The organism is Clostridium polynesiense, from assembly GCF_000820705.1.
Lineage (GTDB): Bacteria > Bacillota > Clostridia > Clostridiales > Clostridiaceae > Clostridium_AA > Clostridium_AA polynesiense.
This window is the reverse complement of sequence record NZ_CCXI01000142.1, coordinates 115,343-173,013: the sequence shown is the minus strand read 5'-3', so window position 1 is coordinate 173,013 and position 57,671 is coordinate 115,343. Positions and strand designations below refer to the sequence as shown.

General features: G+C 33.8%; 55 protein-coding genes (2 of these 55 running past the window's edge). 31 read left to right on the top strand and 24 right to left on the bottom strand.

Annotated features, from left to right (window positions below; all coding sequences use genetic code 11):
• The 6 genes from TA89_RS15140 to TA89_RS15120 all read right to left on the bottom strand — a co-directional run.
• Positions 1–460 carry the 5' portion of an ABC transporter ATP-binding protein gene (locus tag TA89_RS15140; RefSeq protein ID WP_040214600.1) on the bottom strand. 224 nt of this gene lie to the left of the window's left edge, so only the first 460 of its 684 coding nucleotides appear in the window; the start codon lies at positions 458–460; the stop codon falls past the left edge of the window.
• Positions 460–1,290 carry an ABC transporter permease gene (locus tag TA89_RS15135; protein ID WP_187119316.1) on the bottom strand — a complete coding sequence of 277 codons (831 nt, stop codon included), beginning with the start codon at positions 1,288–1,290 and terminating at the stop codon, positions 460–462. Before TA89_RS15135 ends, TA89_RS15140 begins: the two co-directional genes overlap by 1 nt.
• A 92-nt stretch (positions 1,291–1,382) precedes the next feature.
• Positions 1,383–1,721, bottom strand: coding sequence for a hypothetical protein (locus TA89_RS15130; RefSeq protein WP_040214598.1), 339 nt, complete (start codon positions 1,719–1,721; stop codon positions 1,383–1,385).
• A gap of 15 nt (positions 1,722–1,736) precedes the next feature.
• Positions 1,737–2,873, bottom strand: coding sequence for an ABC transporter permease (locus tag TA89_RS15125; protein WP_040214597.1), 1,137 nt, complete (start codon positions 2,871–2,873; stop codon positions 1,737–1,739).
• 107 nt (positions 2,874–2,980) lie between these two features.
• Positions 2,981–3,106, bottom strand: coding sequence for a hypothetical protein (locus TA89_RS19090; protein ID WP_278246254.1), 126 nt, complete (start codon positions 3,104–3,106; stop codon positions 2,981–2,983).
• 11 nt (positions 3,107–3,117) lie between these two features.
• Positions 3,118–4,503 carry a DUF4317 domain-containing protein gene (locus TA89_RS15120; RefSeq protein WP_040214595.1) on the bottom strand — a complete coding sequence of 462 codons (1,386 nt, stop codon included), beginning with the start codon at positions 4,501–4,503 and terminating at the stop codon, positions 3,118–3,120.
• A 251-nt stretch (positions 4,504–4,754) separates the two neighbouring features.
• Between TA89_RS15120 and TA89_RS15115 the strand changes: the two genes are divergently transcribed.
• The 6 genes from TA89_RS15115 (at position 4,755) to TA89_RS15095 (ending at position 8,437) form a co-directional block, all read left to right on the top strand.
• Complete coding sequence (locus TA89_RS15115; protein ID WP_040214594.1) at positions 4,755–4,937, top strand: hypothetical protein; 183 nt, start codon at positions 4,755–4,757, stop codon at positions 4,935–4,937.
• Between the two features lie 222 nt (positions 4,938–5,159).
• Positions 5,160–6,341 (top strand): hypothetical protein, encoded by a 1,182-nt coding sequence (locus tag TA89_RS15110; RefSeq protein WP_040214593.1) that lies wholly within the window; start codon positions 5,160–5,162, stop codon positions 6,339–6,341.
• Positions 6,342–6,473: 132 nt separating this feature from the next.
• Positions 6,474–6,806 (top strand): RNA polymerase sigma factor, encoded by a 333-nt coding sequence (locus tag TA89_RS15105; RefSeq protein ID WP_147590151.1) that lies wholly within the window; start codon positions 6,474–6,476, stop codon positions 6,804–6,806.
• A 3-nt stretch (positions 6,807–6,809) separates the two neighbouring features.
• Positions 6,810–6,932 (top strand): hypothetical protein, encoded by a 123-nt coding sequence (locus TA89_RS19085; protein ID WP_278246253.1) that lies wholly within the window; start codon positions 6,810–6,812, stop codon positions 6,930–6,932.
• Complete coding sequence (locus TA89_RS15100; RefSeq protein WP_040214591.1) at positions 6,922–7,119, top strand: hypothetical protein; 198 nt, start codon at positions 6,922–6,924, stop codon at positions 7,117–7,119. Before TA89_RS19085 ends, TA89_RS15100 begins: the two co-directional genes overlap by 11 nt.
• A gap of 271 nt (positions 7,120–7,390) precedes the next feature.
• The gene (locus TA89_RS15095; RefSeq protein WP_040214590.1) at positions 7,391–8,437 is read left to right on the top strand and encodes a S66 family peptidase; all 1,047 of its coding nucleotides are present in this window, start codon (positions 7,391–7,393) and stop codon (positions 8,435–8,437) included.
• A 157-nt stretch (positions 8,438–8,594) separates the two neighbouring features.
• On the opposite strand, the gene TA89_RS15090 is transcribed toward TA89_RS15095, so the two are convergent.
• On the bottom strand, positions 8,595–8,774 hold the full coding sequence (locus TA89_RS15090) for a hypothetical protein (RefSeq protein WP_040214589.1): 180 nt from the start codon (positions 8,772–8,774) through the stop codon (positions 8,595–8,597).
• A gap of 601 nt (positions 8,775–9,375) precedes the next feature.
• On the opposite strand from TA89_RS15090, the gene TA89_RS15085 reads away from it, so the two are divergent.
• On the top strand, positions 9,376–9,798 hold the full coding sequence (locus tag TA89_RS15085) for an N-acetyltransferase (protein ID WP_040214588.1): 423 nt from the start codon (positions 9,376–9,378) through the stop codon (positions 9,796–9,798).
• Positions 9,799–9,883: 85 nt separating this feature from the next.
• Here TA89_RS15085 and TA89_RS15080 read toward each other — a convergent pair whose 3' ends face one another.
• A complete protein-coding gene (locus TA89_RS15080) occupies positions 9,884–10,123 on the bottom strand; it encodes a hypothetical protein (protein WP_187119315.1) in 240 nt (79 codons plus the stop codon).
• A 269-nt stretch (positions 10,124–10,392) separates the two neighbouring features.
• On the opposite strand from TA89_RS15080, the gene TA89_RS15075 reads away from it, so the two are divergent.
• The 4 genes from TA89_RS15075 to polC all read left to right on the top strand — a co-directional run bounded on the left by TA89_RS15075 (position 10,393) and on the right by polC (position 17,721).
• Complete coding sequence (locus TA89_RS15075) at positions 10,393–11,103, top strand: ABC transporter permease (protein ID WP_040214587.1); 711 nt, start codon at positions 10,393–10,395, stop codon at positions 11,101–11,103.
• A 135-nt stretch (positions 11,104–11,238) separates the two neighbouring features.
• Complete coding sequence (locus TA89_RS15070) at positions 11,239–11,808, top strand: GNAT family N-acetyltransferase (RefSeq protein WP_040214586.1); 570 nt, start codon at positions 11,239–11,241, stop codon at positions 11,806–11,808.
• A gap of 247 nt (positions 11,809–12,055) precedes the next feature.
• The gene (locus tag TA89_RS15065) at positions 12,056–13,234 is read left to right on the top strand and encodes an AI-2E family transporter (RefSeq protein ID WP_052447543.1); all 1,179 of its coding nucleotides are present in this window, start codon (positions 12,056–12,058) and stop codon (positions 13,232–13,234) included.
• Positions 13,235–13,374: 140 nt separating this feature from the next.
• Positions 13,375–17,721, top strand: a complete 4,347-nt coding sequence (gene polC, locus TA89_RS15060; protein WP_040214655.1) for a DNA polymerase III subunit alpha — start codon at positions 13,375–13,377, stop codon at positions 17,719–17,721.
• Positions 17,722–17,786: 65 nt separating this feature from the next.
• Here polC and TA89_RS15055 read toward each other — a convergent pair whose 3' ends face one another.
• Complete coding sequence (locus TA89_RS15055) at positions 17,787–18,446, bottom strand: hypothetical protein (protein ID WP_040214585.1); 660 nt, start codon at positions 18,444–18,446, stop codon at positions 17,787–17,789.
• 89 nt (positions 18,447–18,535) lie between these two features.
• Entirely contained in the window at positions 18,536–19,060 is a 525-nt protein-coding gene (locus tag TA89_RS15050; protein WP_278246260.1) for a TetR/AcrR family transcriptional regulator, read from the bottom strand.
• A gap of 186 nt (positions 19,061–19,246) precedes the next feature.
• Here TA89_RS15050 and TA89_RS15045 point away from each other — a divergent pair, with 186 nt between their 5' ends.
• Both TA89_RS15045 and TA89_RS15040 read left to right on the top strand, forming a co-directional pair.
• A complete protein-coding gene (locus TA89_RS15045) occupies positions 19,247–19,957 on the top strand; it encodes a hypothetical protein (RefSeq protein ID WP_242850164.1) in 711 nt (236 codons plus the stop codon).
• A 48-nt stretch (positions 19,958–20,005) separates the two neighbouring features.
• Complete coding sequence (locus TA89_RS15040; protein WP_040214582.1) at positions 20,006–20,905, top strand: SPL family radical SAM protein; 900 nt, start codon at positions 20,006–20,008, stop codon at positions 20,903–20,905.
• Between the two features lie 99 nt (positions 20,906–21,004).
• On the opposite strand, the gene hflX is transcribed toward TA89_RS15040, so the two are convergent.
• From hflX to TA89_RS15020, 4 genes are all read right to left on the bottom strand, one after another.
• Positions 21,005–22,807 (bottom strand): GTPase HflX, encoded by a 1,803-nt coding sequence (gene hflX / locus TA89_RS15035; protein WP_040214580.1) that lies wholly within the window; start codon positions 22,805–22,807, stop codon positions 21,005–21,007.
• 601 nt (positions 22,808–23,408) lie between these two features.
• Positions 23,409–24,167, bottom strand: coding sequence for a CPBP family intramembrane glutamic endopeptidase (locus TA89_RS15030; RefSeq protein ID WP_040214578.1), 759 nt, complete (start codon positions 24,165–24,167; stop codon positions 23,409–23,411).
• Between the two features lie 86 nt (positions 24,168–24,253).
• Complete coding sequence (locus TA89_RS15025; protein ID WP_423219505.1) at positions 24,254–24,616, bottom strand: SdpI family protein; 363 nt, start codon at positions 24,614–24,616, stop codon at positions 24,254–24,256.
• 92 nt (positions 24,617–24,708) lie between these two features.
• Positions 24,709–24,990: a hypothetical protein gene (locus tag TA89_RS15020; protein WP_040214575.1), complete on the bottom strand. Its 282-nt coding sequence runs from the start codon at positions 24,988–24,990 to the stop codon at positions 24,709–24,711.
• A gap of 319 nt (positions 24,991–25,309) precedes the next feature.
• Between TA89_RS15020 and TA89_RS15015 the strand changes: the two genes are divergently transcribed.
• Together TA89_RS15015 and TA89_RS15010 are read left to right on the top strand one after the other, a co-directional pair.
• Positions 25,310–25,501, top strand: coding sequence for a DUF4177 domain-containing protein (locus TA89_RS15015; protein ID WP_040214573.1), 192 nt, complete (start codon positions 25,310–25,312; stop codon positions 25,499–25,501).
• On the top strand, positions 25,501–25,806 hold the full coding sequence (locus TA89_RS15010; protein WP_040214572.1) for a hypothetical protein: 306 nt from the start codon (positions 25,501–25,503) through the stop codon (positions 25,804–25,806). Before TA89_RS15015 ends, TA89_RS15010 begins: the two co-directional genes overlap by 1 nt.
• Before the next feature lie 84 nt (positions 25,807–25,890).
• Here TA89_RS15010 and TA89_RS15005 read toward each other — a convergent pair whose 3' ends face one another.
• From TA89_RS15005 to TA89_RS14995, 3 genes are all read right to left on the bottom strand, one after another.
• Positions 25,891–27,807 carry an ABC transporter transmembrane domain-containing protein gene (locus TA89_RS15005; protein WP_052447556.1) on the bottom strand — a complete coding sequence of 639 codons (1,917 nt, stop codon included), beginning with the start codon at positions 27,805–27,807 and terminating at the stop codon, positions 25,891–25,893.
• A 4-nt stretch (positions 27,808–27,811) separates the two neighbouring features.
• A complete protein-coding gene (locus tag TA89_RS15000) occupies positions 27,812–29,563 on the bottom strand; it encodes an ABC transporter ATP-binding protein (protein ID WP_040214569.1) in 1,752 nt (583 codons plus the stop codon).
• A 111-nt stretch (positions 29,564–29,674) separates the two neighbouring features.
• A complete protein-coding gene (locus TA89_RS14995; RefSeq protein WP_040214568.1) occupies positions 29,675–30,112 on the bottom strand; it encodes a MarR family winged helix-turn-helix transcriptional regulator in 438 nt (145 codons plus the stop codon).
• A 234-nt stretch (positions 30,113–30,346) separates the two neighbouring features.
• On the opposite strand from TA89_RS14995, the gene TA89_RS14990 reads away from it, so the two are divergent.
• From TA89_RS14990 to TA89_RS14965, 7 genes are all read left to right on the top strand, one after another.
• On the top strand, positions 30,347–30,700 hold the full coding sequence (locus TA89_RS14990; RefSeq protein ID WP_040214566.1) for a hypothetical protein: 354 nt from the start codon (positions 30,347–30,349) through the stop codon (positions 30,698–30,700).
• Between the two features lie 76 nt (positions 30,701–30,776).
• Positions 30,777–30,923, top strand: a complete 147-nt coding sequence (locus TA89_RS18655) for a hypothetical protein (protein ID WP_187119314.1) — start codon at positions 30,777–30,779, stop codon at positions 30,921–30,923.
• A gap of 279 nt (positions 30,924–31,202) precedes the next feature.
• Positions 31,203–33,095, top strand: coding sequence for a ribosomal protection-like ABC-F family protein (gene abc-f, locus TA89_RS14985; protein WP_040214564.1), 1,893 nt, complete (start codon positions 31,203–31,205; stop codon positions 33,093–33,095).
• A gap of 152 nt (positions 33,096–33,247) precedes the next feature.
• Complete coding sequence (locus TA89_RS17825; RefSeq protein ID WP_052447542.1) at positions 33,248–34,249, top strand: CatB-related O-acetyltransferase; 1,002 nt, start codon at positions 33,248–33,250, stop codon at positions 34,247–34,249.
• Positions 34,250–34,400: 151 nt separating this feature from the next.
• On the top strand, positions 34,401–34,586 hold the full coding sequence (locus TA89_RS14975) for a DUF4177 domain-containing protein (protein WP_040214561.1): 186 nt from the start codon (positions 34,401–34,403) through the stop codon (positions 34,584–34,586).
• A 205-nt stretch (positions 34,587–34,791) separates the two neighbouring features.
• Entirely contained in the window at positions 34,792–35,895 is a 1,104-nt protein-coding gene (locus TA89_RS14970; RefSeq protein WP_052447541.1) for a serine hydrolase, read from the top strand.
• A gap of 216 nt (positions 35,896–36,111) precedes the next feature.
• Complete coding sequence (locus TA89_RS14965; protein ID WP_040214560.1) at positions 36,112–37,314, top strand: MerR family transcriptional regulator; 1,203 nt, start codon at positions 36,112–36,114, stop codon at positions 37,312–37,314.
• 169 nt (positions 37,315–37,483) lie between these two features.
• Here TA89_RS14965 and TA89_RS14960 read toward each other — a convergent pair whose 3' ends face one another.
• The 6 genes from TA89_RS14960 to TA89_RS14935 all read right to left on the bottom strand — a co-directional run bounded on the left by TA89_RS14960 (position 37,484) and on the right by TA89_RS14935 (position 45,298).
• Entirely contained in the window at positions 37,484–38,851 is a 1,368-nt protein-coding gene (locus TA89_RS14960; RefSeq protein ID WP_040214558.1) for a condensation domain-containing protein, read from the bottom strand.
• A gap of 22 nt (positions 38,852–38,873) precedes the next feature.
• Positions 38,874–42,125, bottom strand: coding sequence for an ABC transporter permease (locus tag TA89_RS14955; protein WP_040214554.1), 3,252 nt, complete (start codon positions 42,123–42,125; stop codon positions 38,874–38,876).
• A 1-nt stretch (position 42,126) separates the two neighbouring features.
• Positions 42,127–42,831, bottom strand: a complete 705-nt coding sequence (locus TA89_RS14950) for an ABC transporter ATP-binding protein (protein WP_040214553.1) — start codon at positions 42,829–42,831, stop codon at positions 42,127–42,129.
• Positions 42,815–43,285, bottom strand: coding sequence for a 4'-phosphopantetheinyl transferase family protein (locus tag TA89_RS14945; RefSeq protein WP_052447540.1), 471 nt, complete (start codon positions 43,283–43,285; stop codon positions 42,815–42,817). The genes TA89_RS14950 and TA89_RS14945 overlap by 17 nt, the downstream gene beginning before the upstream one ends.
• A gap of 89 nt (positions 43,286–43,374) precedes the next feature.
• On the bottom strand, positions 43,375–43,593 hold the full coding sequence (locus tag TA89_RS14940; protein WP_052447555.1) for an acyl carrier protein: 219 nt from the start codon (positions 43,591–43,593) through the stop codon (positions 43,375–43,377).
• Between the two features lies 1 nt (position 43,594).
• Positions 43,595–45,298 (bottom strand): AMP-binding protein, encoded by a 1,704-nt coding sequence (locus TA89_RS14935; protein WP_052447539.1) that lies wholly within the window; start codon positions 45,296–45,298, stop codon positions 43,595–43,597.
• A 410-nt stretch (positions 45,299–45,708) separates the two neighbouring features.
• Between TA89_RS14935 and TA89_RS14930 the strand changes: the two genes are divergently transcribed.
• The 6 genes from TA89_RS14930 (at position 45,709) to TA89_RS14905 (ending at position 54,101) form a co-directional block, all read left to right on the top strand.
• On the top strand, positions 45,709–49,350 hold the full coding sequence (locus TA89_RS14930; protein ID WP_040214549.1) for an efflux RND transporter permease subunit: 3,642 nt from the start codon (positions 45,709–45,711) through the stop codon (positions 49,348–49,350).
• Positions 49,350–49,979, top strand: coding sequence for a TetR/AcrR family transcriptional regulator (locus TA89_RS14925; protein WP_040214547.1), 630 nt, complete (start codon positions 49,350–49,352; stop codon positions 49,977–49,979). The genes TA89_RS14930 and TA89_RS14925 overlap by 1 nt, the downstream gene beginning before the upstream one ends.
• Before the next feature lie 443 nt (positions 49,980–50,422).
• Positions 50,423–51,592, top strand: coding sequence for an MFS transporter (locus TA89_RS14920; RefSeq protein ID WP_040214546.1), 1,170 nt, complete (start codon positions 50,423–50,425; stop codon positions 51,590–51,592).
• Between the two features lie 338 nt (positions 51,593–51,930).
• Positions 51,931–52,323 carry a hypothetical protein gene (locus TA89_RS14915; protein WP_040214544.1) on the top strand — a complete coding sequence of 131 codons (393 nt, stop codon included), beginning with the start codon at positions 51,931–51,933 and terminating at the stop codon, positions 52,321–52,323.
• 312 nt (positions 52,324–52,635) lie between these two features.
• On the top strand, positions 52,636–53,373 hold the full coding sequence (gene nfsA, locus TA89_RS14910; RefSeq protein ID WP_040214542.1) for an oxygen-insensitive NADPH nitroreductase: 738 nt from the start codon (positions 52,636–52,638) through the stop codon (positions 53,371–53,373).
• Positions 53,374–53,447: 74 nt separating this feature from the next.
• Positions 53,448–54,101: a pentapeptide repeat-containing protein gene (locus TA89_RS14905; RefSeq protein WP_040214540.1), complete on the top strand. Its 654-nt coding sequence runs from the start codon at positions 53,448–53,450 to the stop codon at positions 54,099–54,101.
• A gap of 185 nt (positions 54,102–54,286) precedes the next feature.
• Here TA89_RS14905 and TA89_RS14900 read toward each other — a convergent pair whose 3' ends face one another.
• Positions 54,287–55,015 (bottom strand): DsbA family oxidoreductase, encoded by a 729-nt coding sequence (locus tag TA89_RS14900; RefSeq protein ID WP_040214539.1) that lies wholly within the window; start codon positions 55,013–55,015, stop codon positions 54,287–54,289.
• A gap of 328 nt (positions 55,016–55,343) precedes the next feature.
• Here TA89_RS14900 and TA89_RS14895 point away from each other — a divergent pair, with 328 nt between their 5' ends.
• From TA89_RS14895 to TA89_RS14885, 3 genes are all read left to right on the top strand, one after another.
• On the top strand, positions 55,344–55,544 hold the full coding sequence (locus tag TA89_RS14895) for a cold-shock protein (RefSeq protein WP_040214536.1): 201 nt from the start codon (positions 55,344–55,346) through the stop codon (positions 55,542–55,544).
• 170 nt (positions 55,545–55,714) lie between these two features.
• Positions 55,715–56,584 carry a transposase gene (locus TA89_RS17820; RefSeq protein ID WP_052447538.1) on the top strand — a complete coding sequence of 290 codons (870 nt, stop codon included), beginning with the start codon at positions 55,715–55,717 and terminating at the stop codon, positions 56,582–56,584.
• A gap of 320 nt (positions 56,585–56,904) precedes the next feature.
• A protein-coding gene (locus TA89_RS14885; protein ID WP_052447537.1) for a DUF6020 family protein crosses the window boundary here: on the top strand, positions 56,905–57,671 show its 5' portion. The gene runs 952 nt beyond the window's last position; only the first 767 of its 1,719 coding nucleotides appear in the window; its start codon is at positions 56,905–56,907; its stop codon lies beyond the right edge, outside the window.

Here is a 57,671-nt window from a genome sequence, read left to right as displayed (position 1 = left end):
TAGCTGCACGCTGCTGTTGACCGCCAGATAATTGACCAGGCTTTTTATTGGCTTGATCCTCTATATTCAGTGACTTTAAGCAGTTCATTACGATTGCTTTTTTATTTTTCTTTGAAATCTTTTTAAAGCTTAAAGGCAGTTCTACATTGTCATATATAGAATAATCCTTCATTAGAGCAAAATGCTGAAAAATAAAGCTTATAGTAGTATTACGAACTAAACTCAATTCCTTATTATTTAACAGACTTACATCTTTATCATTAAGCTTGTACTTTCCTGCTGTTTGAGTATCCATACAGCCTATTATATTAAGCAAAGTTGATTTACCTGAACCGGAAGGCCCCATAATTGCTACATACTCACCCTTTTCTATATTAAGTGTTACATCCTGAAGGGCAATAGTGCTAAAACTGTTTTTACCGTAAATTTTTGATATGTTTTCTAACTGAATCATAGACATTAATCTACTCCTCCTATTAATTCCTTGGGACTTAATTTACTGATTTTAAACAATGGTAGTAAGGAAGAAATGATTGTAAATAATATAATAAATATAAAAATTAATATTATGGTTTTTATATCGAAGAAATTAATTACATTAGATGATACTGAAACAGTTTTTTTGAATATAGTGAGAATTAGAAATGAAATTAAAAGTGAAAATGACATTAGTAGTAGGATCTCACCAATTATTAATGATTTTATATACTTTATACTGCCTCCGCACATAATCCTTATTCCCAGCTCTCTTTTTCTTATATTAACTGAATAATACATTATTATTGTTAGGCTAAAACATGAAATTATAACAATAAAAATCGATATGAGAAGTCCGAAAAATATGGATTCTTTGTTTTTATTTGTTACATCTGATAGCTGATCATCTAGACTTTTAGCCTCTATATTTAAATTAAATTGTTTTCCTAAACCATTAATTTCATTTTTTAAATGAGAACCAGACATTTTATCATTATTAATAACATAGTATGCCTGAGACTTTATCACAGTATCTAATCCGGAGGAGGTATCAATAATGTATGGAGTTATAATCTTATCATTAAGAGGAACTAGTTTGTTTAAAATCGGATTATTCTTATCAAGCCAATATAGATTTTCATTGAAGAAACCTACAACTTTATAATCCTTATTATCTAGCCTGCTTCTTAATATATCATCTATATTAATAATTCCTTTATAAATGCTACTTACTATCATAGGTATTGGAATATTAGAGTCATAACTAAAATCATCGTTATTTAATCCTCTTCCCTCTTGTATCTTTACATTCATTAATTTATAAATAGAATAATCTACTCTATATATTTCGATTGCCTGAGGATATAATTCTTTAAAGGTTCCTTTGGTTAGTGTACGTCTTAAATTCATGAATTTCTCATTTTATCTAATTGATCAAATTGAGTATTAGTTAAATTAAAAGCACCTATATTCTCAGAATCTAATAGATTTTTTAATCTGGAATCAAATTTGTTAAACATATCTGCAAATTCTTCGGAGTCAGAGGATTTTTTTATTTTTAGCTGATAAATATTTTTATAATCATTACCCAATATTGATTTTAACTGTTGCTGAGGATAATTAAGCATCCTTATGCTGTCGTAGCAATAAACTAAGAGAATTATAGTTATCACAAGCTGGATTATTATTAATATATTGCTAAACTTTTTATTCATCATTTCCTTTAAAATAGATTTTATAAACATTAGTAATATACCTCTCTATATTTTAAGTGCTTCTATGGGGCTAATTTTCATCATCTTTATTGAAGGGACAATTACTGTTATTAATGCTGAAAGGATTGAAATAATTAAAGACAAAATAAAGTTTTCTTTGGTGACATACAAAAAATAGCCAAAAGCACTGTTAATAGCTGTGCTTAAACCAGCTTGAAATACTAGGCTTATAATTGTGGTAATAAGAGTTATGGATAAGAATTCCATAAATAATAATATAAATATCTGAAAATTATTTATTCCAAAGGATTTTCTTATTGCAATTTCTGTTTTTCTTTCATTTATCCAAAATGAAGATATGTTAACTATATTAATTATTGAAAATCCAAAGAGAAGGATTGATATTAGTATTATACCTGCATTTTGACTAAGTACGTTTAAAAATACATTTTTTGACTCTTCAGTTCTAGATGCTTCCACAATAGAATTAGGATCTATTTTTTTTATATTATTAATTAAAGATTGTAAATCAGAAGCTTCCTTTTGAGATTCGCTAATCAGCAATAATGATGAGGTCATGGATTTAAAGTAATTCAATTTGCTGTTTTCCGGGATTGAGGTTATTGGCATAAAAACTGTTTTATCCCAAATAGATTTTTTGTTTTTATTTCCAATAAATCCGATTACGGTATATTCACTTAATCCTATTTTTATTTTTTGTTTATCACCATCATTAAAAGTATGCTGTTCCAAGTCATTACCTAACAAAACTACTTTTTCACCTTTTAATATCTCTTCAGCGGTATAGTGTCGTCCTTTTATTATAGGAAAATTAAAATTACCGTTATCTGATTTAAAGTACTCAGCTATAATATGCAGCTCTTCATTACCATTACCTATGTAGGAAGATAAATTAGTTATTCTTATTTTGCTCTTTTTTGAAATATCTTTGAAGGTATCAATAATATTATCAAAATTTATACTTTTTGAACTGGATATATAAATATTTAGGCTGTCTTTATATATTCCATTATTTCTTTCAATTATAGAATTTCTCATATAAACTATATTACTAAAGCCGATTGAAAGTATTAAAGTTGATATAAAATAACCAACCATAAAAAATATAACAGTAACGGGATGGGCCTTAATTTGTTTTATAAAAAGCTTTATTATATTCATAAGTAATCTCCATCAAAATAAATTTACAAAGGGGTATTAAAGAAAGGTGTAAACTGATTCAAAGCTTACTGTTTTATTATAACAATCACGATATGAAAAAAATGTAATTATATGTAAGAATATATAACTATAGAAAAAAATATATTTCGTCCATTTAGTATAGTGTTGAAAAATAAAGATAGAGCCTCCATAGATTTGTCAATCAAATCTATGGAGGCTCCTAGTCTCTTCATTAACATACAACCTAAATCAAATCATCCAGCCCATTAACCTTAGCTTGTTCATCCTCATTAATAGGTATAACTATGCACTTTTGGCCATCTATTATTTGAGATTTTATATGAGGTATTTTTTCAGGCTTAACTTGAAGTATGACGTCATAGTTAGGGGAAGCCTCAGAATCCTCTGGATTTGTATCTTGTGCTTCCTCTAAATTAACTTCCGGATTTTCTTCTAAATCTGCTTCTGAAGCAGTTTCTAAAGCTTCGTCTGACATCACATTATCATCCATATCCTCTAAAGGCTCTGAGGCTTCCTTATCTGCAGCGGCCTCTTGTTTAGCTTGTTCAAGTTTGCTTTGAAGTATTTCTACCTGTTTTTCCAGGTGTGCTTCTTTTCTTCTCTGCTCATTTGCTTTAAGGACTTTTGCATCAATTAAGCTTTCTGCCAGTGGAAGGTCATTTCCAAAGCTTTCTGTATAGTATTTTTCAATTTTTGAAGTAATTTCTTCAGGAACATCACTTTCAATTAAAAGGTTTTGTATTTCTTTATTTGTTAAGGTTATAGGTTCGCTGTCTGTATCACCGTACATAGACTTATGTTCCTCTATCATGGAACTTAGGTTTTCCTGAATTTCCATAAAAGCTTTTTTAGCTTTTTTTTCATCAGTACCAAAAGAGTCTTTAACAATTAATTGAAAGTTTTCCTTTTGCACAGCAGCAGTCTGCTTCGAGTAACAGCCTAAAGCATTTTTCATCAACTCAGGATGTGTATCCTTTGGGTTTTTGGTGTAGTACATAATAGAGTTAACATCTGAGCTTCTATTAATAAAGGCAGGGAACACAAAGCCATTAGTTGGAGCCTCTACAACCCAATCCCTGATACGTGCTTTTATCTTGTTTTCCTCCTCAAAGTATCTGAGGCCTGGATCTGAAAGCGAAACAGGGCAAATGGCACATAAAATATATTCATATACCTCTTCCGATTCATCTATCTTGGCATTATCAGAGGTTTTAGTGATAACATCATAAGCATCATGAAAAAGAAGTATCAAAAAGTTACCGGTATAATCATAACTGTTTATAATGGACTCATAAAAATTGTCAAGGAGCTCATCGTCCTTTAACTGACTGTTTTTAAGCTGCATAAAGGAAATCTGTTTTTCATTTACAAGCTCCTCATTAAGTGGAAAGTTAAGCTCTAAAATATTGTTTCCAATAGTTCCGGACAGTACTTTTTTAGCAATTTCTAGGTATTTAAAGTATTCATCCTCATCAAGGTTTAAAAAGGTTTCTCTAAATTTTAAAATAATATGTTTTTCTCCGTTAACATAGCAGCCGCACATTTTAGTGAAGGTGCAGTAATCTTTTTTAAACCGTTTTTTTAATTCAAGTATATCTTTTTTTCTCATATATAAACTCCTCAATCTGGTATTTTCTTTTTGTATCCTTATTAAGTATAGTATTTTTTTCATATTAATTAAAGTTGATATACCGCAAATAATATTATATAAATGTAAATGTGATTCAATTGCCTTCACTACTGGTTGTAAGAGGAGGGATTATGTACTTATAAGCTTTTAAAATAAAAATTTTATTTTTCATTGACCTTAGCCCAAGGCGAAAGCTTAAGATAATATTATTAATAGTGATTGGTGATTTAATGTTTGAGAATAAAGAAGCACAGAAGGATATTTTAAGCGGCTTATCTCAGGTACAGATAGAAGAAATTATTGATGAATATTATTCATATATTGATTTACTAAAATTGGAGTTTCTAAAGTATAACAAGAAGATAGAATATATAAGAATAGATGAATTAAATTACATTATAAAGGCAATGTAGGTTAGTTAACATAAGGGAAATCCTCTGCAGATTCTATTGTAATAGTATCAAGATAAGGTATCACTCTTATTCCAAGTCCCATAGTAACACAATTAAAATGGTCTCTTACAATCAGGTTGAAGTGATTGTTAAAAATTAGTCATTGAATAGGTTATACAAAATCATATATAATATATTTCGGTGACATTTTAAGACCAAAAAGAGCTAAAAAGGAGAGGCATAATGAAAAAAAGAATTGCTATTTTATTAACAGGATTAATGTCTATATCACTATTATCAGGATGTGGACAATCTGAAAAAGCTTCTAATAAGTTATATATAGGCTTAGGGGGATTAAGCGGATATAGTAACTTTGATGAAAGACAAAATACAGGAGGCTCTGTTGAAGTAATAGGATCAGTAGTATTATTTGATGAAAATGGGAAAATACTAGATATAAACACTGATTCCTATGAAATCAGAAAGGCCTTTGTAGAAAAAGAGGATGGAACTATTAAATTAAAGGAAAAGGGTGTAGACCAAACAATCGGAGCATTCCCTCATATAAGAAAGGATAATCCGGACTCGCTTTTAACAAAATATGGAGTTGGAGATAATTATGGTATAGATAACTTAGAAGGAAACCTTGGTAAAGATTGGTTCCTTCAAATGAGACAAGTAGAGGATGCTATGATAGGTAAAACTGTAGATGAAGTCGTAAACAGCGGATTTGCAGGCAGAGATGATAAAACAAAGTCACCATTATACCCATTAGCAAACATTAACGCAGCTTCTGACAGCGATGTTATTTCCGGAGCATCAATATACCTAGATACTCATGTGAGAACATTAATTGAAGCATGGAATAATAAGGTTGAGGTTCAGGGATATACAGCTAAGGATGCAGATAAATTAAAGATAGGATTAGGAATGACCGGAGAGCTGAAAGCAGATGAGAAGTTATACACTTCAGTTTTTGCAGGAAGCCTGTTCGATGGGGACAAGGTTGTATATACAAAATTAGATGCAGTTGATATCCCATACATAACAAAGAAATATGATGGATATTCACTTGTAATGGTGGATTCAAATAAATATCAAACAAGAAAAACCTCTTTCAATGGTATTGATGCCGGATGGATTGAAACAATGAGAGACTTAAATAAAGAAAAAGACGGTAAATTCTACAGCGTATATAAAGCTCCTACGGGAGAAGGCATGCAGCTTACAGATAATAAATACCTAGGAAAGGTTCTTATAACTGAAGACGAAGTATTTATGGAGGATGAAAACTCTCCATTAAAGAAATTCGCCGAGTTTGAAAAATCTATCACAGGTAAAACTTTAAAGGATATTGCTGAAGACAGCATAATGAAGGAAGCTGTTCAATATTCAAAAGATGGTGCTGATGATTCAGAAAGATAAATTTTGAGCTTTTGAAAAGCTATAAGGAAAGTAGCCTAGGGGTATCTGCTGAGGAATGAGATAAAAGCAGGTATGCATAGGAACATCAGAAATATGATAGAAGAATAAATAAATTAAATATCTTTATATAATTTGAGTAAAGAGTTGTCTGAGGACGGCTCTTTTTCTTTTATAACTCAGGAAATATTTATTAGCATGGTAAAGTTCATTGAGAAGTATGACGAAGGAGAATGCTTCTTTAGGACTTGGCTATATATGATTTCAATCAGCAAAATAATAGATTACTGCAGATCAAGATACCACAAGCAGAGTGTGAAGCCGAAATCTATTGAGGACATGGAATTAAAGAGCAGTGATAATATTGAGGAGGAATTTATAAAAGGAGAAATGGTTAATGAGGTTTTAACCCTGCTTAACAGCTTTGAAGCTAATCTTCAGCAGATTTTCAGAATGAAGATTTTTTAAGATATGGACTTTAAAGAGATAGGAGAAACTCTGGAGCTTAGTGAATCAACAGTTAAAACAAGATACTACAGTCTTAGTAAAAATATAAAATCTGCAGCAGAGGAGGAGATGAATAATGAAGGATAAGGAAGAGAAAGTAAGAGAAGAACAGTATTTCCATGGAAATATAGGTTCTGATGAAATAGCAATTGCGGATTTCCAGGAAAATATTAAGGAGATATTGGACAAAGAATTAAAGGGAAGAAGGAGAATCTTTCCTTATTTAAAGGGTGCTAAAAATCAAGCTTATTCAATATACAACAAAAAGAGATGAAAGGATATGCAGTAAGGAATATTATTTTGTCTGTGATACTTACATAGATACTTGCTTTTGCAGTGGCTTTAATAACCTCCTAAATTTCAAGGAAGTCTAGCAGATATATTACTCTTATTGGACTATGCTTATTGCTAACTATAGGATTAAACAGGATTATTTTATATTCTGATATAAAAACTAGAATTATAAAGATTTAATTATGATTTTTAATGTAAATATTATATAATAAGTAAAATAATACAAAGACTTAGAAAAGGGGATGAGCATTATGAGCAAATTAAACCTGATAAAGCCCCAAATGTTAAAAAGAGGGGACAAAATAGCAACAATAAGCTTATCCTGGGGCGGTGCAGGAGATAAAGATATATTATGGAGATATAATCAGGGAAAGAAGAGACTAGAGGAAGAATTCGGACTTGAAGTTGTGGAAATGGAAAATACATTAAAGGGCAGCGAATGCCTATATAACCATCCTGAAAAGAGAGCAGAGGATTTGATGAATGCCTTTAAGGATAAGTCTATAAAGGGAATATTCTCCTGTATAGGGGGAGACGATAGTATAAGACTTTTACCCTATATAGATTTTGACATCATAAGAAATAATCCTAAAGTGTTCATGGGGTACTCAGATGCTAATGTCACTCACATGATATGTCTTAAGGCAGGATTATCAAGTTTTTATGGACCGGCTGTTCTGTCAGAGTTTGCTGAAAATGTGGAGATCTTTGATTATACAAAGCATTGGATAGAGAAGGTTTTGTTCAATAACAGTGAAATCGGTAGGATTCCTTCATCAGATATTTGGACGAGCGAACATTTACCTTGGGATGAAAAGAATAAAAATATTAAAAGAAAAACGAATTTTAATAGGGGTACTGAAATATTACAGGGAAGGGGTAAAGCCTCAGGACACTTAATAGGAGGCTGTATTGATGTTCTGGAAATCATAAAGGGCACCAAAATCTGGCCTGAAGAAAAGGTATGGGAAGGATCAATACTGTTCCTGGAAACCTCAGAGGATATGCCTGAGCCTGATTTTATCAAGTTATGGTTAAGAAATTACGGTGCTCAGAGAATTTTGGATAAGATTAATGGAATTATATTTGCTAAGCCTTATGACAACAAATATTATGAGGAATACAAGACTGCAATAATTAATGTTGTAAGAAATGAGATGAAATTAAAGGAGCTGCCTATAATGTATAATATGAATTTTGGACATACAGCCCCTATGATGATTATTCCTTATGGAGCTTTAGGAGAAATAGATTGCGATAATAATAGCTTTTCCATATTGGAAGCTGGGGTAGAATAATATAGTTAAATAATATATTTTTTTAACACTAAAAAGGGCACTAAATATTACTGCCCTTTTATATTAATTATAATAAATTTTTAGTCTAAATTTAGATATTACTGCTAATTGGAATTTATCTATTAGATTTATACAAATAATTCTAAAGTTAAAATAGTTATTTCATATTATTTATCACGTCTATAACATCTTTTTTAAATTCTGATTTTATTTTAGGTAAAAGTTCTATTATAGTACGTTTTACTGCTATTTTAATAATTAAATAAAATATATATACCATTCCTAAAATTAATATTGCACTAGATAATATATTGCCTAGTATTTCTCCTAAATCCATATAAATTTCCCCTCATTTTTAATATAATTCTTAATCTCTCTAGTTATCAAATTCCTATTTACCTAGTTAAATGTAAATGTTCAACCTTTTGAAACTCATATATTCTTAAAGATTCAAACTTAAATCCTGAATTATATTGTTTATTTATAAATATAATTCCCTTTACTTTAATATAGCACTAATTTACAGTTGATACAAAAAATGATAAGGGACGATTGTTCCGTAAGTTGTTGAATCCTTTATATAAGGCTCTTAGCATTATAAACTTATAGCAATCTAATCCGATGTATGTAATCAGTAAGATATTTTCAAGAAGTACCGTTGAATTTAGCAATTTAAGTCAAGTAAAGTGTTACTACTTTTTTTATAATTAATGTAGTAGGTGAAAAAATGAATCAGGTTGAAATAATAGCCTCAGTGCAAAAGATGCAGGAATATATTTATGCCTGAAAAAGTTTTTGACACCTACCAAGTATTTAATAAAGGAGATAAAATAATGAGTGAAACTATAACTCAAGAACAGTATTTGTTCAGATAATTGAACGTCCTAAAAGAAAGGTTTTATTAAAATTAAAGTAATAACAAGGAGAATAAAACATTTATGATAAGAAAATTAAAAAATGAAGATACGGATAAAATTATGGATATATGGAAAGAAAGCACTATAAAAGCTCATCACTTTATAAACAAAGAATACTGGGAAAACAATTATGATACTGTAAGAGATATTTACCTGCCTCAATCAGATACCTTTGTATATGATGAAGAAGGAAATATTAAGGGCTTTATAAGTATAATAAATAGTGATTTCATAGGGGCTTTGTTTGTAGATTGTGATTGTCAGGGCTTAGGAATAGGAAGTAAACTCATTGACTGCGTAATTAAAAAATATAAAAAGTTAACCTTAGCTGTTTATAAGGACAATGAAAAAGCAGTTAAATTCTATGAAAGTAAAGGATTTAAAATAGTTAAAGAACAGGAAAATCAAGACTCAGGCTTTCAGGAATATATAATGGAAATATAGAGTAAACACATAAAAAATCACTATTCTTATAATGAATAGTGATTTTTATTTATCCACACTTAAGATAAATTTTCATATTGTAGTATTACTCAATGCTCTTCAGCCCGTCAAAAAGCTCATTATAGGATTTTTGATTTTTGCACCTGCCATAGGACAGCTCCTTGTTTTCACCAAACTCAAGGAGAAAACACTTTGTCAGTTCTTCTACTGTCTGCTCTAAGGATAGAAAGAACTGCCTGTATGCAAAATCATATGCCGGTGTTCCTTCTTGAAAATTTGCAATAATCAAGGATTCTGTAACCTGATCAAGAGGGTACATCTTCAAATGAAATAGTTCGTGAACAATTACCTCTTCAAGATTTTCTTGCTTTGGATTGGCTGTGTTAAGAAGTATAACAGCTTTTCTGTCATCACAGTCAACTTTAAAATCCCCTTAAGCACTTATTAAAAAATTATTAACATGTAGTTTTATTAATAGTAAATATTGAACAGTATTAGAAATAAATGTATAATACAAATAAACTTTAAGCCTTATCAAATATAATTTTCTACAGCTAGGTTCTTCTGTAACTTTATATTTTGGGAGTGAATGTATTGTACAAGTTAAAAAGAATGATCAAAAAATATTGGGTGCTTTTCTGCACTTTTTTTGTAATTAATATATTTTTTATAGGGGTAATAGTAAATGTTTTAAATGTAGAAGAGCAATTAAAAACCCAGCAGTCTTTAATCAGCGAGGATGCAAAAACTATGTTTTTCCAGAGAGCAGATGGCATAAATAAAGATGAATTAATAGATTTGCTGAAGGATAAAAGGGTTATTTTAGAAGGCATCATAACCCTTAACAACGATGAAGAAATGACTGAAATAAAAGGAACCTATTACAACTATGAAATTGAGAAAAAGTATCCCTTAATGGAGGGAAGAATGTTTACTGCTGAGGAAATTAAATCAAAAAAGAAAGCAGCTTTAGTAGGATACAATTTAAAAGATCGGATTATAAATAACACCATAAAAATTCAAGGTGAAGCCTATGAAGTGGTGGGAATATTAGGCGATAAAAAAAGCAATGTACTAAGGGACAGCATTTATATAAATCTGAATTCCATGGATTTTACTTTATCTATGAAAGCTATTACCGTGGATACTTTGGATGAGAAGGCATCAGATGCAGCAATGAATATCTCTCAGAGCTTCAATAAGAGTAAGAGAGCCGAGGTTTATATAAGTGAGCCATATGGAAAGCATAATCCTTTAAAAGAGGCAATAGGGGATAATAAGCTTCATTTAATATCAGCATTTTAAAGATAAGGACTCCAGCTCAATGTTAAACTACGGTTATTCTACAAATTCTAAAAAGGAAAGTACTATGAGAATTGCTGATGAATAAGGAATATGCTCAGAAGTTTATTAATGTTTTCATAAAAAAGGAGGAAACATATGAATTATACTGTTAAACCACTTAGTGCTGAGCTTGCTGAAACCTTTGTAAAATATTTAGGGGAGCTTGATTTTAACTATGCTCCTCACTGGGCAACCTGTTTTTGCAGATTCTATCACACGAGCTGCTCTTCAGAGGAATGGCAAAAAAGAACGGGTGAAGAGAACCGCCTAGAGGCATTAGAAGAAATAAGAAAGGGCAACATGAAGGGATATCTTGCTTTTCACGGTGACAAATGCATAGGCTGGTGTAATGCCAATGATGTACATAAGTTAAAAAGAATAGAAAAGGATTTAGAGCATATAGTTAAGAATAGGAAGGCTGGCTGTGTTATCTGCTTTGTAATTGACCCGGAATATAGAGGGCAGGGTGTAGCGAGACTTCTGCTTAATAAGGCTGTAGAGAACTTCAAAGCGCAGGGCTTTGACGGGGTATTATCTATTCCTGTGGAGGGAATAAAAGATTCCGAAAAAAGATACAGAGGAACCTTAAATATGTATGAAGAGTTTGGATTTAAAGAAGCAGCAAAAGAGGACAGCAATGTAGTGATGTGGCTTGGATTAAAATAGGTGCCAGGCACCTGACAAGTGACAAACTTAGTATTATAAAAGCTAAGCTTTTACAATACTAAGTAAATATATTCCACAATTAAGGGAACAAGGAAGATATGTATTTTCCTTGTTTTTCTCTTTTTTAAAGAAATGATATAATTTAAAATAACTGGTTAACTAAAAAAGTAAAATATATGTTTAACTACATTGATTACAATTAAATGGTTAAACTAAAATAAATAAGTAGTAAATATGGGAGAATAAAATGTTGGAAAAGCTAAAGAAAAATAACTTATACATTAAATACGGAGTAATTATAGTTTTTATTGCTGCAGTAGTGGTTTTAACTTTTAAGCTTATTGAGCACGGAGACTTAATGGTAAGCAGGAGCATATATGAATTTAAAAGGTTTTTATCGGTAATTTCGCCTATAATTTATGCTGTGCTGTTGTCATATCTGTTCTTTGTACCTGTTAAGTATTGTGATAAGCTTCTCTTTAAGACAGTAAGTTTAGTTTCAAAAAAGGAAGTTAAAAAGGAATACAGCACTGGGATAAGGTTAGTAAGCGTATTGATGGTATTTTCTATAACCATATTTCTCCTGGTGCTTATATATAACTTTTTAGTTCCTCCTATTTTAGAAAATATAAATAAGATGATAAACTCTTTACCGTATATTCAGACTCGAATAGTGGAATGGGTAAATATATTAGTAAAAGAGTTGAACAGCAGAAGTATAGACGTTAAATTTACCGGTGAAATTTCTGCTGAGATTGTAAATAAATTAGGAGCAATAGCTCAGGATGGCTTAAGTTTTATTATAGGCACTATTTCAGAGATATCCTCTTTTCTTCTGGATTTTGTGGTAATAGTAATACTCACTCTTTATTTCTTAGTGGATAAGGAAAGATTGATACGTCAGATAAAAAGGATTAGAGATGTACTTTTACCTAAGAAGCTGGGAAAGCTTCTTACTACCTTCGTTCATGATTTGGATAATATAGTGGGTAAATTTATTTTAGGAGAATTGCTGGATTCTGTTATAGTAGGGTTAGTGTCCACAAGTCTTCTGCTTTTAATCAAACATCCCTTTGCTGTACTTGTAGGCTTTATTGCAGGGATAACGAATATAATTCCTTATGTAGGGCCTTTAATCGGTGCGGTTTTAGCTTTCTTCCTGGGGGCCTTTACAAGCCTTCCTTTAGGAATAACCGGAGCTGTGCTTTTACTTTTATATCAGCAGGTAGACGGTAATTTTATTCAGCCTAAAATCGTTGGTGATAAGATAGGACTTTCACCGGTTTGGATATTAATAGCGGTGCTCATAGGGGGAAGCTATTTTGGAGCATTAGGAATGATATTATCCATACCCTTTGCCGGACTTTTAAGGGTATATTTTAACAGATACAGTGAATATAAAAAAGGAAAAGAGCAAAGAATATAGAATTAGTTCTATAATAAGAGATATAGGCTTACTTTTTAAGATGAGTAACTCTATACCTCTTTTTTATATATGACAAAGTCTTAATAAGTTTTATATAATGATATCATATTGAAAATTTTCAGGAGAAGTTCGTGAGTGCTATGAAAAGAGTAGATGAAATTTTTAGTGATTTTGGAGCAGCTGGCAGTATATGTACTGCCTTGGTTGAGGCAGCGGTGTTAAATAAAAGAAATAGAACAATAGAAATAAAATTATGCTCTGATAAGTATATTGATATAAGAGAATTGGAAAATCTTAATACCTTTATAAAGGAGAGATTTTTCTTAGAGGACTCTATTATTACCGTAAAATATGCTGAAGGAACAGAAAAAAAACCCTTATCAGAGGAAATAAAAGATATTATATTTTTGGTGGCAGAAAAATATCCTGCTTTAAAATCCGTGCTTTCAAAGGATAGTGAATTTGAAATTAAGGAAAACACCATAAATATTATCTTCAAATCCGGAGTATCCGGATTTTTTAAGACTATGAATTATGATAAAAAAATTCAAACCGCTATAAAAAACCTATACGGCACCTCTTATAAAATAAACTTTATAGATAAACTAAGCACTGAAGAGCTTATAAAACAGCAGGAGGAAAGACAGGCAAAGGAAATGCTTATAATCCAAAAGGAAATTAAAGAGGCTATAAGCAGTAATGTCCTGTCAGCTTCCAGAGATGCTTCAGAAAATAATTACGAGGATAAGGGAGAATCCGGAGGAAAGAAGGGAAATCCTTTCCTTATACTGGGCAGAAGCACTAATATTAAACAGCCTATAATAAAGATAACAGATATTACTCCCGATGAAGGCAGGATAGCAATAGAAGGTGAGCTATCCAACATAGAAACAAAGGAACTAAAAAGCGGTAAAACATTGGTTTCTTTTGACTTATATGATGGAACGAGCTCTATGACCTGTAAAGCCTTCTGTAAACCCGGTGAAGATGAAGAGGTGCTCTCAAAGCTTAAAAAAGCTAAAGGGGTTAAGATTGCAGGTAATTCAGGCTACAGCAAATTCTCAGATGAAATTGAGCTTATTGCAAATACCATAGTGGAAACAGAAGGATTAAAGAAAGTCAAGAGGCAGGATAGATCAGAGGTTAAGAGGGTAGAGCTCCATATGCATACCCAAATGAGCCAGATGGATGCCATGACCAATGCCAAGGATTTAATTAAGAGAGCCATGAGCTGGGGAATGAAGTCCATAGCTATAACAGATCATGGTGTGGTTCAGTCCTTTCCTGAAGCTCATAAGCTATTAGGAAGAGATAACCCTGACATGAAGGTTATATATGGCGTTGAAGCCTATCTGGCACCGGATAAAAAACCTTCAGTGACAAATCCTAAAGGGCAAAGCATAGATACTACCTACTGTGTGCTGGACTTAGAAACCACAGGGTTTTCTGCGGTGACTGAAAAAATCACTGAAATAGGGATTATGAAGATTCAGGACGGAAAGGTTATAGATGAGTTTTCCTGCTTTGTAAATCCTGAAAAGCCAATTCCTTTAAGAGTTGTGGAGGTTACCAACATAACCGATGATATGGTAAAGGATGCGGAAACTATAGAAAAGGTATTTCCTAAAATGCTGGAATTTATAAAGGGAACCGTTCTTGTTGCTCATAATGCAGAGTTTGACGTAGGATTTTTAAAACATAATGCCAGAGTGCTGGGATATGATTTTGATTTTACATATATTGATACTTTATCCCTGGCAAAGGACTTATTCCCTGAATATAAGACCTATAAGCTGGGAAGAATTGCTAAGCATCTCGGTATAAAGGTAGAGGTTGCCCATAGAGCTTTAGATGACGTGGCAACCACCGTAAAAGTGTTTAATGTCATGGTTGAAATGCTTAAGGAAAGAGGAGCCGCAACCCTTGAAGAGATAGATATATACGGTTCCGATGAGGAGGCTAAAAAGCAGGAGTATAAAAAGCTGAGAACTCATCATGCAATAATATTGGCAAAGGATTATACAGGACTTAAAAATTTATACAGATTGGTATCCTATTCTCATTTAAATTATTTTTATAAAAAGCCCCGTATTTTAAAGAGCCTTTATAAAAAGTATTCAGAAGGGCTTATTATTGGAAGCGCCTGCAGTGAGGGAGAGCTTTATCAGGCTATACTTCTTGGAAGGTCTGAAGAGGAGATTGAAGCTATTGCAGAGGATTACGATTATTTAGAAATTCAGCCTATAATGAATAATGACTATTTGGTTAGATCTGAACAGGTTCCTGACAGAGAGTATCTTAAGGAAATTAACAGAAAAATTGTAAAGCTTGGTGAAAAGCTGAATAAACCTGTAGTTGCTACGGGTGATGTCCACTTTATGGACCCGGAGGATGAAATATACAGGCGTATTCTTGAAGCTGGTCAGGGCTTTAAAGATGCAGACAATCAGGCCCCATTATATTTAAGAACCACTGAGGAGATGCTGGAGGAATTTTCTTATTTAGGCGCGAAGAAGGCTTATGAAGTGGTAGTTACAAACACCAATAAAATTTCGGATATGTGTGAGCAGATAAGCCCCATATCACCGGAAAAATGTCCTCCTCACATTGAAGGCTGCGAGCAGACAATTAAGGACATCGCCTACGGTAAAGCTCATGAGCTCTATGGGGACCCCCTTCCGGAAATAGTTCAAAAGAGGCTGGAAAGAGAACTGGATTCTATTATTAAAAACGGGTTTTCAGTAATGTATATTATTGCTCAGAAGCTTGTGTGGAAATCCAATGAAGATGGTTATCTGGTAGGTTCCAGAGGTTCTGTTGGTTCCTCTTTTGTAGCTAATATGACCGGTATTACTGAGGTAAACGCCCTTCCACCACACTACAGATGTCCAAAGTGCAAGTATTCAGACTTCAGTGACCATGGCTTTAAGATAGGCTTTGACTTGCCGGACAGACTGTGCCCTGAATGCGGGGAAAAGCTGGATAAGGATGGTATTGATATACCTTTTGAGACCTTCCTGGGCTTTAACGGAGATAAGGAGCCGGATATAGACTTAAACTTCTCCGGAGAATATCAGGCAAAAGCTCACAGATATACAGAGGTTATCTTTGGAAAGGGCACCACCTTTAAGGCAGGAACCATAGGTACCATTGCTGAAAAAACAGCCTTCGGCTATGTTAAAAAATATTTTGAAGAGAAAAATGTCAACATAAATAAAGCAGAAATAATGAGATTAGCTAAAGGGTGTACAGGAATAAAGAGAACTACGGGACAGCACCCAGGAGGAATAATAGTTGTACCAAAGGGAAGGGAAATATTTGAGTTCTGCCCAATACAGCACCCTGCTGATGACCCTGAATCAGATATTATAACCACCCACTTTGATTACCACTCCATCGACCAGAACCTTTTGAAGCTGGATATACTGGGACACGATGATCCTACTGTAATCAGAATGCTTCAGGATATAACAGGAGTGGATCCTCAAAAGATACCTTTAGACGATAAGGAGACTATGTCTATATTTTCCTCCACTGAGGCCTTAGGTGTAACTCCGGAGCAGATAAACTCTAAGGTAGGAACCTTTGGCATACCTGAATTCGGCACAAGGTTTGTAAGAGGTATGCTTTTAGATACAATGCCAACAACCTTTGCAGATCTTATATGTATATCAGGACTTTCCCATGGTACTGACGTTTGGCTGGGCAATGCGCAGACCTTAATAGAGTCCGGCACTGTTACCTTAAGTGAGGCTGTTTGTACAAGAGACGATATCATGACTTATCTAATAAAACAGGGGCTTCCTCCAAACTCTGCCTTTAAGATAATGGAGCTGGTACGTAAGGGAAAAGCCTTAAAAGATCCTGAAAAGTGGGCAGAATATGAGGAGCTAATGAGAAAGAACAATGTACCGGAGTGGTATATAGATTCCTGCAGAAAGATAAAGTATATGTTCCCTAAGGCTCACGCTGCGGCTTATGTTATGATGGCCTTCAGAATAGCTTGGTTCAAGGTGCATATACCTAAGGCATACTATGCAGCCTATTTCTCCATAAGGGCAAAATCCTTTGACAGTGAATTTATGATATTCGGAAAAGAAAAGGTAATGGAAAAGATGAAGGAGATTCAGGCTATGGGAATGCAGGCATCCCCTAAAGATAAGGATATGTATGATGACCTGGAGATAGTTCTTGAAATGTATGAGAGGGGAATTAAGTTCCTGCCCATAGATCTCTACAAATCCCATTACAGCAGGTTTATTGTGGAGGAGGAGGGGTTAAGACCGCCTATAAACAGTATATCAGGAATGGGAAACATAGCCGCAGAAAGCATATACAATGCAGCTTCGGAAAAAGCCTTCAACTCCATAGAGGATGTAAGGAAGAGAAGTAAGATTGGAAACTCTGCTATAGAGCTTCTTAAGAAATTCGGATGCTTAAAAGGACTTCCTGAAAGCGATCAGATGTGCTTCTTTGATGTTATATAAGGAGTAAAACAGATATTTATAAGCCGCAGAAAGCTTGATATTAGCTTTCTGCGGCTTTATTTTAGTTAAGTTGCTTTCATTTCATTATATCCAATTAAAACTGTCCAAACATAAGCACAGGTTTTTGGAATCATAAGTGTACCTATAACAGGAATAGTGTCAGCAAATAATACTACAGGGATGTAAAAAGCAAAGCTCAACACGATAGTAAGCCACATATACTTAAAGGCTTTATCCTTTGTATTTTTTGCACTTTGATAAAAGAGGATTATTACAAGGATTCCCATTGCTGCAAAAGGAATATTACGATAAATTCCCCATGACAGTGGAGGATTTGCACTAGTCCATTGATTTTGAGGCATAAAGCATAATATTATTCTTAATATTGCTAAAGCATATATGGAAATAGTGAGAGATTTTTTTCCTTCTATATTGTAACGCAGACGCCAAACATAATAAAGCAGTATATAAAACACAGTCATAGTAATTGAGGTAATGAATTTACCAATTCCAAGGGCAACGGTGTAGTTTTCTAATCCGGTAGTACAAAGAGCCAAAGCTCTGGGAACAAGGTGAAAAGAATCGCCTAGACCAAGGGTTACAGCCATAATTCCAAACAGCTTGTATTGCTTGTTTCCGTTACTTTTTTTGATCATGATAATTCCTAGGATAATAACTGTGGTGAGATATACCACATCAAAAGTTGTTTCCATAATTGCTTGCATAGTAAGTCTCCTTTTCTTTTAATTGAACATTGTTCAATTTTATTTTTATGAAAACCCGCCGTAAAAGCGGGGAATCAACATTATAAATTTTAATAAATAGAACGCTTTATTATTTCAATAAGTATATTACAGGAGCTTTCCTGTTTTATAAGAAGGTTAAGCAGATTTGTAAAAACAAAACCTACAAAATCAGCCTTTGAAAAATCATCAGAAAAAGCAGCTTCTCTTATATTATTATCTTTTTCAAGAGCTTTTATGAGTTCAGTTTTCATGTGGTGAAAATATTTTTCCATTACTTCACGGGCTTTACCTTTATCTGCATTAGCAAAGCTCATGGAATGGGCAGTGAAGAAATTAGGATATTCTTCTATACCAACATGTACACTTTCAAATATCCAGGCAACGTAGTCTGTGAAGGAATTTGTGTTATTAGGAAATTTGCCTATGTGAAAGATGCTCTGCCACAAGTCTTGTATTGTTTCAGCAATTAAATCTGCTTTAGAGGGGAAATAGTTATAAACTGATCCCACAGACACATTGCATTTTTTTGCTACATCACGCATATTCAGTGACTGTAGTCCCTCTTTTGAAGCAAGTTCTCTGCTAGCTGCCAGTATGGCTTCCTTCGAAGTAACTATAGTATTAATAATATCACCTCCAAACTGAACTGCGTTCAGTATAACATATTTAATTTATGGTGTCTACCTATTTATTTAAATTTATTTTGAAATTAAACACCACAATTAATATCAAAACAATATATATACTATATGGTATTATCATAATAAGGGGGTGGTTTAATGATGAATTCCGACATAAGAAAAATGATGAATTTTATAGATGAGAGTTATCCTTTGAAAACTCTCCACATTCTAAACGGATACTGTATGCTTGAAGCATTTCACAAACAAAAATTAATGAATGAAAAAGCTACATATGTTCCTTTTAATGAAGCGATGTGCTGGGGAGAAACAGAGGAGAAAATATTTTCATCAGAATTTGTTAAAAAAAGATCCCGATCCTTAAAATCTACCTCAAAGGAATATAGAGAAATTGTAATAGAACCTTTAAAACCTCTTTTTGAAGGTGGGTTTGACGTTGTGGTTTTATGGTTTGGTGATGATATGTTCTGCCAAATGAACCTTATTACAGTATTAACCTATTTGGATCAGATAGATTTTAAGGGAGATGTACTTTTTTGTATGCTTCAGGAACAAAAGGAAGAGATGCTTTTCGGGGCATTGGAAATTGATGTAAAAGGTTATAATCATATATATAAAACAATACTTTGCCGGAAAGAGAAATTTTACGGTGAAATGCTTCCGGTAAATTATCAGGCAATGAATTTATATCTTGGCTACAAAGAAGAAAAAAGCGATATTATACGTTATATAAAAAATAATATTAATAAAGAAAGCCTTCTGGAGGAGCTGCTTAAGTTATTTCCTCAGTATGGACTTGGAGATTTACAATATCAGTGGATGATTGAAGAACTAAAGAAGAATTACTAAGGGGATTAAATTTATAAATAAAATATTTAATATAAAAGGGATGTTGAGATGAGTAAGATAGAATATAAAGAAGAAATCTGCTCCGGAGCTTTAACAAAACTCAAAAGAAAAATACCCTATGGCTGGGATTTAAATATATACAGAGGATGCCAGCATGGCTGCAGGTATTGTTATGCCATGTATTCTCATAAATATTTAGATTCTGTAGACTTTTTTACAGATATCCACATTAAAACTAACATAGTGGAAGAGCTGGAAAAGGAGCTTAAAAAGGACAGCTGGAAGAGAGAGGTTATAAATATAGGAGGGGTAACGGACAGCTATCAGCCAGCCGAGGATAAATACAAGCTTATGCCTGAAATACTGAAGCTCCTCATTAAATATAAAACTCCAGCAATAATTTCTACCAAATCAAAGCTGATTTTAAAAGATTATGACTTAATAGATGAGCTATCCAGGATTACTTATATAAACGTGGCGGAAACCATAACTACTATGGATGAAGCTGTAAGAAATAAGATAGAGCCTTTCGGAGCATCCACCCTGGAGAGATTTCAGGTGCTTAAGGAATTTAGAAAAACCAATGCCAGTATAGGTCTCCATGTTATGCCTATAATACCTTATATAACGGACAGCTATGAAAATTTTGATGCTATGTTTAATCTGGCAAAAGAGTGTGAAGTAGATTATGTTCTTCCGGGAACCCTATACTTAAGAGGAACCACAAGAACAGAATTCTTTAAATTTATTCAAAGGGAGTTTGCTGATTTGTATGAGCCTCTTCAAGCTTTATATAAAACAGGAGGAGCAGGGAAGGAATATAAAGATGAATTATACTTAAGGGTAAATGAGCTGAGAAGCAAATACAAGCTTTCCGGAAGCTATACAAAGCCAATGAAGGAAAAGATAAAGCAGGGGGGAAATGTTCAATTATCCCTGCTCTTATAAAAATAAGTTCCATTTATAAAATAAGGGAAGTCATTTGACTTCCCTTAAAACTTATATATTCAAGTTTGTTCTAAAAATGGACTGGTATTAACAAATATCCTATAGCTCCAAATTAATAAGCTTTTTATAGATTTCTTCATATACCATAGCCCTAACCTGAATACCTTCTTCTACATAATCTTCGCTGATAACCTCAGCGTTTTCATGAAGAAGGGACACCAGCCTTTGCTCATGGTAAGGAATTAAGAAATCCTTTTTTATTAACTTAACAGGAATTTCTTTTCCGATGGCATCCAATAGTCCCTGAAGATTCATTTCTTTTACGGCGCTGATTTCTATGACTTTTTCACCTTTGAGGAAATCCTTTATTTCCTTTATATTTTTATCAGAGGCTTTGTCAATCTTGTTTAAAACCATTATTGTGTTCTTCCTTTTAGCATTTATTTCGGAAAGAACGGTGTTAACTGACTTTATCTGATTTACTGCTTCTTCATTGGCGGCATCCACCACATGTAAAAGCAAATCCGCATCAATAACCTCCTCCAGTGTGGATTTAAAGGCTTCTACCAGATCATGGGGAAGTTTGCTTATAAAACCTACGGTATCTGATAAAGCAATCCTTCTATTATCACTTAAGGTTAAGGCACGAATGGTGGTGTCCAAGGTAGCAAAAAGCATATCGGCCTCCAAAACACCCTCCTTGTTTATATTATTGGAGGAGGATATTTCGCAGAGCTTATTTCTTAGGGTAGATTTCCCTGCATTGGTATACCCCACAATAGCAACATTGCTGATACTCCTTTTAGCCCTTTTTGATTTTTGTACAGATCTATGCTCTATTACCTTATTGAGCTCATTTTTTATCTCTTCTATTCTTCTTTCTATGTGTCTTCTATCCGTTTCAAGCTTTTTCTCTCCCGGTCCTCTTGAGCCTACACCGCCTTTTACTCCAACTCCCCCTTTAATTCTTGCAAGGTTTGCCTTTGCATTTCTTAATCTCGGAAGCTTGTGATTAAGCATGGCAAGCTCCACCTGCAATATGCTTTCCTTACTTTTAGCACGTCTTGCAAAGATATCAAGGATTAAAGAGGTTCTGTCTATTACCTTACAGCTGAGGGCTTCCTCCAGATTTCTAATTTGAGAACCTGACAGCTCATCATCAAATATTATTACATTGGCGTTCTTAAGCTGTCTTAAATGGGCAATTTCCTGAATTTTACCCTGACCGGCATAATAGGCAGAGTTAACCCTGCTTTTCTTTTGAAGTACGGTATATACAGGGATTACATTACAAGCTTCAGCAAGTCCAATAAGCTCCTCAAGGCTTTCTTCACTTTGAGTTCCTACTAAAATTGCTCTTTCTTCATCCTCCATGTATTCTGAGATTTCACTTATTATATTGCCAATATATTCTGCTTTATCCCTAAAATTAAGCTGTAATGCTTCCTCCAAGCTTAGATTTTCAAGTTCCTTAAAGGTTAAACCGTTATTATAAACATCACAAAAACCTATATTTATTTTAACAGCATGAATATCCTCATGGACTCCAATAGCGGCTATGGCATCTAATTTTAGATTCATTAAAGCTGAAGTATCCATATAAGATAATTTGCTGCTTCCTGAAGGGTGAGTATGGATTACTCTAAAGCCGCTAAGCTTATTGTCTGCTGCCTCCATAGGAGGTATTTCAGCACTGCTTATTTTACCTACTGAAATTCCAGTGATTTTTCCACGTCTGTTAATTACCACGCAGATTTCCTTTTTTACTGCTTTACTGATATCATTGATTTTTTCCGCCAGTTCATAAGAAAAAACCATGTCGCTATCTACTTTTAACTCATATAAGCTTTCCAGCTTTTCAATTATTATATTTTTTATTCCATTAATGTTTCCTGTTATCATATAATCCTCTCCTTTAAACTATCTATAATTGAATTTTCATAATAAGCTTACTATCTATAAAATCTCAACCTCATTTTTATAACCTCCTAATTTAAACTTTAACCTTACTATTCAGGGCAATTACCCTATTTTATTCTCATTCTCATTTTTAACGCCCCCTAAGGTAATTTAATATAGGCTTTATAAGGATAAAAATATATAAAAGCCCCAGAAGAAGTGCTGCTTGAAAGTTACAGCACTCCACTGCGGCTAAAATATCAATAAAAGCTTAAAATCAAAAAACCGCAGATTTTCTCTGCGGCAATTACATTATAATTTCATAAATATAAAACTGAATTATAAATCCAGCTATATTTAATAAATCAATTATATACTGATTAAAATATAAAAACCGCAGCCTTAAAGTCTGCGGAGTGATTTTTCATATAAAACAATATAGCACACTAAAATAGCATACTTAATTCACTAACAGCAGACTGTACATATTATTTTTTGTGTTTTTATTGGTTCTATCTTTGTAAATTAACATTTTACAGTCTCCCTTCAGGATTTTTAATATAATATATAGTTATTATAAACCAAATTTTAGAAATTGTATATACTAAGTGGATAAATTTTTCCTTTTGTAATACTTAACGATGAGAAGTGATAAAATAATCATTGCTATGGCAGTGCAGATTTTTATCTCTATGCTATCCTTAATTATCCATGATGAACTTAGGGCATTTATCATACTGTGAAACAGGATGCATAGCCATATACTTTTGCTTATATATAATATAGCTGCAAGGGCAAAGGACATTCCAAATACCATAATGATAAATAAGCCAAAATCCCAGGTGCTTTGTACTGTTCCTTTAATGAAAAACAAAGGCAGATGCCATACTGCCCAAATACATGCTGTAAGTGAAGCTGCAATTCCAAAGGGAAGCTTACTTTCTAATGATCTTTGTAAAATGTATCGCCAGCCAAGCTCCTCTAACCCTCCAAATAAAATCATCAAGGGAATGGACAAAATTCCTACATAAAGCTCTGCTCCCCTTGATATACCCTGCATAACCCCGGGAACTCCGAAATACAGGATTAAGAATGCTATAAGTACAGCATAAAATACAGGCTTTTGCTTAGCTGCAAAGGCCTCTTTTGCCAATTGCTTAATACCTGCTATTTTATGTGCTTTTTTTAAAACAGCATATGCAGCAATTGGCGGGGCGTTACCTCCAATTGTATATAGTATCATGGATATAGGTGTACCGTGCTGGAGATAACCAACTCCATTTGCAGCAATGATAATACCCCACATTATATAGGTTATCAAAAATGTTCCAATCAAATAATTAATAGTTATTCGTTTATTCATATATCCCCCAAAATATAGATGATTACTTCTTTACAATAATTTACGATTATTACATATAATATATTATACCATATTTTGGTGTTTAATTATTTTCTCAAATTACCTTGTTCATCAAAATTCCTCTTTAACGCCAGTTCTGTTGGAAATATGCTGATTATAAGTATTAAAATCTGACCCCATATAATCCAAATGGAAGCAGATTCTGCCTGATGCTTAAAGACAAACATAGCAATGAGGGAGGAAATCATAAGTATAATCCCAGATACAAGCCACAGTCTGCCGCAATATTTATGGGCAAATTCCCAAGTTTCTTTGTTTTTCATAGATCTTGAAGTCCTATATCCATAAAGTACGTTGATATCCTTTGGAGCATGATTCTTCCACAAAGCACCAAATCCAATCATGGTAAGTGGTATAAGCAGCAGCATGCTTAATAGAAATACAAACATCATAATCCCACCTTAAAAATTAATATTATACCCCTGTTAATTATAGTGTATGACTACAAAAATGATTTTTCAATCTTCTGTTAAGGCTTATTTTAGAAAAATATTTTGGGGATTAACTGAAAGGCCACAACGGGCAGTAGTAAAACTATAGAAGTAAGTATCTGATATTTTTCTCTTCTTTTTATTCCTGAAAATATATTAAGAATATTTACCAAGGGGAATGTTAAAATTGAGGACCAACTTGTACTTTTTGCGTTTTCAACCATATTACCGCCTCGTAAGAGAAGATATATCATATACGGCAATAGTATTACTGACAGCCAAAACATTACTTTCCAAACCCTGTCCTCTTTATTTAATGGTTTTTCATTCATTTAAAAACCTCCCAGAAAAGTTGTTTTAAGGTTTAAGCTCTTAAAACACTTAAGTTCATTTACTGCTATATATAATAATTTTACTTATTATATATTATATTACATAAATAACCATATCTTAATCCTTCCTCATAAATATATCTAAAATAGAAATAAGTAAGGCTCTGCTCCATGAGTTAAAAAACTAATAAAGCGGATATTTTATGTTCTGATAAGAGTCTTTAATGAATAACATAAAATGTGAGAAAAATTATGTGTTTCTATTTTATTATCAGTATTTTAATTCATATAGATTCTTATTAAAGAGGGGGCAATATCCATGAAAAGATATAAGGTTTTAACTCAAAAGGATAAATGGTTTTCAGGAAAGTTTGATCCGCAGAATCTAGAAAATGCAATCAATGCCTATGCTGAGCAGGGGTGGAGAGTAATAGGATGCGCCACAGCGGATATTGGAGGCTTTGGTTCCGGAAGGCAGGAGTTTATTACAATAATGGAACGTGATGAATAATGGCTTACACTACAGTTTATAAAGATATAGTTTTTGTGGAAGGTATGCAGGAAGGAGCACAATATGGTGAAAGAGTACAGTGTGATTTAAGCTTTGTCCTTGGAGCACAGCTTAAATCCCTAAGGGATGTTAAAGAGGATTTAGCCACTCAGGCAAAGGCTAAAGGCTATAATGCTGTCTTAGATTTTACCTATGGCCAAAAAAGCAGATGGCTTGCTATTGATGATGTTGCTTTCTGGGGAAAGGGTGTACTTTCCAATATTTCTGAGGAAGATTATAAAAGGATTTGTGAAGAAAAAAGATAAAAACTGCCGGTGGGGATTTCACCGGCAGTTTTTATTGCTTTGGAAGATAAATTCTGATTAATATTATCTATAAAAATATAATTGTTATTCTAACTCAAAGGCTCCGGTATACAGCTGATAGTATTTACCTTTTTCAGCTATGAGTTTTTCGTGATTACCCCGTTCAATGATAGACCCTGATTCAAGAACCATAATTACATCTGAATTTTGAACTGTAGAAAGTCTATGGGCAATAACAAATACTGTCCTTCCGTGCATAAGAGCATCCATACCTTGCTGCACTATTGCTTCAGTTCTTGTATCTATGGAGGAGGTAGCTTCATCTAATATCATAACAGGGGGATCTGCCACTGCTGCCCGGGCAATAGAAAGAAGCTGTCTTTGACCTTGTGATAATCCGCTTCCATCTCCTGAAAGCATGGTGTTATAGCCTTCAGGAAGCATTCTAATAAAACTGTCTGCATTAGCAAGCTTTGCTGCTGCAATACATTCTTCATCAGTAGCATCAAGCTTACCATAGCGTAAATTTTCCATCACTGTACCGGTAAAGAGATTTACATCCTGAAGAACTATTCCCAGGGAACGGCGGAGATCACTTTTTTTGATTTTATTGATATTTATGCCGTCATATCTTATCTTTCCGTCTGCAATATCATAAAAGCGATTGATTAAATTAGTTATGGTTGTTTTTCCTGCTCCTGTTGCTCCTACAAAGGCTATCTTTTGTCCTGGCTCTGCATAAAGGGTAACATTGTGAAGAACGATTTTATCTTCTTCATAGCCAAAGTCTACATCATAAAACCGTACCTCACCTTTTACTTCTTCATAGGTTACAGAACCATCTTCATGAGGATGCTTCCAAGCCCATAAACCTGTACGATTAGATGTTTCAGTAAGTATTCCATTTGAGTACCTTGCATTTACCAGGGTAACGTAGCCATTATCTATCTCACTCTTCTCGTCCATAAGCTTAAATATACGCTCTGCTCCTGCCAGCGCCATAATAATTGAAGCCAGCTGTTGAGAAACCTGACTTAAAGGCATAATGAAGCTTCGAGATAACTGTAAGAAGGAGGCAATCATACCTAATGTAAGTATTCCTGTTCCTGTAAGGCTCACGTTATTTGCACCGGAAATTCCAAGTATACCTCCGACGATAGCTATAAGCACATAAAGTATGTAGCCCATGTTGTTCATAATAGGCATAAGAATATTGGCAAATTGATGTGCTGCAGTAGCATTTTCGCAAAGCTGTTCATTTTTCTCATCAAAAACCTCTTTGGTTTTTTCTTCATGGCAAAATACCTTCACTACCTTTTGTCCATTAATCATTTCTTCTATGTATCCATTTAAATCTCCTAAGGCCTGCTGCTGCTTAACGAAATACACACCGCTTTTTTCTGTGATTTTACCTATAACCTTGAAGGTTATGAATACGAAAATCACTACGAATAAAGTCAGCCACACGCTTAGGGTAAGCATGGAGAAGAACACAGCAGTGACAGTGATTACAGAGGAAAATATCTGAGGAATACTTTGAGCAATCATCTGTCTAAGGGTATCGGTATCATTTGTATAGTGACTCATTACATCGCCATGGTTATGAGTATCAAAATAGTTAATGGGAAGGGTTTGCATATGTGAAAACATTTCATCACGAATCTTTTTTAATACACCCTGAGCAATCACTACCATTACTCTGTTATATATGAGAGCAGAAAGTATACCAACAATATAGATAACTCCCATAATTAATATAACTTTTAAAAGCCCCGAAAAGTCAGCTACTGCTTCCAGAAGGAGAGGAGAAATATAATCATCAATCAAGGTTTGTAAAAATAATGAAGAAACTACACTGGCAACAGCACTTAAAATGATACATATCATGACAACAGTCAGACCGAATTTGTATTGACCTAGGTATGACATCAGCCTTTTTATCGTAGCTTTGTCAGGTTTTCTTTTTTTTGAAGACATTCCAGAAGATTCATGGAACTTCATTTTCTTATTCATTTTGTTTTCCTCCTTTCATCTGGGATTGAAATACCTCTTGATATATGCTGCTGGTTTTAAGCAATTCTTCATGAGTGCCTATAGCGCTTATTCTTCCTTCATCCATTACCACAATTTTATCCGCCTCCTGTATTGAAGAAATCCTTTGTGCAATAATAAGCTTTGTGGTGTTGGGGATTTCCTCCTGTAAAGCTCGGCGAATTAGTGAATCGGTTTTAGTATCTACAGCACTGGTGGAATCGTCAAAAATAAGTATCTTGGGCTTTTTCAAAAGTGCTCTTGCAATACAAAGGCGCTGCTTTTGCCCTCCTGATACATTGGTTCCTCCCTGTTCAATATAGGTGTCATAACCATTAGGGAAGTTTAGAATAAACTCATGGGCTTGTGCCAGTTTACAGGAATGGATAATTTCCTCATCTGTTGCATTTTCATTACCCCATCTTAGATTTTCTTTAATGGTTCCTGAAAATAGAATATTTTTCTGAAGAACTACTGAGACCTCCTGCCTAAGTGCTTCAATATCATAATCCCGTACATCAACTCCTCCTACGGTTACTCTTCCTTCAGTAACGTCATATAACCTTGGAATAAGCTGAACAAGGCTGGATTTAGAGGAGCCTGTACCGCCTATAATTCCCACTGTCTCACCAGCTTTAATATCCAGGTGTATATTGTCCAGCACAAGCTTGTCAGCATTTTTTGAATAAGTGAAACGGACATTTTCAAATTTAATGCTGCCATCCTTAACCTTCATCACCGGATTTTGTTTATTGGCAAGATCGCTTTTTTCATCAAGGATTTCCACAATACGTTCTGCAGAGGCTCTTGAAATAGTAATCATTACAAACACCATGGATATAGCCATAAGGCTTGTAAGAATCTGCATGGCATAGGTAATAAGGCTCATTAATTCACCAGTAGAAAGACCGGTATTAGGATTTCCACCGGAGGCAACTATAGCTCTTGCACCGAACCAAGATAGCAAAAGCATACAGGTATACATACAAAATTGCATAAGAGGCATGTTAAAAGCAATGATTTTTTCAGCTTTAGAAAAGTCTTTGTATATTTCTTCTGAAATATTATTGAATTTTTGCTTTTCATAGTCTTCTCTTACAAAAGCCTTTACTACTCGAATACCTCTGAGGTTTTCCTGAACTATGTTATTCAGCTTATCATAAGTGCGGAATACCCTCTCGAAAATTGGAAAGGCGTTTTGTATAATAAGCCACAATCCTGCACCCAGCACAGGAATACAGCAAAGGAAGATTAAAGACAGCTTTGCATCGATACTGAAGGATGCAGTAAGAGAAAAAATCATCATAATCGGTGCACGGATTGCCATACGGATAATCATCTGGTATGAATTTTGCACATTGGTAACATCTGTTGTAAGTCTTGTAACAATACTAGCTGTAGAAAATTTATCTATATTTGAGAAGGAAAAGTCCTGGACATTATAATACATATCCTTCCTAAGGTTTTTAGCAAAACCTGCAGAGGCTGAGGCTGCCTTTTTTCCTGCCAGTGCTCCAAACAAAAGGGAAAATGCTGCGGAAATCAAAAGTGCAGTCCCCATCTTAATAATATAAAGCATATTTCCTTCATCAATGCCGTAGTCTATGAGGTTAGCCATTAAAAGAGGTATAATTACCTCCATAACAACCTCAAGGGATACAAACACCGGTGTTAAAATTGAATCTTTTTTGTACTGCCTTATGCAGCGTGCAAGTCGTTTCACCATAAAGAAAGCCCTCCTGATAAAAATTGTTTATTTTTGAAACTGTGTCCATTAAAAACATTGTTTGACATCAAACAATATATTGTAATTAAAAGCCGGTAACAACCGGCTGGGTTAGCGCATATTATTTTTCATACGTTCTATATAGCTATATAATGCGGAAAGCTCTTCCTGGGAAAAACCACGGGTTAAAATGCTTTCTAACTCGGAACCTTTTTTCTTCATTATTTCTAATATTTCAATAGCTTTTTCTGTGAGAACCAGCTTTTTAAGCCGTGCGTCATGGGGCACGCTTTGATATTGAATCAATCCTTTTTGAACCATGAGGCTTACTACCTTGGATGCAGTGGAGCGGGTTATATTAAATGTTTCCTCTAAATCTCTTTGATATATATCACGGTGGCTGTTTTCAGCAATAAAGCGGATAATCCATCCATTAGTTCCAGTAATACCGTCAATGATATTTTTGCTTTTATTTATATCCGTATCCACATAACGTTTAATGAGATTATTAAGAGAGCGAAGTTCAATTGCTATTTTTCTTTTTTGCATTATTTATACCTCCAGGTAAATGTACGATATCAAACTAAAGGATATAAAATATTATATATTCAATATAGAAAGTTATCAATAAATAATAATAGCATATAATAAAAATAATAGTTTTGAAAATTTTAATTAACATTGAAGCAGCTTTAATAAGTAAGTTAAATTAAAGGTTATGATAAAGTAAGTATAATACTGCTAAAAAGCATACCTCCCTAAAAGAAAGGAGAGAATTATAATATGGCTTCAGTACTGTTATACAGAAAGATAATAAGGGTGAAGGAAGATGATATTCAAAGGCTTCAAGCTATCATTGATATGGATAAAGAGGAGTTTATAAAGTCAGGTACAGAAGCGTCCGCTGTGTTAAAGCTGTATTTTGTTACCTTTGATAATGGTTTTAAAGGTAAGGTATCGGTAATATCAGGAAATAAAGTCGGTGAAAAGTATTCAAAAGGGTATGTGGAAGCTCTTTTATTAAATGAAAATGAGAATCCTGTGGGGGAAGAACTTATAGGTTTTAATCTGGAAGGGCAATATAAATTTACATACAGTGATGGTGTATATATCATAGACATAATAGGAGATTACTAATTATTACTAAAAATTATTGAATATTTACAATAATTAGTATATAATAAATTAAATTTAAATTTAAGGAGGGTAGATCATGGCTGATATAGTTAGTGCTTTTAAATTCAATGGAAATAAGCAGTGGAAACACAGCAGCTCCGTTTCAAAAGGTGCAGTTTTGGAGCTTAAGGGGAGAAGTGCGTCCATTTTTAGAATAGGTACTGACTGTAGTGTGAATCCATGATTCTATAAATTTTTATCACCTCTATTTATGATAGATTGATATCTTATAGGACTCTGGATTTATCCTTGAGTCCTTTTATAATGTACTCATTTTAAATATATGACTTCTCTCATAAGCCTTTATTGTTTTGAAGTTATCGGTATTCTACTGATAATATCTCAGAGCTGGGGCTTATTTTATTTTTCAAAAGTTCTGGTTATCAATTATATGCCTATATTACTTTTATTGATTATAAAGATAAAAAACTCAGTAGAGCAGAGAATAATGGAGGTGCCTATAATGATAGAATTAGCATTAAGTAAATTACAGAAATACTATGGAGCATCCATGGTTTTGGAGGATATAACCTTTGAGGTTAAAAGTAATGAAAGAGTTGGTATTATAGGGGTTAATGGTTCAGGAAAAACTACATTATTTAAAATAATAATGGGAATTGAAGGCTATGAAAAAGGGATGCTTTCTATGAGAAAGGGAGCCACTTTAGGATATCTGGAGCAGATGCCTCTTTTTCCTAAGAGCTTTAAGGTAATAGATGTTCTCAAAGAAGCCTTTAATAAACTCCACAGCCTTCAAAAAGAAATGGAGCTTTTGGAAAAGGAGCTTTCGGTTATAGATGAAGCTCAGATGAACAGGACTTTAAATAAATATTCTGAAGTTCAGACCCTTTATGAAGGTCTTGGAGGATATGAACAGGAGGAAAAGCTCAGCAGGGTCTGTACAGGACTTAAGATAAATGATGAATTCAAGGATAAGATCTTTGATAATCTCAGCGGAGGAGAAAAGACCACGGTAATCCTGGGTAAAATACTTCTTGAAAATCCAGATATACTCCTTTTAGATGAGCCATCAAACCATCTGGATCTTGAGGCTATGGAATGGCTTGAAGCTTATCTTAAGGATTATAAAGGGGCAGTGCTTATAATATCCCACGATAGATATTTTTTAGATAACGTAGCTACTAAAATAGTGGAAATAGAAGATATGACCTGTAAAACCTATGAGGGAAATTATTCTGATTTCATAAAGGAAAAGGAAACACAGCTTCAGCTGCAGCTGGAGCATTATGAGGACCAGCAGAAAAAGATAAATGCCATGGAAAAGTCCATTGCCCAGCTTAGAGACTGGGCTATAAGGGCAGATAATAACAAATTTTTCAGAAGGGCTGCCAGCATGCAGAAGGCCTTAGATAAGCTTCAAAGAGTACCTAAGCCTGTTATGGAAAGAAGAAGCATAAATATAGATGTAAATACCTCGGGGAGATCCGGGAATAATGTGGTCACAATTAATAATCTCAGTAAGAGTTATGGGAAAAATATGCTTTTGAATAAAGCTGAGCTTCTTATAAGGAAGGGTGAAGCTGTAGCCTTAATTGGTGCAAATGGGTCCGGTAAATCAACCCTTATAAAAATATTATTAGGAATGGAAAAGGCTGATGAAGGAACAGCAATATTGGGAAGCTCTATAAAGCTTGCATATCTTCCGCAGAATATAACCTTTGATAACGAAGAAAATACTGTGCTGGAATGCTTTAGAGAAAATATTGTGATAACTGAAGGTAAAGGAAGAGAATATCTTGCAAAATATATGTTTTTTGGTGAAATGGTATTTAAGAGGGTAGGAGGCCTTTCAGGAGGAGAAAGAACCAGACTAAAGCTTGCTATACTCATGTATGAGGAGATTAATCTTTTAATTATGGATGAGCCTACCAATCATTTGGATATTCCTTCAAGAGAGGAGCTTGAAGAGCTTTTAAAGGAATTTCAGGGTACGGTGCTTTTTGTATCCCATGACAGGCAGTTTATAAACAATATTGCCCGCCGGGTAGTAGAGCTTAGGGATGGTCTGCTTATTTCCTATGAAGGTGATTATGACTACTATAAAGAAAAGTCATCTCAGCTAAAGTATTCTTTATCAGCAAAAGCTCCTTCTGAGGAAGAAAATTCAGCTAAGAATAAAAAGAATAGAGTCCAGGATAATTCTAAGCCAAAGGGAAATCAATGGAAGAAAGCAGCTCTTGAAAAAGAAATAGAAGAGGCAGAAGAAAAATTAAAAGCTGTAGAAGAGGATATTACGAGGGTTTCTGATGATTATGAACAGCTAAATTCTTTGTATAATGAAAAGCTTGAGCTTCAGAGTATAATTGAAAAACTTATGGAGGAGTATTTTAGCTAGAATAGATTTGAAGGCAAAAAACTTCATAATATACTTTAAAATAGAAATATATAATACGATTAATTAAGTAGATGTGTTTTATATAATTTAATTTAAGGAGTATATATGATTATAGATTTTAAAGTACCGGTGGGAAGTAATAAAAATTAAATATGTATAGTTTAAGTACTGCTAATGGAGATAAGTTTCCACTAGCCTGGGTAGGAAGAGACAGCTATGTGGTGGGAGGAAAGATTACCAGCGGAGCTGATTTTACCCTTTCAGAAGGATATGCCGTTCATAATCTTCATATAGGTCAGTTTTCATCCATAGGTCATAGTTCCGATTTTACCATGGGATTAGGACATAATTATTTTAATTTATCCACAGGAGTATCGGAGCTTTTTAAAGAAGATAAAAACTATCCCTATGAAGGCAGCTATAAAGAAAAAGGTCAGATATTGATTCAAAATGATGTGTGGCTTGGACATAATGTCACGATTATGCCGGGAGTTATAATACACAACGGAGCAGTGGTGGCAGCCAATTCACATGTAGTTAAAGATGTGCCTCCTTACGCCATAGTAGGGGGTAATCCTGCAAAGATAATAAAATATAGATTCAGTGAAGAAATAATAAATAAGCTCCTTACTATTAAGTGGTGGAATTGGAGCAATGAAAAGATTAGGGAAAACGGCGAATTTTTCAAAAGTGAAGATATAAATGCTTTCTGCAGTAAATTCTATAATGAAGCATTAGAGGAAGATAGAAAAATAAAGGACGTAGAAATAGACAATCTGGAAAATACCTTCTTATATTTTATGGATTTTACAGAGCCATATCCTCTTTGGGAAAGGGTAATAAGAGAATTTGTAAAAGCTTTTAAATCTAAAGAAGACCATCTGTTAGTTTTATATATTGATGAAGAGTTTGCTAATAGTAACAGAGAATTAATGAATCTAATTCCTCAGTTTATAGACGAACTTTTTTTAGCTGCAAATTTTAAATGCAGCCTAAGTCTTCACTTTGGTAATAAAGAAAGTGAAAGAGCAGTATTCAGAAGGGTGGATTATTTAATCACCAACAGGGACAAGCATACAATTCTTCATTCAGAATATGCCTATGAAAACAAGGTTAAAGTAATTTCCGGAGTGGATAGTCCTATATTTGAGTAATAATTGGTGAATATATACAACTTAGAGCTTTTAGGTTGATATTAATCGTTAGTATTGGTAATTTATTATTACAAAATATGGTATAATAATAAGTGAAATGGAGTCTATTATTAAGCGATTTAATTATAAATAATGGATAGGGGGAAGGTTTATGTATGAGTATAAATATGTAAATTGCTCTATGGGAGGGATATTTACAGGAGATAATCACCAAAAGTTAATCGATGAACATGCTGCGGAGGGATGGAGACTAATACAGATTTTACCCTTATACTATACTTTAGAAGGAAGAGGAAAAGATTTTGAAATTATTTTTGAAAGGAAGATAGAAGAGTAAGAATTTTATAGTGTGACTTTCATAGTTTTTCAGAAAGATTCTCTTTTTAAATATGAAAGATAGTAAGGCTTTAAAAGATATTTGGTTTATCTTTTAAGGCCTTTTATAATATTTAAACTTAATAATAAGACAAACTTTGCTAAAATTCGACATTGATGATAAAATAATTTATGTCTAGATTCTAACAGTTGGGGGAAGAACGCTAATGAGTAACTTAAAAGCTAAAAAGACTACCATTATAGTATGTGTTGCTGTTTTAGTATTAGCGATAGCTTTTGGTGCAGCTTACAAAAGTGTACAAGCTAAAAAGACAGCGGAGTTAGAAAAACAGATAGCTCTGGAAGAAGAACGGTTAAAAGCTGAAGAGGAAGAGAAATTAAGGATTCAGGAAGAGGAGAGAAAAAAAGCGGAAGAGGAAGCCAGACTGAAGGCAGAGGAAGAAAAAATAAAAGCAGAGGAAGAAAAAAAGAAGGCTGAAGAGGAAGCTAAAAAAGATTCTCCTCAATCAATGGTGGCTTCAGAAGAATCCGCTAAAGAAAACTCTGACACTACCGCTTCAATTTTGGAATCAAATCTTCCTATGAAGAAAAGAATAGAAAAATATTTGGGTAAGGATATTAAAAAATTTGGTTTTATTTATTATGATTTAGCCACAAATGAGAAAATATCAATTAATAAAAATAAGGTATTTACAGCCGCCAGCACTTATAAGGTTGGGTTAAATATGGTTGCATATGAAGATGTAAGAAAAGGAGTTCTTGATATTAATAAAGGGATAAAGTATAATCCTGATACTGATTATGAAGGCGGTACAGGAATACTTCAGCAGCAGGTAAATACTACCTTAGCCAAACCGGTACCACTGCAAAAACTTCTTGATTTATCCATTACCCATTCTGATAATATTGCCACGCTAATGGCTTCAAGGGTTCTGGGAGGAACCAGTACAGTAAGAAAAAGAATGAATAGTATGGTGGGACTAAGCTGTGTTACATCAAGTAATAAAACCACTCCAGAGATTCAGTTCAGATTATTAAAAAAGCTATATGACAATAGACAAGATAGTTACTATGCTCACCTTATAAATGTGATGAAAAAGACTGTATTTCATGATAGACTGGATAAATATCTTCCACATAATAAGGTTGCTCATAAAATAGGAAATTACGGAGCAGCAGTTAATGATATTGGAATAGTGTTCACAGATAAGCCGTACATAATAGTAGCTTATTCAGAAGGAATTGATAATGCTGCAGAAAAGATTGCTAAAATTTCAAAGATGGTTTATACGGAACAGTTAAGAAAATAATAATTACCACCCTCTAGTTTGTACAAGCAATAAGGAGGGTGGTTTTATTAATTAAGTAGATTATATTGTTAATAAAATGCTGTTTTGCACTAAAAAAGCTGGTGTTATGTTATAATTGTGTCAATTATATGTATAAGTTATTAAATAATACTTTTTTATAATAATATTACATATAGTATAAAAGCTGTATTTTTAGCTTTATGGGAGAGATGGAAAATGAAGATAGGCACATTTGCAAAAAAACATAACGTTTCAATGCATACTATACGTCATTATTTAGATTTAGAGCTTTTACTTGCTGAAAAGATAGGTACTCAATACAGCTTCACTACAGAAGACAGCAGAGACATGGAAGAAATAAAAGAATTAAAGAGGCTTAAGTTTTCCTTGGAAGAAATTCAAAAGATATTTGTATATAAAAGACTGGACGGGAAAAAAACAATTGGATTTAATGAGCATTTCAGATTGTTCCTTGAAAATAAAAAAGAAGAATTAAGAAGGCACATGGAGGATATAGAAGAAACCTTGTCCTATGTAGATAAGAAGATTTATCAGCTGAAGGCTTCAGAAAGCAAAAGAAGACAATTAAACTTTCCAATCAATATGGTAGTATACCTAAGGTGTGCTCACTGCGGCAGTGAATTAAACTTATATGAAGCTAATATAGAAAACAATATGGTTACATCAGGTAATTTTATCTGCAGCTGCGGCTATAAAATAACCATACAAAATGGGATTATAGTAGATAAAAGCGCTGTGAAAAATAAGGATACACCCTCTAAGAATGAATACTACGAAAAAACCTCACCTAAATTCATCAATTATATATTTAAAAGCATAGAAACTTTGATGAAAGCTATTGAAAAGGAAGATGTGGAAAAGAAGGTGATTCTGGAATTATCTCACTGCAGTGGATTCTTTCTAATGAAATATATGCCCTATCTTCCTAAAGAATCTACTTATATATTAGTGGACTATGATTTCAATAGATTATATGATTTAAAAAGGAATTTAGAAGCAAACAGCGATCACAAGAACTTTATATTTCTATGCTGCGACTTTGATAAGCTTCCTTTGATGAACAACCTTATAAGCCTTGTAATAGACTGCTTTACAAATAAGGAGCATGCTAAAAAGGATGGCAGAGTATTTAAAGATAATATACTCCCTTTGATAAAAAGTGGGGGACATACAGCCTGTATATACACTTATTTTAGTCCTTCTGATTTATACAGCAATGAGGTTCAGGGGAAAGACAAAGATATTTATAACAAAGAGCATTTATTAACTATGCTTGAATCTGGAGGCGTCCATAGAGTTTATCTTAAAGAAAGGGAAACTGCAGAACAGGGAAATGGATATAATTCTGCCGGTAAGGGAGTTAATTATCAGCATTTAATATATTTAGGAAGTAAATAAAGAGAATGAAGGTATAACAAAAGCTCAGGTCAACACTAGCTTTTGTTATTTTTTATCAAAGTGCCTTTAAAGTGCAAGGGTAAAGGATGCTTTAAGCAAGAAATAATTGATAAATAATAGGGTATAGTAATTCTGTATAAAAACAGCTTGCTATACCCTTTATTATTTATTATAAGTTTAGTAATTCCTTAAGGGTGGTGTCTTTGTTATTTATTCCTGCATCTATAAACCTCAGCATATAATTATGAAAGTCTCGTATTTTTTCAGGTTTAAGCACCATTTTTTGATATTCATAATAAAACCTTAAGGCTCCGGAACCGTCATCATCCATTACAGTTGCATAAAACACATTGCTGGCAGCGCCATTGCAGTACCATTTTGTATGAATTTTGGTTCCTTTAGGGCCAACTAAAGGTATAGGCTGAAAGGTTAATGAACCTGTAGAGTATCCTTGGGTAGGCTTTACATTATAAACCTTTTTCATGAGCTCTAAGACCTCTAAAGGATTAATAGCGGAATGTTTATATATGCTGCTCTGCTTTTCTGCTATTATTTCCAGGGCCTCCAGAAAAGTAGTATCTTCATCGATTACAGTTCTGAAAGGAATAAAGTATACTCTGCTTCCTCCGGAATTCTTTTCTTTTACAGTGCCTCTTCGTGCAAGAATAGTAAAAAATATAACATCCTTTTCTCTTCTGTTGACCTTAGACAGATAGCTCCTATATGCAAGCATAATCATAGTTTGAATAGGGAGTCTGTACTGTGAACAAAAATCCTTCATCTTCATTACTGTTTCAGAAGAAATAAGATGAATTTCATGTGCCGCAAAAGTTATAAGAGCTACTGTGTTTGCCTTACGGCAGCTGGGGTCTTTAGTTTTTTTTCGGGCTTTATCCAAGGCTTTAGGTCCATTGAGGTGCGTATACATAGGTTCATTATCCGGATTAAATTCTTTAGCCCAGAATTCCTTATCTCTGGCATATTGAGGGGTATTAATATAATTAAGCTCCTCCTCCATAACGGACTTATATTCTGAAGGCGGTTTTGGCAGCTCTTCGCTATTTTTTAAGGCTTCATAAATGCCCATTACATCCTTAAAGAAATTGCATATTCCCCAGGAATCAAGTATTAGATGGCTTACTACAAAGAATATCCCTTTCATGCCTCTGCAGTTTTTAAGAAGATATATTCTGCTTAAGGGCTTATCAAAGTGTGTGACCCTTTTAGAAGCAAGCTTTCTAAAAAGTGTTTCTGTATCCTCATCTGAAGTATCTTTAAGGTCAAGGATATGAAGCTCCGGTTCTTCTTTATCTACAAAGTATTGTTTTATTTTGTCTTCATGAGAAGTAAGCCTTATTCTAAAGCTGTCCATTCTTTGAAAGGCTTTTAAAGCAGAATCCTTTAAAAGCTCGAAATCCGTTTCTCCTTCCAGCAATAACAATGTGGATACATTGTTTATCTGCTTTTGAAAGGAATATTTCTGACTGAAAAACAGAATATGCTGCGCCGGGGTTAATGGATATAACTCCTTATTCATTCTTCCCACTCTCCTGAAATTATTATTCTATAGATTTAAGGGATTCTACCATTGGTATATTAACTAGCTTTTTATACATAGCGAGGTTTACCAATATTGAGAAAACCATAGTGATTATAAAGGAATATAAAAAGCTTACAGGCTTTATAAGGTTTCCAAACATGATGCCATCCTGTTCGATAGAAACCATAATATATCTGTGCAGAAAGATTCCCAGTATTAAGCCCGCAAGTGCTCCAATTAGAGAAAGTATTATATTTTCTCTGTAAACATAAGAGGTTACCTCAGGATTATAGAAACCAAGTACCTTTATTGTGGCAATTTCTCTGATTCTTTCTCCAATATTAATATTTGTTAGATTATAAAGTACCACAAAGGCAAGAAGTCCCGCACATATTATAATCACGTATACTATATTGTTAAGACTGCTTATCTTTTCCTGAAATTCTGAAGCCACTGCTGAATAGAAGGTTATAGATGCTATGCTTCCATCCTTTATTAAAGTACGGCTTATGTCTCTTTCTATATCTGCAGAAGTTTCTTTAAGCTTGATTAACAGACTGTTTGTATCCTTTGACAGCCTAAAGACTTCATTGTAATATTCCTGTGACATATAAGCATAATGGAACACATAGTTTTCTGTAATGTCAGCTACTTCGATTTTTTTCCGTGATCCGTTGCTGTTGTCTAATTCAATAGAGCTTCCTATTCCAACGCCCAGCTCCTTAGCAAGCTTTTCTGTGATTACTATTCCTTTAGAGGGAAGAGAGAAATTTTTGCCGTCCTTTCGATTTCTTAAAGTTATATACTCATTAAATTCATTCCCATCCTTAGGAACTATTAAAGTTACAGGGATATCCTTGGCTCCGGAATTCACAGAGGCATTAAATTCTGTACACTCAATAAGATCCTGGAACCTGCTGTCTTTTTTAAGTTGATTCATTACCCTGGCTCTGTCATCTTTAGAAGCTTCTGCTTTGTATCTAAGGCTTAAATCATAGTTGAATATTTCCCTGTACTGTTTATTAACCACCTGGCTTATGGAATTATTTAAACCGAAGCCAGCAAGGAGAAGGGCTGCACATCCGGAAATTCCTATCACCGTCATAAAGAAGCGCTTCTTATATCTAAAGAGGTTCCTTGCAGTAACCTTTTGAGAAAAGGAAAGTTTTTTCCATATAGAAGTTATCTTTTCTAAGAAAATAGCTTTTCCTGCTTTAGGTGCTTTTGGTCTTAAAAGCATAGAAGGCATTTCCTTCAGCTCATTATAGCAGGCTCCAAGGGAAGCGGAGGTGGTGACTATAATCCCCATAATTATGCTTATAAAGGTAAGCATAGGTTGTTTTACATGGATTAAACCAGGTATTGTATACATCATAGAGTAAGAATTAAAAATTACTTTTGGGAAGGTATTCATACCTATAAATATCCCTGATATGCCTCCAAAAAAACTGGCTATTGCAGCATACAGCACATATTTTGAAGCTATGGAGCTGCTGCTGTAACCCAGAGCTTTATAGGTTCCTATAATACCCCTCTGCTCATCTACCATACGGGTCATGGTGGTTAAGCATACCAAAGCTGCTACAAGAAAGAAAAATACCGGGAATACGTTAGCAATGGCATTTATACGCTCTGCTGTGAGCTTATAGTCCATAAATCCATAGTTAGAGGTTCTGTCAAGTATATGCCACTTAGGTTTAGAAAGCCTTTCGATTTCATCCTCGCCTCGGATTATCTTTTCCCTGGCTTCTTCAAGCTTTGTTGCTCCCTCAAGCTTCTTTTTTTCGAATTCCTCTTTTGATGCATTGTATTTTTCCCAGCCCTCCTTTAATTTTTTTTCAGCTGCAGCAAATTCCGCATTAGCTTTTTTATCCCCGGAAGCTAAATCCCTTTTTGCCTTGGAGAGCTCAGCTCTTCCCTGATCTAAAGACTTCCTTGCTTTATCCAGCTGCTCTTTGGCTTTTTTAGGCTGGCCTTGTACATAATCATTTAGGTTGTTAGCGGATTTGAGCTCATTATCTAAAAGTCCTACTAATGCTTTATACCCAGCCAGAAGCTCCTCTTTGGCAGCCCTTTCTTCAGGAGTAAGGTTAGGATTTTGAAGCTCCGATTCTAGCTTGGCTATCTGAGACTTAGCATCATTCATACGGGAATTAATGCCTTTAATTATATTATCAAGGTTTTCCAAATCTTTTCCGTAAAGCTCCATAGCCTGATTATAGTCCTTTAATGCCTGAGCGTAGGATGCTTCGCCCTCAGCCAGTTCCTTCTCTGCATCTACTATAGCTTTAACTGCTGCTTTTCGATTAGCATAATAATTTTCCTTTTCCACTTTAAGGGTGGTTTCACCTTCTACAAGCTCTGCATGAGCATCATTTAATTCTTTTTCAGCATTGCTGATTTCTTCATCATAAGAGGCTTTAGCTTTATTGTATTCATCTTTAGCCTCTTGAAGCTTTTTCATGGCTTGCGCTTTAATATCTTCAAGTCTTATGGAGCTCCTGTCCACACCAAGATTCTCCAGGTTAGAGAGGGCTTTTTCAATTAATTTTTCATATGCCTTACTGTAGGAATTTAAAGCCTTAGCTTCCTTTACTGTCACCAAAGCTTCTGTATATACAGGATATTTAAAATCCTCTTCAGGTATCATTAAAAATAGGTTTACCTTTCCTCCGCCAACCTCTGAGGGTCCCTTTTCATAGGATAAATAATAAGGAGATACCGCTTTGCCAACTATAGTGTAGGTATCTTTATTAAGTGCTTCTTCAGTTAAAGGAATATCCTTACCGGAGCTTAATTTAAGGGTATCACCTATTTTTAAACCTAAATTTATATTTTTAAACTCTTCTATAACACATTCTCCTGATGCTCTTGGCAGTCTGCCTTCTACTATATTAACTGCATTTATATATTCATAATCTGCATTCTTTATTACCTGTGAAGGCACACTGTGGAGCCTGAATACGAATTCTGTAGTTTCAATCATGCTTACTGCATCAACAAAATATCCAGGCTGAACTTTGTCTACATTTTCTACTTTGGATATTTCTTCAATATCCTCTTTTGACAATCCCAATGTAGACATAATCCTTATATCCATCATGTTGTAGTCATCATAATACTTATCAGCGCTATGCCTCATATCCGGTGCTGATGCTTTAACTCCTGAAAAAAAAGATACCCCTATAAGCACTATTGTAAAAATGGATATAAATCTTCCCAGGGATTTTCGTATTTCCCTCCTGAAATCCTTAAATAAAACCCCTTTCATATTACCAACCTACCTTTTCTACATCCATAGGCGTTTCATTAAGGGTTACCGAATCAATAAGACCGCTTTTTACCCTTATAACCCTGTCTCCTACATCTGTAAGTGCTAGATTATGGGTGATAATAACCACTGTCATACCTGTGTTTCTGCAGGTATCCTGAAGAAGCTTTAATATTGATTTTCCTGTTTCATAATCTAAAGCTCCTGTAGGTTCATCGCACAAGAGCAGTTTAGGGTTTTTGGCCAGTGCTCTTGCTATAGCTACTCTCTGCTGTTCTCCTCCGGAAAGCTGTGATGGAAAATTATTTTTTCTATCTGTAAGACCGACATCAGCTATGACTTTTTCAATATCCAGAGGATTTTTGCTTACTTGAGAGGCAAGTTCTACGTTTTCTATAGCGGTGAGATTCTGCACCAGATTATAAAATTGAAATACAAAGCCCACATCATAGCGACGGTAGGTAATGAGCTCCTTTTCATTATAGGCGCTGATATCTTCACCCTCTACCATGATTTTTCCGGAGGTTGGAGTATCCATTCCTCCAAGAATATTTAAAATTGTGCTTTTACCGGCACCGCTGGCTCCAGCTATAATTACAAATTCTCCTTTAGAAATAGAAAAATCCACGCCTGCCAGAGCTTCTATTTCTACTTCACCCATTTTATATATCTTTTTTACCTTATTAAATTCAATAAACTGTTCCATGACTTATTGCCTTTCCGACCCCATAGCAGCAAGAGGTCAAATAATTTTTACTGTCCTCTAGTAAAATAAATCTGCATTTGCTGCGATTTGATTTAATAACATTATCTTCAATATTAAAGGTGATGTTTTTCATAGGGTAGGACATACCCATTCCTAAGGCTTTTATATAGCTTTCTTTCAATGTCCAAAGCTTAAAGAATTCCTTTTCAGGATAAGAAGAATCCAAAACCAGTTTTTTCTCAAAATCGCTAAAACAGCGGTTTAAAGCATAAGGTCTGAATTTCACTATCTTTTCAATATCTATGCCAACAGGTGCGATATTTGATATACCTAAGGCTACAGCACCTTCACAGTGGCTTATATTAAAATATAGTTTAGGATAACCTTTAAGGTGAGGCTTTCCCCACTTATTTTTTATAACCTTTTCCCGGTTAAAAAGTATTCCTTCCTCCATAAATAAGCCTAAAGAAAGAAAAGAATAAGCAAGGTCGCTTAGAGCCTTACCTTTAAAAGCTTCAGGCTCTTTTAAATATCCTGTATAAATTACTGCAGCTTTTTCAGGATATATTCCTTCACATCTCCTACTGTTTCCAGTTTTCTCAAGTCCCGGTCCGGTATTTCTATCCCTAAAGCTTCTTCCATCTTTCCCACTATATTTGCAAAGTCATAGGAATTAAGGTTAAGATCTTGAAGAAAATTAGTTTCTTCTGTGATGGTTTCCTCATCCACCTCTACAAACTCTATAATTGTTTTTCTTATCATATTAAGCACTAATAAAATCCTCCTCTCTTAATGACTGCCTCTTAATTTTTTTTGTGGTGGTTTTTTCAAATTCTTTTTCGCTTACGAATATACTGCTTATTCTTTTATAAAGAGCAAGCCTTCTATTTACCCTTTTTATATCGTTTTTTATCATTTGTCTAAGGGTTTCGTAGCCTTTTTCATGAACATATTCAGGATCAAAGTATACATATGCATGAATAGTATCTTCATTATTCTTGGACATGGAAGCGGTGACTACTACTTCTTTTACATAAGGGATAGAAGTAGTTATGATTTCCTCAAGCTCTTCAGGATGAACATTCTTTCCGTTAGTGAGTATTATGAGATTTTTATCCCTGCCGGTTATAAAAAGGAAGCCTTCTCTGTCTAAATATCCTCTATCTCCTGTTATGAACCAACCGTCCTCCGTAAAAGCAGTTTTTGTGCTTTTATCATCTTTGTAATAACCAAGCATTACGTTGTCACCTTTAACCTGTATTTCTCCGTTGCCGTCTTTATCTTTATTGGTTATTCTTACCTTGCAGATAGGAACTATATATCCCACAGAACCAAGTTTCTTCCATGCAGTACAGTTAGCTGCTACAAGGGGAGCACATTCGGAAATTCCATAGCCGTTAACTACGTTTATTCCCATATTATCGAAGGATGTTATGATTTCGGATCTTAAAGGAGCTCCGCCGCAGACTATTTGTTCAAGGTTTCCTCCAAAGTAGCTCAATATAGGTTTAAAATATTTTCTTCTCATATCAATTCCCAGTTTTCTTATGAGATTACTGAACTTAATTCCGTATTTTAAATGTCCGGATAGACCATTTTCGGCAGCTTGTTTCCATATCATCTTGTCCATTGATTCTAAGAATAAAGGAACCATAATGCTAAAATCAGGCTTAAATCTTTTTAGATTTTTAGATAGATTTTTCAAGCTGTCATTAAAACAAACGGTAAGTCCCCAATATATTCCTCCTAGTATATGACAGGAACATTCATAGGAGTGGTTTAAAGGAAGGACTGAAATACTTATCTTACCGGGTTTTATCAGGTGAAAAGCTCCATAAACTACTGACATAATGTTTTTTTGACTGAGCATTACTCCTTTATTAGCACCGGTAGTGCCTGAGGTAAATATTATTTCAGACATTTTATCTACGTCTATAGGAGCTCCTAAAAACTCCCTGTTACCTTGCTTGAGCAAGAGCTTTCCTTCTTCTATAAGTGAAGTAAGACTGTGGAAATCACCTATATCCTCCTGAGGATTCATAACTATACAGCTGCTGATTTTGGGACATAAAGAAAGGATATTGTTCATAGTAGGAATGAAGGTTTCTGAACATATTACCCCATCAGCATCGCAGTTATTCAAAAGCATGGCAATATCTTCATCAGTGAGATCCTTATCCATGGGAATGACAACACCTACACCATTAATTACTGCTAGATAGCTTACTACCCAGGCGTAGGAGTTTTCTCCAAGCAGAGCAATATGCTTTCCCTCGAAGCCCCTGTGGAGAAGGGCAGTTCCCAATGCGTTCATATCTTCCTCCAGCTGGATAAAGCTGTATTCTAATACTTCCTTAGAAGGCCCTATTTCCTTATAAGCTGTTCGGTTTCGGTATAGGTCTGTGGCACGCTTTACCATGGTTCTTATGTCCCTAATCTTTTCAGCATGATATAAATTCCTTTTCAAAACAATTCTCCTTTCTGTTATGACTATTAAGATATTAAACTTCTTTGTTATCAAAGGGCCTTAAATGGGGAGATATTTTAATATATTATTTTTAAAAATTATTAGAACAGATTCATATATCTTCTTTTATCTATTTAATAGTTGTTTTTTTACAAAGAAGTAAGTGTATATATAAATTAATAAAAGATAATGTCGAAGGTTATTTTTTTTAAAAAAGAAAATAATAACAGACATTGGTTAAAGTTTGTTTCCATAGTCAATATATGTTGAAAAGGGTTAAATGATACAATTACCAGTACATAGATGGAATAAAAAAATATTTATATGCAATTGAATATTAATTTAATCGATGATAAAATTAATTAGTGACCGACCAGTCGGTCGGAGGAGATGTTCTAGGGGGAAAATATATGTTTTCAAAATTTAGTGTTAAAAAACCTTTAACGGTTTTTGTAGGAGTTATACTGGTTATACTTTTAGGAATACTATCCTTTACAGGTATGACTACAGATTTGCTGCCAAAGATAGACCTGCCTTATGTTGTAGTGGTAACAACCTATCCTGGGGCAAGTCCTGAAAAAGTGGAGCTTTCAGTGACTAAGCCTCTTGAAAAAGTATTAGCTACTTCCAGTGGAATAAAAAATATAAATAGTATTTCAAGAGAAAATTCCAGCATGATCATCCTGGAATTTGATCAGAAAACAAATATGGACAGTGTGATGATTGATTTAAGCGGAAAGCTGGATTTAGTAAAGCCGCAGCTAGAGGATGAAGTTTCATCTCCTATGCTTATGAAAATGAATCCTGACATGATGCCTATAATGATTGCAAGTGTGGATATAAACGATTCAGAGCTTAAGGAAACCTCTAAGGCTGTAGAAGAAAAAATAATACCATCCTTTGAAAGGATAGAGGGAGTGGCTTCCGTGGAAGCCACAGGGCTAATAAAGGAAAGTATAAAAATAACTCTTGATGATAAAAAAATACAGAACCTTAATGACAAGGTTCTTAAATCTGTGGATTCAAAGCTTGCAGAGTCTAAAAAGAAATTAGACAGCGGAAAAGCAAAAGTTGCTGAAGGTAAAGCTGTTTTAGCCAGAGAAAGTGCAGGTAAGACAGAAGAACTGGTAGAGGGAAGCATAGCTTTAGGAGAAGGTAAAAATCAAATAGAGTCAGCCCTTAATAATCTGCCTAAGCTTCAAAAGGATTTAGAGAAGCAAAAGAAGGATTTAACATGGCAGAGGGATGCTCTTGCGTGGATAATCAAAAATAAAGAAGAAAATGGACTTCCGGTATCAGAAGAAGAAAAGAGGACCCTGGAACAGTTGGAAAAAGGGATTAAAGCCGTAGAGGATGGACTTTTAAATATAAAAGCCCAGGAGCCTGTACTAAGTGAAAAGCTTAATAGTATAAGAGAAAGTCAGAAAAAGCTTGAAATGGGGAAAATCACTTTAACTCAGGAGCTCACCAAAGCTTCCATGAATCTTGCAAACAGCGAAGCGGAACTTGAGAAGGCTTCTAAGGAATTTGAAAAAGCAAGGGATGAGGCTTATAAAAAGGCTGATTTAGATGGGGTAATAACAAAGGATACCATAAGTAAAATATTAATGGCTGAAAACTTCTCCATGCCTGCAGGATATATTAAGGAAGGAGAAGAGCAGTATATCGTAAAGGTTGGGGATAAATTTTCAAGCTTGGAGGAACTTAAAAACCTGGTTCTTTTTAATATTGAAGCTGGAGGAGTAGGAGAAGTTCACCTAGAGGATATAGGAAGTATAGAGTTTACAGATAACTCCAAGGATATGTATGCAAAGATAAATGGCAATGACGGAATTATACTGTCCTTTCAAAAGCAGAGTACTGCTTCTACTTCTGAGGTATCTAAGAAGCTTAATAAAAATATAGAAAAGCTTGTGGAAGAAAATCCTGAAATGCATATAACACCTCTGCAGGATCAGGGAGTTTATATCCATATTGTAATTGATTCTGTAATGAATAATTTAATTTTAGGAGGAATACTTGCAGTTGTAATTTTATTTATATTCCTGAGAAATATAAGGCCTACAATAATAATAGCCTTCAGTATTCCTATAAGCCTTATGTTTGCTCTTGTAATGATGTATTTCAGCGGTGTAACCATGAACATAATATCTTTAGCAGGATTAGCTTTAGGGGTAGGAATGCTGGTGGATAACAGCATAGTGGTAATTGAAAATATATACAGGCTGAGAAGTGATGGAATGAATGTGGTACAGGCGGCAGTAAAGGGAGCCAATCAGGTTGCTGGGGCTATATTTGCTTCAACCCTAACCACTATATGCGTTTTTCTTCCTATAGTATTCACTCAGGGCATATCCAGACAGCTATTTACGGATATGGGATTAACTATTGCTTATTCCCTTTTGGCAAGCCTTATAATAGCTTTAACACTAGTTCCTACGATGGCATCCACCATGCTTAAAAATAATAAGGACAAAGAACATAAAGCTTTTGACAGATTTTTAAATAAATATGAAAGCTGGTTGAATTTCAGTCTTAAGCATAAGTGGGTAGTGCTTATTTCAGCCTTGGTTCTCTTCGTTGGAAGTTTTTTGTTAAGTGTGTCTAAGGGAACCAGCCTCATGCCATCAATGGACAGCAATCAGATTTCTGTGTCTCTTGAAATGCCAAAGGGCACTTCTATAAAAGAGACCAGGGAAATGAGCGATGTTATTATAGACAGGATCAGCTCCATTTCTGATGTAAAGACAGTAGGTGCTCTTCAAGGCAGTGGGGAAGGAGCTGTCTTTGGAGGGGGAAACAAAAATGTATCCTTTTATGTATTATTAAAAGAGGATAAACAGCTTTCAAGTCACGACATAGGAAGCTTGATTTCAAAAGAGACCTCTGACTTAAACTGTAAGCTCACCGTAAGAAGCGAAAATATGGATATGTCAGCCTTAGGTGGTTCCGGAGTAGAGGTTATAGTAAAGGGAAGAGATTTAGATGAACTTAAAAGGATAAGTAAGGATATTGCTAAGATTTTGGAAGATACTGAGGGAATAAAGGATATATCTAAGGGAGTAGATGAAGCTTCTTTAGAAACTCGTATAACAGTGGATAAGAACAAGGCTATGAAGCATGGTTTAACCGTGGCTCAGGTTTATCAGGAAATAGCATCGGCCATTAAAAGTGAAGTTTCAGCTGCTGCTGTAACCTTCCAAAACAGCGATTATCCTGTAATTATAGTAAATGATGCAAAAAGCTCACTGACTAAGGATACCCTTAAGGATTATGGCATTAAGGTTTCTAAGGAGGGAAAAGAAGAAAAGGTAAGCTTAAAGGATATAGCCTCCATAGAAGAGGTGGAAAGCCTTGAAGGGATAATGCATGATAATCAGTCCCGTTTCATTTCAGTTAAAGGTGCAGTAGATAAAAACCATAATGTTGGATTAGTAAGCAACGAGGTGGAGAAGAAGCTTAAGGATTATGAATTACCCCAGGGATATTCTATAAAAATGGGTGGAGAAAAAGAGGCTATGGAAAGTGCTTTTAAGGACTTAATTAAGATGATAGTCCTTGCCATAGCATTTATATACCTTATAATGGTTGCTCAGTTTCAATCCTTATTATCTCCTTTCATAGTAATGTTTACTATTCCATTGGCCTTTACCGGAGGTTTTCTGGCGCTGGTAATTACCGGTTTTGAGTTAAGCATGATTTCTATGCTTGGATTCTTAATGCTTTCAGGAATAGTAGTTAACAACGGTATCGTATTTGTGGATTATGTAAATCAGTTAAGGCTGGAGGGAGTGGATAAAAGAGAAGCTCTCGTTTTAACCGGCAGAACCAGAATGCGGCCAATACTTATGACAGCATTAACCACTGTGCTCGGCTTATTTACGTTAGCCTTGGGAATGGGCATGGGATCAGATATGATTCAGCCTATGGCTATAGTAACCATCGGAGGATTGACCTATGCAACTATCTTAACGCTTTTTATAGTTCCTATTATTTACGATATGCTTCATAAAAAAGATATAAAAGCTGTAGTAATAGAGGAGGATGTTTAGTGGAAAATAATGTTCACTCTGAAAAGGAAGTAATGGTTTTTAATGGAGTAACAAAGCTTATGAATGAAGGAGTAAGCCTTGATTCCGTGAAAGTAGCTGATATTGCTAAAGCAGCAGGTATAGGTAAAGGAACCATTTATGATTACTTCAGCTCAAAGGAAGAAATTTTGTTAAGGGCTCTCCTATATAATATGAATACAGAGCTTTCTGCAGCGTTAAAAAAGATAAATGCTGCAGAAGGCTTTAAGGGTAAATTTTACACTGTTTTGGATATAACGGAAAATCATATAAGAGATTATAACTCCTCCACAAGCAAACTGGCTTATAACTTAAGCCCCTATCAAATAAGCGGATTTTTAAGCAGGGACATGGAGGGAGCTGCTGCCAGAAAGAAGCTTATATCTGATACTATAGAAATCATTGCGGCTTTAGGAGTTAAAGAAGGAATAATAAAGGTCCAAGAGGATAAAGAATATCAGGCTGCAGTTTTTATAAGTGCGGTACTGGGTTTCGAAAATACTTTGCGATGCTGCAAAAATGAAGTTATGGATAATAATGAAGGCTTAAGTGATAAAATAGAAGAGAAAAAATACAGGGCGTATAAGCTGCTGGTAAAAGCTTTAAATTAACAGATTATAGGGCAGGAGGGATATTACTTTCCTGCTTTAATCTTTTATATCTGCATAAAGGTTAAGATGTTTTCAGCAGTAATAAAAACTCTCAGTATTTTCACAGCAGCTATGCAAAACATAAGATATACAGCCTGCCATAAACATACTTACATTCATTGTTGTTAAGCCTATATGTAAAACATACTATGCGGAGCCTAGATTATTGAACTTTAAGGATATATATGGTATTATCTAATTATAAAAATATTGAAAATAATATTGAATTATACTGACAAAATCTCTTGTATATTTTGCGCTTAAGAATTATTAAATATTTAATTCTATAAAGCTTAAGGAGAAGTTAAATGAATATACCAATTTAATACCCTAAATAATTGCAAATCCTATATTTAACCTTAATATTAAGGTTTATTTATTATGCAGTTATGGAGGTATTAAAATTGAATAAGAAATTTAACGTTTATTTTATGTATGCCATTGTATTTCTCCAGGGCTTTATTTTTTATGGGCCTATTTCCGTTATATATAGGCAGAGCAGAGGTTTGTCTATGTCCAGTATGTTTTTAATAGAGTCGATATCCTGGATACTTATTATTATTCTTGAAATACCCTGGGGATGGTTTGCCGATAGATTTGGATATAAGAAAACCCTTGTAATTTCAAATTTTTTGTTTTTTGTCTCAAAAATAGTTTTCTATAAAGCTGATTCCTTTGGTTTATTCTTTTTGGAAAGGGCTTTACTTTCGTTATCTTTAGCAGGTCTTTCTGGATGTGATATTTCTTTGATATATTTATCTATAGAAGAAAAGGATGGAGAAAAGGTTTTTGGGAGATATAATGCCTTTACCACCGGAGGATTTTTGATAGCTTCTCTCATGTCCTCCTTTCTTATTAAAGAATCCTTGGACAGCACAGCTTTCTGGACAATTATTCCCTATGGGGTTGCTTTTATATTAACTCTGTTTTTAAAGGATATAAAGGAAGAGGAGGAGGAGAGGCCTAATTTAAAAAGGAGCTTTTTCACCGCTTTTAAAAATAAAAAAATAATACCATTAGTGCTCTCTATGGCATTAATAAGCGAGGTTGTGCAGGCGGTAAGCGTATTTTTAAATCAGACTCAGTATATTAGGAGTGGTATAGATATAAGATTTTTTGGAGTGCTTACTGCTGTTATGCAGATTGTCCGCTTAAATTCAGCAAAAGCCCATAGGCTAACTTCAGTGATAGGAAAAAATAAAAGCCTGGAGGTTTTATATATTCTTGTAGGTTTAAGCTGTGCAGCTCTCATAGTTAGTTCAAATGCTTTTGTTACAGTGCTGGCTATAGCACTGGTATGTGCTGGAGAAGCATTAGCAGGTCCTATAGTGTTGAATATAGAAAATGAAAGTATAAAAACCGATGACAGAGCAACCCTTTTATCCATATATTCTATGTTGGGGAATCTTTTAGCGGTAGGTACTAATATAATAGTTGGAGGTGCAGCAGATATATCTGCTTCCTTTGCCTTTATAGTATGTACACTAATGAGCTTAAGTGCTTATATATTGATTCTTATTTATAACAAAAGATCCCTCAGTGATGAAGTGGAAGCTTTAGAAATAATTAAATAAAGAGAATTTAAAGAGGAATATTTAGTAAAATAAAATAATAAGGAGAATGCCCTGACATTTACATATCAGGGCATTCTAATATGATGGACTTTGCAGGTAATATTTATTTATAAATTAGTTTATATGTAAAGATTCATGGGTGGCATAATAAATTGGATTTTGTCGATAACCTTTGTTTATACATACTTTACATAAGTTAATTAATAGCAGATATCCTATATTGAGGATTACGGATTTCTCTCCTTGCTTATTAGACTATAATGTAAATATATAGTATAATTTAAAATTATAAGTAGATGCATTTAACAATAATTTTATAAAGTTATATGGAGAGGAATATGAGTAAAATTATAAGAACTTCAATTATTTTATATGACAGCTATAATAACGTTTTAATTGTACAGAAGGGTAAGAAATCAGAAGAACAGTGGGGGCTTATCGGCAAGGAGCTCAAGGGAAAAGAAACCTGTGAAAAATGTATAACTAAAGCTGTGGACAAGGATTTAGATTGTGCAATCTTCGATTTGTCAATCTTTGGAGAATATCCTTTTAATGAGCAAGAAGGAGAAACGGTTTTAGTATACACCGGCATAATAAGACAATACATAGTAGCGCATAAAAGCATAAATCAGCTTAAGTGGATAAATAAAAATGATTTGGACAGCTACAACCTCTTACCCCAGGAAAAAGAAATCCTAACAGAGTTCTTCAACAATATTAATCAGGAATAATGTCAGGGGAATAATATCAGGTGAATAATGTCAGGTGAATAATGTCAGGTGCCTGGCACCTGACATTATGTTCGGGGGGTATAAGGAAATCAAAATTACCACGATTTACAGTATTTAATGTTATACAATAAACAATAATGAATAAGTATAGCCGGTATATAATGCCGGCTTTATGCTTTGTGTGTAAATATTTAGTATAATCAGTATAATGAATATATAGTTATATATATGCGAGTTACCACAAACCATACACCAATACTTTAACTAAGTTCTATTTTATAAATATTAAATAAGTTTCATGGGAGGTATAGTATGAACGAAACAATTAATTTATTAAAATCACACAGATCAATAAGAAAATACAAAAATCAGCCTATAGAAGAAGAAAAGATAAAAGCTGTTATAGAATGTGCACAAAGCGCATCTACAGCTAACTTTGTTCAAGCTTATACCATTATTAGAGTAAATGATATGGAAAAGAGAAAGAAAATTGCTCATTTCGGAGGAGATCAGGTTTACATTGAAGAATGTCCTGTGTTTTTTGTGTTCTGTGCTGATTTGAACCGTATAAAGAAGGCTTGTGAATATAATGGAAAAACTATGGCTGAAGGTTATACAGAAGCTTTCACCATAGCTACTATCGACACAGCCCTTGCTGCACAAAATGCATTTATTGCCGCTGAATCTTTAGGGTTAGGAGGAGTATATATTGGAGGGATAAGGAATAATCCCTCAGAAATATGCGAAGTATTAAATATACCTGCTAATGTATATCCTATGGTTGGATTGTGCCTTGGATATCCTGATGAGAATCCCGGAAAAAAGGAAAGACTGCCTATGGATATAATACTTAAAAATGATACATATTCCATAGAGGATGACTTCAACAATATAAAGGAATATGATGCAAGTATCCAGGAATATTACAGAAACAGAACCAATGGACAGAGAACAGATACATGGACAAGTCAGGTATCTAATTTGATGAGTAAGCCTCAAAGGCCTCATATGAGGGAATTTCTAAAGAAACAGGGCTTTGAGATGAAGTAATGCGAACATAATGTCAGGTGCCTGGCACCTGACAAAGTCATCTGACAAAAAAACTATAAAATTTAGGAGAATGTATGGCTACAAATTTTAAAATACAAAAACCAAAGTTTTTTGATGAGTTAGAGGAAATAAAGGATAGTTACCAGTTTGAAGCTTTATTTCATGAAGAAAAAATAAAGGATAAGATTATTGAAAATACGACTATAGAGGGAAAAAGTTTTTCGGGCTTTACAATAGACTCCTGCATCTTTAGAAAGGTCATTTTCCAAGATTGCGATTTTTCAAGGGTGGATTTACTGGATGTACGCTTTGAAAACTGTGATATTTCTAATACGTTTTTTTTAGGATCCAGTATCAACAGGGTAGAATTTGTTGACAGTAAGCTTATAGGAGCACGATTTGATGAAAGCAGTGTTAAAGACATATTGTTAGAAAATGTATCAGCAAGATATATGAATTTTCCCTTTTCCAAGATGAAGAATATCAATATTGTAAATTCTCATTTGCAGGGAGCTATATTCCAAGAGGTTAAAAAGGATAAATTATCTTTTGAGGATACAAACCTAACTAATACATATTTTAATAAGACCCCATTAAATAAAATTGATTTTACTAGCTGTGATATTACAGGAATTGATGTGAATATCGAGGATATTGCCGGAGCAATAATAAGCCCACTTCAAGCTTTGGAGCTGGCTAGGCTGTTAGGGGTTACAGTAAAGGCATAGAATTCTGTAACCTTAATCATCTTAATTTTTATAATATTTAAAATCTGGCAAGTGAAAGAATTACTTGTTTGAAAATAAAAAGCACAGATAGATTTGAACAAACAAATATATCTGTGCTTTCTGTATTCTATAGTATAAACTTCAGTATTTCCCTTTGAGCTATTGAAAAATATTTATGCTTAAGCTTATAATTCACATACTCCATTTTCGCATTTTGGACCATCGGAGCTATCATTAGAATTATTGCCTGGCTCCTGATAAGATAAATTCTGTAGAGATTTTTCTTCCGTCCAAATTTTATTTAATACCTCTAAGAAAGCGTCAGTAGGCTGAGCCCCTGAAACAGCATATTTATCGTTAAATACAAAGAAGGGTACACCTGTTATTCCTAAATCTGATGCTTCTTTTTCATCTTCTCTCACTTCATCTTTATATTTATCTCCTTGGAGCAAAGTGAGTACATCCTTGGAGCTCAAGCCCACTTCTCCTGCAAGTTTTGAGAGGGTTTCTGCATCATCAATATTTAAAGATTCCACAAAGTACGCTTTCATAAGTCTTTCTGTCATTTCTTTCATTATTCCATGAGTCTTGGCATAATGGGAAAGCCTATGAGCCTTAAAGGTATTTGCAGGTATGAGATTATCAAAATCATAATTAAGTCCAACAGTTTTAGCCTGCTGAATAATTTTATCATTTGAGGCTTTTGCTTCCTCGAGAGAAATACCATACTTTGCAGAAATTATTTCGTCAATGCGTGAATTAGGATTAGTTATTGAGTTAGGATCCAGTTCAAAACTTTTAAAAGTTATTTCTACCTTATCTTTTTGTGAAAACTGATTTAATGCTGCCTCAAATCTACGCTTTCCAATATAGCAGAATGGGCATACAAAATCAGACCAAATTGCTACCTTCACAGCTTTTCCTCCTTTTTAAATTAAGATTCTTGAGTTTGCATTTAGTTAATTATAATAAACATAATAACAATTATCAAATAGTAATTATAATTGAATTTTTATCCGTATAGAGCATCGATATTATTAATTAACAATTTATACACAAAATTTAGTTGCATTATAAAATTATTAATGCTATAATAAATTTGTTGCTTAAATGAAACGTAGATAATTGAACAATAATATTTTTTGTAAGTGCTATTTATGTTGTACTGTTTTATCAAAGAAATTTTGTTGTGAATTGTTACAAATAGTTTAAGAAAAAAATAAAATTTCGGAGGTATGTATTATGAACGGTACAGTTAAATGGTTTAATTCAGAAAAAGGATTTGGTTTTATAACAGGAGAAGATGGAAAAGATGTATTTGCACACTTTTCTCAAATCCAAGGAGACGGATATAAGTCACTTGAAGAAGGTCAAAAGGTAACTTATGATGTAGTTCAAGGACAAAAAGGTCTTCAAGCAGAAAATATTGTTATTTCTAGATAATGAATTTTCAACCCCTTAAAGAATTTCTTTAAGGGGTTTTTTATTTTTGTCACTTTTCAGGTGCCAGGCACCTGAAAAGTGACAAATTGTTTATATTGTTATTTTTTTTGTGAATACTTTTTATATATGTGTTAATTATTTAGATAGTAAATATATAAAGGAGTAACTTCATGCCTAGAAAAAGCAGAATTATTTATCCAGGTGCGATATATCATATCTACCAAAGAGGAAACAATAAAGACTTCATATTTGAAGATAGTAATGTTAAAAGATTTATGCTGAAATATCTTGAAGAGTATAATAAGCGGTTTGACTATGAAATTTTAGCTTATGTTATTATGAATAATCATTATCATTTGCTCATGAAAACCAACAGTTCAACAATCAGCGAAATAATGTTTTTCTTTAATAATCTAATGGGTAAATTCATAAATGGAAGGTTGAACAGAACTGGTCATGCTTTTGAAGATAGATATAAATGTGAGTTGGTAGAAACAGATGCCTATTTGATATGGCTTCTCAGGTACATACATAGAAATCCTGTAAAAGCTGGTTTGTGCATTGATGTTAAAGATTATAAATGGAGCAGCCATCATATTTATGAAGGACGTATTGAATCCTATGTTAATACGGAATTTATAATGAATTTACTTGGGGAAAATGAATCTGCTTCCTTGAAGCAATATTCAAAGCTGATTAACTGCGTGGGAAATGAAAAGGATAAAGGTCAGGATTATCAGGTTATTAGAGAAGCACTAAATATGCCGGAAAATATTTTACCACATAGGAAAATTTATGTAAGCAATGAAAATAAAGTGACCCGAAAGGCTTTTGAATATATAATACATGAGTTAAATATAAAAGAAGATGTATTCAATGCTATAAAAACAGGTAAAAGGCACCAGTACTTGAGAGATATAAAGCTGAAGTTTATAAGAGCTGCTATGAAGGAGTGCTACTCTATAAGAGAAATTGCCGCTTATATGAATCTTCATCCATCTGCTGTAAGTAAGAGTTTATCACGATATAAAATTAAATAAGGTTTGATATGATGCCAGACATTAAAGTCTGGCGTTTGTTTTTGTCACTTGTCAGGTGCCTGGCACTTGTAAAATATTAGAAAGAATAATTATCAATATATTCGAATAAATGTAATATACTTACATGGAAAAATGGTGTAAAATATACATGGGAATTAATTATATAAAAGAGTATTGTTGGAAATAGACTAAAGATAATTTGCTTAAAGGTGCAAAAATGTTTTGTAGTATAGTCTGCTTTTAGCAACGAAATGGAGGATATATGAACTGCTGCATAATAAATAAAATAACTGAAATTAAAGAAGGTAGGTATATTCATAATGTATAAATATAAAAACAAATATTTAAGCTTATTTTTCGGGTTATTTTTAAGCTTTTCAATATCTTTTTATATGAATCCTAACAGCAATAACAGACTTCTAGTGCCTTTCATTTTTGTTATTCCGTTCACAGTGTTTATAAATTATATTGGGGAAAGTTTACCTATAATCATAGAAAGATTAGGAGTAAAGGAGAAGGTATTACTGTTTATGCTGTCTGCTGTAATATGCGGGCTGTTTTTTCTAAGCTTTTTATCTTCTAAAGACTATTTGCTGCCTGCTAATAATATTATTAAGATATTTATTTACACAGGAGTATTTTTTATCATATATATTTCTATAGTGCTTTTTTATGCAAATATGCAATATATAGAGATAAAAACACAGTTCTTAACGCTGCCAAAAAATAAAATATTATTCTATGCACTTCCGTCCATAATAGTTTGGATGTTTTATCTAATAGCTTTTTATCCAGGTGTAATGACTCCGGATTCCATGAATCAGTGGACACAAATGGTAACAGGAGAATTTTGGGATTCTAACCCTGTGATACATACATTGCTGAATCTTTTTATAACAAGGATATGGTATTCGCCAGCAGCCATTGCAATAACTCAGATTTTAATACTATCTTTAATATGGGGATACAGCATGTATAGGTTTGAGAGTATGGGGTATAAGAAAGTAGTTTTATATTTTATAACAGCAGTATTTGCATTAAATCCTGTAAATGGAATATTCTCAATTACTTTATGGAAGGACATTTT

Coding starts and splice junctions, on each gene's coding strand:
- TA89_RS15135 (WP_187119316.1), bottom strand. CDS start 1,290: ATGAATGTAAAGATACAAGAGGGAAGAGGATTAAATAACGATGATTTT.
- TA89_RS15130 (WP_040214598.1), bottom strand. CDS start 1,721: ATGTTTATAAAATCTATTTTAAAGGAAATGATGAATAAAAAGTTTAGC.
- TA89_RS15125 (WP_040214597.1), bottom strand. CDS start 2,873: ATGAATATAATAAAGCTTTTTATAAAACAAATTAAGGCCCATCCCGTT.
- TA89_RS19090 (WP_278246254.1), bottom strand. CDS start 3,106: ATGAAGAGACTAGGAGCCTCCATAGATTTGATTGACAAATCTATGGAG.
- TA89_RS15120 (WP_040214595.1), bottom strand. CDS start 4,503: ATGAGAAAAAAAGATATACTTGAATTAAAAAAACGGTTTAAAAAAGAT.
- TA89_RS15115 (WP_040214594.1), top strand. CDS start 4,755: ATGTTTGAGAATAAAGAAGCACAGAAGGATATTTTAAGCGGCTTATCT.
- TA89_RS15110 (WP_040214593.1), top strand. CDS start 5,160: ATGAAAAAAAGAATTGCTATTTTATTAACAGGATTAATGTCTATATCA.
- TA89_RS19085 (WP_278246253.1), top strand. CDS start 6,810: ATGGACTTTAAAGAGATAGGAGAAACTCTGGAGCTTAGTGAATCAACA.
- TA89_RS15100 (WP_040214591.1), top strand. CDS start 6,922: ATGAAGGATAAGGAAGAGAAAGTAAGAGAAGAACAGTATTTCCATGGA.
- TA89_RS15095 (WP_040214590.1), top strand. CDS start 7,391: ATGAGCAAATTAAACCTGATAAAGCCCCAAATGTTAAAAAGAGGGGAC.
- TA89_RS15090 (WP_040214589.1), bottom strand. CDS start 8,774: ATGGATTTAGGAGAAATACTAGGCAATATATTATCTAGTGCAATATTA.
- TA89_RS15085 (WP_040214588.1), top strand. CDS start 9,376: ATGATAAGAAAATTAAAAAATGAAGATACGGATAAAATTATGGATATA.
- TA89_RS15070 (WP_040214586.1), top strand. CDS start 11,239: ATGAATTATACTGTTAAACCACTTAGTGCTGAGCTTGCTGAAACCTTT.
- TA89_RS15065 (WP_052447543.1), top strand. CDS start 12,056: ATGTTGGAAAAGCTAAAGAAAAATAACTTATACATTAAATACGGAGTA.
- polC (WP_040214655.1), top strand. CDS start 13,375: ATGAAAAGAGTAGATGAAATTTTTAGTGATTTTGGAGCAGCTGGCAGT.
- TA89_RS15055 (WP_040214585.1), bottom strand. CDS start 18,446: ATGCAAGCAATTATGGAAACAACTTTTGATGTGGTATATCTCACCACA.
- TA89_RS15045 (WP_242850164.1), top strand. CDS start 19,247: ATGATGAATTCCGACATAAGAAAAATGATGAATTTTATAGATGAGAGT.
- TA89_RS15040 (WP_040214582.1), top strand. CDS start 20,006: ATGAGTAAGATAGAATATAAAGAAGAAATCTGCTCCGGAGCTTTAACA.
- hflX (WP_040214580.1), bottom strand. CDS start 22,807: ATGATAACAGGAAACATTAATGGAATAAAAAATATAATAATTGAAAAG.
- TA89_RS15030 (WP_040214578.1), bottom strand. CDS start 24,167: ATGAATAAACGAATAACTATTAATTATTTGATTGGAACATTTTTGATA.
- TA89_RS15025 (WP_423219505.1), bottom strand. CDS start 24,616: ATGTTTGTATTTCTATTAAGCATGCTGCTGCTTATACCACTTACCATG.
- TA89_RS15020 (WP_040214575.1), bottom strand. CDS start 24,990: ATGAATGAAAAACCATTAAATAAAGAGGACAGGGTTTGGAAAGTAATG.
- TA89_RS15015 (WP_040214573.1), top strand. CDS start 25,310: ATGAAAAGATATAAGGTTTTAACTCAAAAGGATAAATGGTTTTCAGGA.
- TA89_RS15010 (WP_040214572.1), top strand. CDS start 25,501: ATGGCTTACACTACAGTTTATAAAGATATAGTTTTTGTGGAAGGTATG.
- TA89_RS15005 (WP_052447556.1), bottom strand. CDS start 27,807: ATGAAGTTCCATGAATCTTCTGGAATGTCTTCAAAAAAAAGAAAACCT.
- TA89_RS15000 (WP_040214569.1), bottom strand. CDS start 29,563: ATGGTGAAACGACTTGCACGCTGCATAAGGCAGTACAAAAAAGATTCA.
- TA89_RS14995 (WP_040214568.1), bottom strand. CDS start 30,112: ATGCAAAAAAGAAAAATAGCAATTGAACTTCGCTCTCTTAATAATCTC.
- TA89_RS14990 (WP_040214566.1), top strand. CDS start 30,347: ATGGCTTCAGTACTGTTATACAGAAAGATAATAAGGGTGAAGGAAGAT.
- TA89_RS18655 (WP_187119314.1), top strand. CDS start 30,777: ATGGCTGATATAGTTAGTGCTTTTAAATTCAATGGAAATAAGCAGTGG.
- abc-f (WP_040214564.1), top strand. CDS start 31,203: ATGATAGAATTAGCATTAAGTAAATTACAGAAATACTATGGAGCATCC.
- TA89_RS17825 (WP_052447542.1), top strand. CDS start 33,248: ATGTATAGTTTAAGTACTGCTAATGGAGATAAGTTTCCACTAGCCTGG.
- TA89_RS14975 (WP_040214561.1), top strand. CDS start 34,401: ATGTATGAGTATAAATATGTAAATTGCTCTATGGGAGGGATATTTACA.
- TA89_RS14970 (WP_052447541.1), top strand. CDS start 34,792: ATGAGTAACTTAAAAGCTAAAAAGACTACCATTATAGTATGTGTTGCT.
- TA89_RS14965 (WP_040214560.1), top strand. CDS start 36,112: ATGAAGATAGGCACATTTGCAAAAAAACATAACGTTTCAATGCATACT.
- TA89_RS14960 (WP_040214558.1), bottom strand. CDS start 38,851: ATGAATAAGGAGTTATATCCATTAACCCCGGCGCAGCATATTCTGTTT.
- TA89_RS14955 (WP_040214554.1), bottom strand. CDS start 42,125: ATGAAAGGGGTTTTATTTAAGGATTTCAGGAGGGAAATACGAAAATCC.
- TA89_RS14950 (WP_040214553.1), bottom strand. CDS start 42,831: ATGGAACAGTTTATTGAATTTAATAAGGTAAAAAAGATATATAAAATG.
- TA89_RS14945 (WP_052447540.1), bottom strand. CDS start 43,285: ATGGAGGAAGGAATACTTTTTAACCGGGAAAAGGTTATAAAAAATAAG.
- TA89_RS14940 (WP_052447555.1), bottom strand. CDS start 43,593: ATGATAAGAAAAACAATTATAGAGTTTGTAGAGGTGGATGAGGAAACC.
- TA89_RS14930 (WP_040214549.1), top strand. CDS start 45,709: ATGTTTTCAAAATTTAGTGTTAAAAAACCTTTAACGGTTTTTGTAGGA.
- TA89_RS14915 (WP_040214544.1), top strand. CDS start 51,931: ATGAGTAAAATTATAAGAACTTCAATTATTTTATATGACAGCTATAAT.
- nfsA (WP_040214542.1), top strand. CDS start 52,636: ATGAACGAAACAATTAATTTATTAAAATCACACAGATCAATAAGAAAA.
- TA89_RS14905 (WP_040214540.1), top strand. CDS start 53,448: ATGGCTACAAATTTTAAAATACAAAAACCAAAGTTTTTTGATGAGTTA.
- TA89_RS14895 (WP_040214536.1), top strand. CDS start 55,344: ATGAACGGTACAGTTAAATGGTTTAATTCAGAAAAAGGATTTGGTTTT.
- TA89_RS17820 (WP_052447538.1), top strand. CDS start 55,715: ATGCCTAGAAAAAGCAGAATTATTTATCCAGGTGCGATATATCATATC.